The 45,055-nt window shown below is 37.9% G+C and carries 56 protein-coding genes and 1 riboswitch; of the genes, 24 read left to right on the forward strand and 32 right to left on the reverse strand.

From position 1 onward, the window contains the following. A partial coding sequence (locus AC1DRF_RS01610; RefSeq protein ID WP_477740267.1) for an inorganic phosphate transporter occupies positions 1 to 579 on the reverse strand: 579 nt, incomplete at its 3' end. A 19-nt stretch (positions 580 to 598) separates the two neighbouring features. Next, positions 599 to 1,312 carry a phosphoadenylyl-sulfate reductase gene (locus tag AC1DRF_RS01615; protein WP_025752724.1) on the reverse strand — a complete coding sequence of 238 codons (714 nt, stop codon included), beginning with the start codon at positions 1,310 to 1,312 and terminating at the stop codon, positions 599 to 601. A gap of 254 nt (positions 1,313 to 1,566) precedes the next feature. Continuing rightward, a riboswitch (SAM riboswitch) is annotated at positions 1,567 to 1,669 on the reverse strand. 313 nt (positions 1,670 to 1,982) lie between these two features. Between AC1DRF_RS01615 and cdaS the strand changes: the two genes are divergently transcribed. The 3 genes from cdaS (at position 1,983) to AC1DRF_RS01630 (ending at position 3,946) form a co-directional block, all read left to right on the forward strand. Then, positions 1,983 to 2,609, forward strand: a complete 627-nt coding sequence (gene cdaS / locus AC1DRF_RS01620) for a sporulation-specific diadenylate cyclase CdaS (RefSeq protein ID WP_477740268.1) — start codon at positions 1,983 to 1,985, stop codon at positions 2,607 to 2,609. A 97-nt stretch (positions 2,610 to 2,706) separates the two neighbouring features. Continuing rightward, a complete protein-coding gene (locus AC1DRF_RS01625; protein WP_013059586.1) occupies positions 2,707 to 3,090 on the forward strand; it encodes a VOC family protein in 384 nt (127 codons plus the stop codon). Between the two features lie 67 nt (positions 3,091 to 3,157). Continuing rightward, on the forward strand, positions 3,158 to 3,946 hold the full coding sequence (locus AC1DRF_RS01630) for a potassium channel family protein (protein WP_230183977.1): 789 nt from the start codon (positions 3,158 to 3,160) through the stop codon (positions 3,944 to 3,946). A 9-nt stretch (positions 3,947 to 3,955) separates the two neighbouring features. On the opposite strand, the gene AC1DRF_RS01635 is transcribed toward AC1DRF_RS01630, so the two are convergent. From AC1DRF_RS01635 to AC1DRF_RS01650, 4 genes are all read right to left on the reverse strand, one after another. Further along, positions 3,956 to 4,360, reverse strand: coding sequence for a YugN-like family protein (locus AC1DRF_RS01635; protein WP_477740269.1), 405 nt, complete (start codon positions 4,358 to 4,360; stop codon positions 3,956 to 3,958). A gap of 53 nt (positions 4,361 to 4,413) precedes the next feature. After that, on the reverse strand, positions 4,414 to 4,536 hold the full coding sequence (locus tag AC1DRF_RS01640) for a hypothetical protein (RefSeq protein WP_477740270.1): 123 nt from the start codon (positions 4,534 to 4,536) through the stop codon (positions 4,414 to 4,416). 178 nt (positions 4,537 to 4,714) lie between these two features. After that, positions 4,715 to 6,064 (reverse strand): glucose-6-phosphate isomerase, encoded by a 1,350-nt coding sequence (locus AC1DRF_RS01645; RefSeq protein WP_013059589.1) that lies wholly within the window; start codon positions 6,062 to 6,064, stop codon positions 4,715 to 4,717. Positions 6,065 to 6,309: 245 nt separating this feature from the next. Further along, complete coding sequence (locus tag AC1DRF_RS01650) at positions 6,310 to 6,564, reverse strand: hypothetical protein (protein ID WP_043977200.1); 255 nt, start codon at positions 6,562 to 6,564, stop codon at positions 6,310 to 6,312. Between the two features lie 208 nt (positions 6,565 to 6,772). Between AC1DRF_RS01650 and AC1DRF_RS01655 the strand changes: the two genes are divergently transcribed. From AC1DRF_RS01655 to mnhG, 7 genes are read left to right on the forward strand one after another with little or no spacing between them, the layout of a single operon-like run. Next, complete coding sequence (locus tag AC1DRF_RS01655; protein WP_427076584.1) at positions 6,773 to 9,178, forward strand: Na+/H+ antiporter subunit A; 2,406 nt, start codon at positions 6,773 to 6,775, stop codon at positions 9,176 to 9,178. Beyond that, positions 9,175 to 9,597, forward strand: a complete 423-nt coding sequence (locus AC1DRF_RS01660; RefSeq protein ID WP_013085301.1) for a Na(+)/H(+) antiporter subunit B — start codon at positions 9,175 to 9,177, stop codon at positions 9,595 to 9,597. The genes AC1DRF_RS01655 and AC1DRF_RS01660 overlap by 4 nt, the downstream gene beginning before the upstream one ends. Beyond that, the gene (locus tag AC1DRF_RS01665) at positions 9,597 to 9,938 is read left to right on the forward strand and encodes a Na(+)/H(+) antiporter subunit C (protein WP_013059592.1); all 342 of its coding nucleotides are present in this window, start codon (positions 9,597 to 9,599) and stop codon (positions 9,936 to 9,938) included. Before AC1DRF_RS01660 ends, AC1DRF_RS01665 begins: the two co-directional genes overlap by 1 nt. Then, positions 9,928 to 11,412 (forward strand): Na+/H+ antiporter subunit D, encoded by a 1,485-nt coding sequence (locus AC1DRF_RS01670; RefSeq protein WP_477740271.1) that lies wholly within the window; start codon positions 9,928 to 9,930, stop codon positions 11,410 to 11,412. Before AC1DRF_RS01665 ends, AC1DRF_RS01670 begins: the two co-directional genes overlap by 11 nt. A 6-nt stretch (positions 11,413 to 11,418) precedes the next feature. Beyond that, complete coding sequence (locus tag AC1DRF_RS01675) at positions 11,419 to 11,895, forward strand: Na+/H+ antiporter subunit E (RefSeq protein WP_013059594.1); 477 nt, start codon at positions 11,419 to 11,421, stop codon at positions 11,893 to 11,895. Continuing rightward, entirely contained in the window at positions 11,896 to 12,180 is a 285-nt protein-coding gene (locus AC1DRF_RS01680; RefSeq protein WP_013059595.1) for a Na(+)/H(+) antiporter subunit F1, read from the forward strand. It abuts the gene before it with no gap. Then, positions 12,164 to 12,526: a monovalent cation/H(+) antiporter subunit G gene (gene mnhG, locus AC1DRF_RS01685; protein WP_013085304.1), complete on the forward strand. Its 363-nt coding sequence runs from the start codon at positions 12,164 to 12,166 to the stop codon at positions 12,524 to 12,526. The genes AC1DRF_RS01680 and mnhG overlap by 17 nt, the downstream gene beginning before the upstream one ends. A gap of 44 nt (positions 12,527 to 12,570) precedes the next feature. Here mnhG and AC1DRF_RS01690 read toward each other — a convergent pair whose 3' ends face one another. Further along, entirely contained in the window at positions 12,571 to 13,734 is a 1,164-nt protein-coding gene (locus AC1DRF_RS01690) for an iron-containing alcohol dehydrogenase (RefSeq protein WP_043977206.1), read from the reverse strand. A 220-nt stretch (positions 13,735 to 13,954) separates the two neighbouring features. Here AC1DRF_RS01690 and AC1DRF_RS01695 point away from each other — a divergent pair, with 220 nt between their 5' ends. Beyond that, positions 13,955 to 14,185: a DUF378 domain-containing protein gene (locus AC1DRF_RS01695; RefSeq protein ID WP_013059598.1), complete on the forward strand. Its 231-nt coding sequence runs from the start codon at positions 13,955 to 13,957 to the stop codon at positions 14,183 to 14,185. 36 nt (positions 14,186 to 14,221) lie between these two features. Here the strand turns inward: AC1DRF_RS01695 and yugI are convergent, their stop codons facing one another. The 3 genes from yugI to AC1DRF_RS01710 all read right to left on the reverse strand — a co-directional run bounded on the left by yugI (position 14,222) and on the right by AC1DRF_RS01710 (position 16,491). Continuing rightward, on the reverse strand, positions 14,222 to 14,623 hold the full coding sequence (yugI, locus tag AC1DRF_RS01700) for a S1 domain-containing post-transcriptional regulator GSP13 (protein ID WP_013059599.1): 402 nt from the start codon (positions 14,621 to 14,623) through the stop codon (positions 14,222 to 14,224). Positions 14,624 to 14,830: 207 nt separating this feature from the next. Next, complete coding sequence (locus AC1DRF_RS01705; protein WP_043977208.1) at positions 14,831 to 15,991, reverse strand: aminotransferase; 1,161 nt, start codon at positions 15,989 to 15,991, stop codon at positions 14,831 to 14,833. Continuing rightward, positions 15,991 to 16,491 (reverse strand): Lrp/AsnC family transcriptional regulator, encoded by a 501-nt coding sequence (locus AC1DRF_RS01710; protein ID WP_477740272.1) that lies wholly within the window; start codon positions 16,489 to 16,491, stop codon positions 15,991 to 15,993. Before AC1DRF_RS01710 ends, AC1DRF_RS01705 begins: the two co-directional genes overlap by 1 nt. Before the next feature lie 158 nt (positions 16,492 to 16,649). Between AC1DRF_RS01710 and AC1DRF_RS01715 the strand changes: the two genes are divergently transcribed. Together AC1DRF_RS01715 and AC1DRF_RS01720 are read left to right on the forward strand one after the other, a co-directional pair. Beyond that, positions 16,650 to 17,498: an alpha/beta fold hydrolase gene (locus tag AC1DRF_RS01715; RefSeq protein ID WP_477740273.1), complete on the forward strand. Its 849-nt coding sequence runs from the start codon at positions 16,650 to 16,652 to the stop codon at positions 17,496 to 17,498. 168 nt (positions 17,499 to 17,666) lie between these two features. Then, positions 17,667 to 18,839, forward strand: a complete 1,173-nt coding sequence (locus AC1DRF_RS01720) for a MalY/PatB family protein (RefSeq protein ID WP_477740274.1) — start codon at positions 17,667 to 17,669, stop codon at positions 18,837 to 18,839. A 35-nt stretch (positions 18,840 to 18,874) separates the two neighbouring features. Here AC1DRF_RS01720 and AC1DRF_RS01725 read toward each other — a convergent pair whose 3' ends face one another. After that, complete coding sequence (locus AC1DRF_RS01725) at positions 18,875 to 19,399, reverse strand: superoxide dismutase family protein (protein ID WP_477740275.1); 525 nt, start codon at positions 19,397 to 19,399, stop codon at positions 18,875 to 18,877. A gap of 103 nt (positions 19,400 to 19,502) precedes the next feature. Continuing rightward, the gene (locus AC1DRF_RS01730) at positions 19,503 to 19,700 is read right to left on the reverse strand and encodes a hypothetical protein (RefSeq protein ID WP_078082210.1); all 198 of its coding nucleotides are present in this window, start codon (positions 19,698 to 19,700) and stop codon (positions 19,503 to 19,505) included. Between the two features lie 85 nt (positions 19,701 to 19,785). Here AC1DRF_RS01730 and kapB point away from each other — a divergent pair, with 85 nt between their 5' ends. After that, positions 19,786 to 20,166, forward strand: coding sequence for a kinase-associated lipoprotein KapB (gene kapB / locus AC1DRF_RS01735; protein WP_013059606.1), 381 nt, complete (start codon positions 19,786 to 19,788; stop codon positions 20,164 to 20,166). Between the two features lie 36 nt (positions 20,167 to 20,202). Here the strand turns inward: kapB and kapD are convergent, their stop codons facing one another. Both kapD and AC1DRF_RS01745 read right to left on the reverse strand, forming a co-directional pair. Continuing rightward, complete coding sequence (kapD, locus tag AC1DRF_RS01740) at positions 20,203 to 20,817, reverse strand: 3'-5' exonuclease KapD (RefSeq protein ID WP_013059607.1); 615 nt, start codon at positions 20,815 to 20,817, stop codon at positions 20,203 to 20,205. Between the two features lie 344 nt (positions 20,818 to 21,161). Continuing rightward, positions 21,162 to 21,545: a hotdog fold thioesterase gene (locus AC1DRF_RS01745; RefSeq protein ID WP_013059608.1), complete on the reverse strand. Its 384-nt coding sequence runs from the start codon at positions 21,543 to 21,545 to the stop codon at positions 21,162 to 21,164. Positions 21,546 to 21,651: 106 nt separating this feature from the next. Between AC1DRF_RS01745 and AC1DRF_RS01750 the strand changes: the two genes are divergently transcribed. The 3 genes from AC1DRF_RS01750 to AC1DRF_RS01760 all read left to right on the forward strand — a co-directional run bounded on the left by AC1DRF_RS01750 (position 21,652) and on the right by AC1DRF_RS01760 (position 23,041). Next, a complete protein-coding gene (locus AC1DRF_RS01750) occupies positions 21,652 to 22,020 on the forward strand; it encodes a YuzC family spore coat inner layer protein (protein ID WP_477740276.1) in 369 nt (122 codons plus the stop codon). A 176-nt stretch (positions 22,021 to 22,196) separates the two neighbouring features. Further along, the gene (locus AC1DRF_RS01755) at positions 22,197 to 22,733 is read left to right on the forward strand and encodes an HD domain-containing protein (RefSeq protein WP_028409590.1); all 537 of its coding nucleotides are present in this window, start codon (positions 22,197 to 22,199) and stop codon (positions 22,731 to 22,733) included. A gap of 116 nt (positions 22,734 to 22,849) precedes the next feature. Then, positions 22,850 to 23,041 (forward strand): hypothetical protein, encoded by a 192-nt coding sequence (locus AC1DRF_RS01760; RefSeq protein ID WP_013059611.1) that lies wholly within the window; start codon positions 22,850 to 22,852, stop codon positions 23,039 to 23,041. Positions 23,042 to 23,092: 51 nt separating this feature from the next. On the opposite strand, the gene AC1DRF_RS01765 is transcribed toward AC1DRF_RS01760, so the two are convergent. Together AC1DRF_RS01765 and AC1DRF_RS01770 are read right to left on the reverse strand one after the other, a co-directional pair. Continuing rightward, positions 23,093 to 24,412: a Na+/H+ antiporter family protein gene (locus AC1DRF_RS01765; protein WP_162215060.1), complete on the reverse strand. Its 1,320-nt coding sequence runs from the start codon at positions 24,410 to 24,412 to the stop codon at positions 23,093 to 23,095. Between the two features lie 267 nt (positions 24,413 to 24,679). After that, positions 24,680 to 26,173, reverse strand: a complete 1,494-nt coding sequence (locus tag AC1DRF_RS01770) for a leucyl aminopeptidase (protein ID WP_477740277.1) — start codon at positions 26,171 to 26,173, stop codon at positions 24,680 to 24,682. 246 nt (positions 26,174 to 26,419) lie between these two features. Between AC1DRF_RS01770 and AC1DRF_RS01775 the strand changes: the two genes are divergently transcribed. After that, complete coding sequence (locus AC1DRF_RS01775; RefSeq protein ID WP_477740278.1) at positions 26,420 to 26,896, forward strand: divergent PAP2 family protein; 477 nt, start codon at positions 26,420 to 26,422, stop codon at positions 26,894 to 26,896. A 42-nt stretch (positions 26,897 to 26,938) separates the two neighbouring features. Here AC1DRF_RS01775 and AC1DRF_RS01780 read toward each other — a convergent pair whose 3' ends face one another. The 3 genes from AC1DRF_RS01780 to AC1DRF_RS01790 all read right to left on the reverse strand — a co-directional run bounded on the left by AC1DRF_RS01780 (position 26,939) and on the right by AC1DRF_RS01790 (position 29,328). Next, positions 26,939 to 27,586 (reverse strand): 3D domain-containing protein, encoded by a 648-nt coding sequence (locus AC1DRF_RS01780; RefSeq protein WP_074681646.1) that lies wholly within the window; start codon positions 27,584 to 27,586, stop codon positions 26,939 to 26,941. Between the two features lie 81 nt (positions 27,587 to 27,667). Beyond that, on the reverse strand, positions 27,668 to 27,991 hold the full coding sequence (locus AC1DRF_RS01785) for a YuiB family protein (protein ID WP_074681648.1): 324 nt from the start codon (positions 27,989 to 27,991) through the stop codon (positions 27,668 to 27,670). A gap of 122 nt (positions 27,992 to 28,113) precedes the next feature. Then, positions 28,114 to 29,328 (reverse strand): NAD(P)/FAD-dependent oxidoreductase, encoded by a 1,215-nt coding sequence (locus tag AC1DRF_RS01790; RefSeq protein ID WP_025752690.1) that lies wholly within the window; start codon positions 29,326 to 29,328, stop codon positions 28,114 to 28,116. Between the two features lie 493 nt (positions 29,329 to 29,821). Here AC1DRF_RS01790 and AC1DRF_RS01795 point away from each other — a divergent pair, with 493 nt between their 5' ends. Continuing rightward, positions 29,822 to 30,814, forward strand: a complete 993-nt coding sequence (locus AC1DRF_RS01795) for an NAD(P)/FAD-dependent oxidoreductase (RefSeq protein ID WP_427076588.1) — start codon at positions 29,822 to 29,824, stop codon at positions 30,812 to 30,814. 27 nt (positions 30,815 to 30,841) lie between these two features. Here the strand turns inward: AC1DRF_RS01795 and AC1DRF_RS01800 are convergent, their stop codons facing one another. The 4 genes from AC1DRF_RS01800 to AC1DRF_RS01815 all read right to left on the reverse strand — a co-directional run bounded on the left by AC1DRF_RS01800 (position 30,842) and on the right by AC1DRF_RS01815 (position 33,346). Then, on the reverse strand, positions 30,842 to 31,351 hold the full coding sequence (locus AC1DRF_RS01800) for a hypothetical protein (protein ID WP_427076658.1): 510 nt from the start codon (positions 31,349 to 31,351) through the stop codon (positions 30,842 to 30,844). A gap of 158 nt (positions 31,352 to 31,509) precedes the next feature. Continuing rightward, positions 31,510 to 31,875, reverse strand: coding sequence for a HesB/IscA family protein (locus AC1DRF_RS01805; protein ID WP_013059620.1), 366 nt, complete (start codon positions 31,873 to 31,875; stop codon positions 31,510 to 31,512). Positions 31,876 to 31,949: 74 nt separating this feature from the next. Then, the gene (gene dapF / locus AC1DRF_RS01810; protein WP_097824958.1) at positions 31,950 to 32,804 is read right to left on the reverse strand and encodes a diaminopimelate epimerase; all 855 of its coding nucleotides are present in this window, start codon (positions 32,802 to 32,804) and stop codon (positions 31,950 to 31,952) included. Positions 32,805 to 33,106: 302 nt separating this feature from the next. Continuing rightward, positions 33,107 to 33,346: a YuzB family protein gene (locus tag AC1DRF_RS01815; RefSeq protein ID WP_025752683.1), complete on the reverse strand. Its 240-nt coding sequence runs from the start codon at positions 33,344 to 33,346 to the stop codon at positions 33,107 to 33,109. Between the two features lie 382 nt (positions 33,347 to 33,728). Between AC1DRF_RS01815 and AC1DRF_RS01820 the strand changes: the two genes are divergently transcribed. Beyond that, positions 33,729 to 34,793, forward strand: a complete 1,065-nt coding sequence (locus AC1DRF_RS01820) for an NAD(P)/FAD-dependent oxidoreductase (protein WP_097824959.1) — start codon at positions 33,729 to 33,731, stop codon at positions 34,791 to 34,793. A gap of 43 nt (positions 34,794 to 34,836) precedes the next feature. Here the strand turns inward: AC1DRF_RS01820 and AC1DRF_RS01825 are convergent, their stop codons facing one another. After that, entirely contained in the window at positions 34,837 to 35,163 is a 327-nt protein-coding gene (locus tag AC1DRF_RS01825; protein WP_097824853.1) for a YuzD family protein, read from the reverse strand. 193 nt (positions 35,164 to 35,356) lie between these two features. Between AC1DRF_RS01825 and AC1DRF_RS01830 the strand changes: the two genes are divergently transcribed. Continuing rightward, the gene (locus tag AC1DRF_RS01830; RefSeq protein WP_013059625.1) at positions 35,357 to 35,587 is read left to right on the forward strand and encodes a NifU family protein; all 231 of its coding nucleotides are present in this window, start codon (positions 35,357 to 35,359) and stop codon (positions 35,585 to 35,587) included. 89 nt (positions 35,588 to 35,676) lie between these two features. On the opposite strand, the gene thrB is transcribed toward AC1DRF_RS01830, so the two are convergent. From thrB to yutH, 5 genes are all read right to left on the reverse strand, one after another. Next, the gene (gene thrB / locus AC1DRF_RS01835; protein WP_427076589.1) at positions 35,677 to 36,591 is read right to left on the reverse strand and encodes a homoserine kinase; all 915 of its coding nucleotides are present in this window, start codon (positions 36,589 to 36,591) and stop codon (positions 35,677 to 35,679) included. Next, entirely contained in the window at positions 36,585 to 37,646 is a 1,062-nt protein-coding gene (thrC, locus tag AC1DRF_RS01840) for a threonine synthase (protein WP_025752680.1), read from the reverse strand. Before thrC ends, thrB begins: the two co-directional genes overlap by 7 nt. Next, entirely contained in the window at positions 37,646 to 38,947 is a 1,302-nt protein-coding gene (locus AC1DRF_RS01845; protein WP_013059628.1) for a homoserine dehydrogenase, read from the reverse strand. The genes thrC and AC1DRF_RS01845 overlap by 1 nt, the downstream gene beginning before the upstream one ends. Before the next feature lie 241 nt (positions 38,948 to 39,188). After that, on the reverse strand, positions 39,189 to 40,178 hold the full coding sequence (locus tag AC1DRF_RS01850; protein WP_477740279.1) for a 2-hydroxyacid dehydrogenase: 990 nt from the start codon (positions 40,176 to 40,178) through the stop codon (positions 39,189 to 39,191). A 117-nt stretch (positions 40,179 to 40,295) separates the two neighbouring features. Beyond that, entirely contained in the window at positions 40,296 to 41,297 is a 1,002-nt protein-coding gene (gene yutH, locus AC1DRF_RS01855; RefSeq protein WP_477740280.1) for a spore coat putative kinase YutH, read from the reverse strand. Between the two features lie 176 nt (positions 41,298 to 41,473). On the opposite strand from yutH, the gene AC1DRF_RS01860 reads away from it, so the two are divergent. Then, the gene (locus tag AC1DRF_RS01860; RefSeq protein WP_013059631.1) at positions 41,474 to 41,974 is read left to right on the forward strand and encodes a phosphatidylglycerophosphatase A family protein; all 501 of its coding nucleotides are present in this window, start codon (positions 41,474 to 41,476) and stop codon (positions 41,972 to 41,974) included. Between the two features lie 36 nt (positions 41,975 to 42,010). Here AC1DRF_RS01860 and AC1DRF_RS01865 read toward each other — a convergent pair whose 3' ends face one another. Then, on the reverse strand, positions 42,011 to 42,781 hold the full coding sequence (locus AC1DRF_RS01865; protein WP_013059632.1) for a TIGR01457 family HAD-type hydrolase: 771 nt from the start codon (positions 42,779 to 42,781) through the stop codon (positions 42,011 to 42,013). 74 nt (positions 42,782 to 42,855) lie between these two features. After that, on the reverse strand, positions 42,856 to 43,293 hold the full coding sequence (locus tag AC1DRF_RS01870) for a DUF86 domain-containing protein (protein WP_043977243.1): 438 nt from the start codon (positions 43,291 to 43,293) through the stop codon (positions 42,856 to 42,858). Positions 43,294 to 43,455: 162 nt separating this feature from the next. Here AC1DRF_RS01870 and AC1DRF_RS01875 point away from each other — a divergent pair, with 162 nt between their 5' ends. Continuing rightward, a complete protein-coding gene (locus AC1DRF_RS01875) occupies positions 43,456 to 43,722 on the forward strand; it encodes a DUF3055 domain-containing protein (protein ID WP_013059634.1) in 267 nt (88 codons plus the stop codon). A 49-nt stretch (positions 43,723 to 43,771) separates the two neighbouring features. Here AC1DRF_RS01875 and AC1DRF_RS01880 read toward each other — a convergent pair whose 3' ends face one another. Beyond that, positions 43,772 to 44,047, reverse strand: a complete 276-nt coding sequence (locus tag AC1DRF_RS01880) for a YutD family protein (RefSeq protein WP_013059635.1) — start codon at positions 44,045 to 44,047, stop codon at positions 43,772 to 43,774. A 196-nt stretch (positions 44,048 to 44,243) separates the two neighbouring features. On the opposite strand from AC1DRF_RS01880, the gene AC1DRF_RS01885 reads away from it, so the two are divergent. Next, positions 44,244 to 44,885 carry a YhcN/YlaJ family sporulation lipoprotein gene (locus tag AC1DRF_RS01885; protein ID WP_427076591.1) on the forward strand — a complete coding sequence of 214 codons (642 nt, stop codon included), beginning with the start codon at positions 44,244 to 44,246 and terminating at the stop codon, positions 44,883 to 44,885. Positions 44,886 to 45,055 lie beyond the last annotated feature (170 nt).

Here is a 45,055-nt window from a genome sequence, read left to right on the forward strand (position 1 = left end):
ACCGACAGCATTTGCCACGTTATTCATTCCAGCTGAGAAGGCTTCAAAGAATCCCGTCGCTATAACTAAAATCGTTAAAACTCTTTTCCACGTTCCCTTTGCTTCTTTTTTATGCGCTCCGCGTTTTATCACTTTTCCAATCAAAAAAGCAATGACAAATGAAACCAGCGGAACAATAATCCAAAAAGACATGACAACTAAAAGTTTTTCCACATACAGAGATTGATAAGCTACGCCTACTCCAACAACTGAACCAACCGTTACTTCACTTGTTGATAGAGGAATACCAATTAAATTCGCGAAAAAGAGTGACAGCGTTGCAGCAGCCAGAATGATAATAACTAATTCTACTGACAGCAATTTTTCAGGTATGATACCTGAACTGATGGTTTTTACCACCTCGCCGCCTCCGATAATGGCTCCGAGCACAATACCTACAGCACAGATGAACAGGGCTACTCTTTTCTTTTTAATCGCACCGGAGCCGTATGAAACGCCCATAGCTGCTGCTGCACCGCTTGCCCCAATATTCATTGCAAAAAAAAGCGCAATGATAAAGGCAACATATAAAAGCATCATTTATTCAGCTCTTTCGTATTTAAGATTCGTGTAATCCGCATTCAACTTTTTGTGTACCTGCCCATCTTCCTGAACGTAAATCGTCTACATTGTAGGCAGGTGCGGTACAGGGCTCACAGCCAATACTTGGGTAGCCTTGATCATGAAGTTTGTTATATGGTAAATCATGCTTATACACATAGCGCCAAACTTCTTTCCAGGACCAATGAATTAACGGGCAGACTTTCACTTTCTTGAATTTCTCATCTTTATTAAAATAATTCGTGTTGGCACGAGACTCAGACTGCTCGCGTCTCAAACCAGAAATCCACGCATCATAAGGAGCAAGAGATTCCCTTAGCGGGATGATTTTTCGAATTTGACAGCATAGGTTAGGCTGACTCTTCCAAAGTTCATCTCCATGTTTCTCAGCTTGTTCTGCAAGCGTTAAATCCGGTTTTTTCATATGAATACGCAAATCAGGAAAGCGTTCTTTGATTGCATCAATTACTTCATATGTTTCTTTAAAATGAACGCCCGTATCTAAAAAGACAATTTCAGCATCTTTTTTCACTTTTGAAATTAAATCAATTAACACGATTCCTTCGATACCAAAGCTTGATGCGTAAATAATTGAATCTCCGTAGGTATCATACGCCCACTGCAATGCTGAAAGAGCTCCTTTTGTTTCATCTTCACTGTCGAACTCTGGAAATGTATCACTCCAGTTTTCGTACGTATATAAGTCTGCCATTTTCTTCACTCCAATTCTTAGTTATCCGCGTTATCCAATAAAAAAAGACGGTTTTACCCACTAGAATTGGATAAAACCGCCTCTAGTGTGTCTAGTCAGCGAAACTATTTAATTCTTACTTTGCTTCGACATGCTCAAAAATTTGTTTTAAGTCGGGGGTTACAGTCATTGGTGTCCCTCCTCAAATTATCGCTTGCGCTATATCAAAATAAAAAGTCTTCCATATTGAAAGACTGGGTAGGCAATAAATTTTCACCTTATCTTTCAAAATGATACACACTTTGCTGGAATTAGCACCTTGCTAAGCAGGTTGCCGGGGTTCAGCGGGCCAGATCCCTCCACCACTCTTGATAAGCATTTTTTAAAAATTTTAGCATATTTAGAATATTTGTCAACATTAAAAATCATATATCCGATAAGAAAACTATACTTTAAATTCACAGAAATATCTATACTTTTATTTAAAACAACATATGTAAATTTAACCCAAATGTGAACATATCAATTTATAAAACGCTTTCTTTTTTCTCAAACTTTTTATATTCTCTTGCTAAATAAAACACAAAACCTCTCTATAAAATTAATAAGGGATTTATAAGCTTTACGGATAATTCACCCACATTAGCACACATTACAGATAACACTGACTGACAGATAGGAGCTATATAAGATGGAGAGACAACCTTTTCAATTAGACGATAAAATTAAAAATAATGTGCGAACATATTTACAGAAGATTTCAACTGAAGCCTCTAATTTAATTAAACATTTAGACACGAGTGATCATTGTATCCTATGTGATTTTGAGGAGATGAGAAGGTTATTTCAAGATGTTCAAGCTACGGCTGCCTCTTATTACTTGCGCCATTATTTATCGCCTTATACATTTGAATATGCTGCTCTGTCTTTAGCTATTCATAACCTTTCGGAGAAACGTCACGGCGCTTTAATTGTCATTGAACGGGAACAAAATGTAGACCCTCTTATTCAAAAAGGAATGCCTATTCAAGCTCCTGTCAGCGCTACGCTAGTTGAGACACTGTTCTATCCAGGGACACCCTTACATGACGGAGCCGTCCTAATTAGAAATAATCAGCTTATTTCAGCTGCTAATGTTTTACCTCTTTCGGCTATTATTTTAACGAACAAAAAATTGGGAACACGTCACCGTGCAGCCATTGGAATGTCGGAAAAATCGGATGCATTAATTTTAGTTGTATCTGAAGAAACAGGCAAAATTTCGTTTGCTCTTGATGGAAGCCTCTACCCTATTCACTCCAGCAAAAATATGATTTAAGAGCCCTTTCCTGATAAGCAGCCCTATCTTGACTTCTATATCCTTTCTCTTTAATATATTTCATAGTTTTTACATACTATAGATACGGGTGATGCATATGACAATTTTAAAATTTGAACATGTAGGCGTTCAAGTAAAGGATATAGAAGAATCGATTGAGTTCTATACGCAAAAAGTGGGATTAGAGCTCATCGAAAAACTACCACATACCGATCCGTCTTTGAAGCTAGCTTTTCTAGGTTTAGAAGGCAATGTAATCGTAGAGTTAATTCAAGGGTATAACTCAAGCTTACCTAACGAAGGTAAAGTTCATCATTTTGCGCTGGCAGTAGACGGAATTGAAGAGGAGTTTGAGCGTTTAAAATCAGCAGGCGTTTCATTTGTGGAAGAAAACATTGTAACTTTGCCAAATGGAGCAAGATACTTATTTTTCTACGGTCCAGACAAAGAATGGATTGAATATTACGAAGTAAAAAGATAAAGATATCTTATACCTTCAGTGAAAAATGGTCATACTGTGTCTATGACTAATCACTGGAGGTTTTTTTATGATGGAATGGCTATTATTTCGACTTTTTCGTCGTTCTATTTTAGTGCGGCTTCTTTTTATTATCGGCTGCCTTGTTCTGCTTTTCGGCATGCTTATACATTTCCTAGAGCCGCAAACGTTTGGAAATGTGTTTGAAGGAATTTGGTGGGTTATTATTACAATCTCTACTATAGGGTACGGTGATTTTGCTCCGACCACTACGATTGGAAGGTTAGCTGCAATTATTTTAGTTCTGATCGGAACGGGATTTATTACTACTTATTTTGTCACGCTTTCTAAAATTGCTGTTTCCGCTGAGAGCGCTTATTTGGAAGGGAATTTAAAATTTTATGGAAAAGATCACTTCATCGTTGTTGGGTGGAATGAGCGCGCCAAACTCGTGTTAGAGTATTATCGCGACGCATTTCATAAAGAAGACATTGTGCTTATCGACGACTCTCTGACTAAAAATCCCATGATTTGTGATCGCGTTCATTTTATTAAAGGAAGTCCCTCTCATTATGAAGTATTAGAACTTGCCAACGCTCGGTACGCAAAAAAAGTGCTGATTACTGCCGATCAGCATAAGACAGAAGAATATGCAGACATGAATACTATTGTTACGTTAGTCGCTCTGCAAGGATTGAACCCTTCTATTTACAGCATCGTTGAACTTTTAACAAAAAAGCATATTCAAAATGCACAAAACTTGGGGGTGAATGAAATGATTAAAACAAACGAGTTGATTAGTCAAGTCATGTACGAACATATTTTTGTGAAAAAATTAGAGAGTTTAAAAAAAGAATAGTTCCTTCAATTACTGAAGCAGCGCATTTTCTGCCTCTCTAATTAGCTCTTCTCCTAAGCTGATATACTTTTCTGGAAATGAAGCGTCTGCGTCTTGGGGCTCTGCAAACTGATTAAATGAAGCACTAACATTTCCATTGTGAACATCGTCATCTAGACCAATTTGATATTTATGTGAAAGTAAAAATGGCGTGCCAATCTGTACGGTTGTTCCTTTAGAATCCAGCTCTCCATTCGTAGCTGTAAACGGGATACGTAAAAACTGATAGCCGACTTCATCGTTCATCTTATAGTCAAATGAACCATGGTCGTAATTCCAATTTCCTCCAATGTTATACCCAAGCGGCTTAAGCGTTTTTTCTAATTCGTAAAGCTTGAATAATGTTCCCTCTAATCTTGAAGATAATTCAATCATGTTATCCCTCCTCTGTTTTAACATGTCCTTTTTCCAGCGTTTTATCCTTTATCTCAAAAGCAAAAAAGAGGGTGAGACATAACTAAATGAATCCAACCTAAAGACGAACCAACTGGATAAAACAGCTCATATAAATCGCTTGCGACACCGCAGTTGATGTCTGTGCGAGGCTTCACTTTCCGCGGGCGGGCGCTGAACCTCCTCGTCACTTGCGCTCCAATCAACTGTTAGAAGGACCTAAACAGATGAAACTATATTCACCATAACAAAAAAAACGAACCACTAATCAAACATGTTGATCAATGGTTCGTTTTTCACTTGGGCTAAAATACTTTTGTACCGCCCTCTTTTTATTTATTTCAAACGCTTTTCTAATTCTGCTTTTTTCTCTTCAAAACCAGGTTTTCCAAGCAGAGCAAACATATTTACTTTGTATGCTTCTACTCCCGGCTGATCGAATGGGTTTACGCCTAATAAATAGCCGCTGATTGCACATGCTTTTTCGAAGAAATATACAACATATCCGAACGTATACTCATCTAGCGCAGGAATGTTCACAACTAAGTTTGGAACGCCCCCATCTGTGTGAGCAAGCATTGTACCTTGGAAGGCTTTTTTATTTACAAAGTCAACTGTTTCACCAGCTAAGTAATTTAATCCATCTAAGTCCGCTGCATCTTCTTCAATTGTTAGCTCATGACGAGAATCTTGAACTTGTACAATTGTTTCAAAAATATCACGACGACCTTCTTGTACATATTGACCTAAAGAATGAAGATCCGTTGAGAAGTTAGCAGATGAAGGGTAAATACCTTTTTGGTCTTTTCCTTCACTTTCGCCAAATAACTGTTTCCACCACTCAGCAAAGTATTGAAGAGCTGGCTCATAGTTAATCAGCATTTCAATTGTTTTTCCTTTATTATAAAGAACATTACGAGCTACAGCATATTGATAAGCTGGGTTCTCTTCTAGCTCTGATGATGAGAATGCTTCTTGAGCATCAGCTGCCCCTTTCATCATTTGTTCGATATCAAGACCCGCCGCGGCAATTGGCAATAAGCCAACCGCTGTTAATACTGAATAACGGCCGCCTACATCATCTGGAATAACAAATGTTTCATAGCCTTCTTCGTCCGCTAATGTTTTTAATGCGCCACGCGCTTTATCTGTTGTTGCATAAATACGCTTGCGTGCTTCTTCTTTGCCATATTTCTCTTCTAATAATTTACGGAAGATACGGAAAGCAATCGCCGGTTCTGTTGTTGTACCAGATTTTGAAATAACATTAATAGAGAAATCTTTATCTTGTAAAACATCCATTAAGTCTTTCATGTACGTTGAGCTGATGTTGTTACCAGCAAAAATAACTTGCGGAGTTTTACGCTGTTCTTTTGATAATGTGTTATAAAATGAATGCTGAAGCATTTCAATAGCAGCACGAGCACCTAAGTAAGATCCTCCAATACCGATAACAATTAATACATCTGAATCAGATTTAATTTTTTCTGCACTTTTTTGAATGCGTGCAAATTCTTCTTTGTCATACTCCGTAGGAAGGTCGACCCATCCTAAAAAGTCGTTTCCAGCACCTGTTTTCTCATGAATTGAATGGTGAGCTACTTTCACGGCATCACGTAAGTATGTAAGTTCATGTTCACCAAAAAATGATAACGCGTTTGAATAATCAAAACGAACATGTGTCATAGTCTGTTCCTCCATTAAAATATCTTTATTTTTCACTTTATCGAAACTGTTAGCTGAATTCAAGTGAATCCACTTACAATTTGACACAATCATTATAGTTTGTTGAAACTGCAATCATTGTATGTACTTTTTTATTTAACGATAAATTCAGTTGTGAAGTCAACTAATGTTCTTTGATTACAGGACGTAATTCATGCACGATTACGTAAATAATAAGCAAATAAAAAACGACTAAAGATTGGTCTTCAATCGTTTTTTATTTGCTTATCGGATGGTGCAATATAGTTCATTTCACCTATCTTCACATATTGTCTCGGTTTATAAGAGGCTTTTAAAAGGGAAGAGTCTATTGAAATGGAATTTTCAGCTTGGTTTTTAGAAGTGAGGAACATCCTGTTTTCTTCTTTCATTTCCAAGTGATTATTCAGCACAAATCCGCCCATACATAATGCGGTAAAAATGAGAAAACTGATGGCTATTTGTTTCCTATACATTTCCATCATCTCACTCTTAGAGTGACAATTTTGAGTGATTTTTATACGTCCAAAAAAATTTTTTTATGTTTTTTTTATGGATTTTGTGACGAGTTTCTATTTATTTAATAAGGTTTGAAAAATCTGCTGATACTAAGAAATAGCATGGATGCATGCATAATTAAATTATTATATAATCGGTTACAGAATTGAATATCACAAGGAGGTTTGTCTTTTGTCATGGTTGCACTTGGTGATTTTATCGCCTTTTTTATTAGCCTTTTTTGTCCCCCTTCTGTATAGGAAATTCCAGCGTATTCATACAGGGTGGTTCGTTTTACCTCTTCCACTTGTGTTGTTCATTTATTTCACACAATATATCAGTGGTGTTTCTAAAGGAGGAACATATCTACATTCAATGAAATGGATACCTAGTCTGGGCATTAACTTTGATGCCTATGTGGATGGACTTGGTCTTCTGTTTTCTCTATTAATCACCGGAATTGGGACACTTGTTATTCTTTACTCTATTTATTATCTTTCTAAGACAAAAGAAGCACTGCATTCGTTTTATGTCTATTTGCTTCTTTTTATGGGGTCGATGCTAGGAGTTGTATTATCAGACAACCTAATGAGCCTTTACAGCTTTTGGGAATTAACAAGCCTTTCATCTTTTTTATTGATTGGTTATTGGTACAAACGAGAGAAATCTCAATACGGAGCCTTAAAATCTATGCTCATTACCGTATTCGGAGGACTTTCCCTTTTAGCAGGAATTGTGCTTTTATACGTTATGACAGGTACTTTCAGCATACGCGAAATTATCTCAAACGTAGATGTAGTCACATCAAGTTATCTATTCATTCCAGCTCTAGTCCTCATTTTATTAGGGGCCTTTACAAAATCTGCTCAGTTTCCTTTTCATATTTGGCTGCCAGATGCAATGGAAGCTCCAACCCCAGTGAGTGCATACCTTCATTCAGCCACAATGGTAAAAGCGGGAATTTATCTTTTAGCAAGACTCAGCCCTGTTTTTGCTATAAGCGCCACTTGGTTTTTTGCTATTTCAATTATAGGACTAATTACACTGTTTTGGGGCTCATTTTCAGCAGTAAAGCAACAAGACCTGAAAGGGATTTTAGCTTTTTCAACTATTAGTCAGCTGGGGATGATTATGTCACTTATAGGAGTAGGTAGCGCAGCTATTCACTATGATTTTTTAGACGATAATATCTACTTAGTAGCTCTTACTGCAGCGGTTTTCCATTTGATTAACCACGCTACCTTCAAAGGCAGCTTGTTTATGGTAGTAGGTATTGTCGATCATGAAACAGGCACGCGTGACATTAGAAAGTTAGGCGGGTTAATGAGCGTTATGCCTGTGACATTTACCATTGCTCTCATCGGGGGATTTTCAATGGCGGGTCTTCCTCCTTTTAATGGATTCTTAAGTAAAGAGATGTTTTTTACAGGCATGGTAAACGTGACAAAAATGGATATGTATAGCATGCAGACGTGGGGAATTTTGCTGCCTATCATCGCTTGGTTAGGAAGTATCTTCACTTTCATCTATAGTATGATTCTTGTCTTTAAAACCTTTACAGGCAAATACCAGCCCGAAAAGTTAGAGAAGAAACCTCATGAAGCACCAGTAGGCATGCTTATTTCACCTGTTATTTTAGCATCACTGGTTGTTATTTTTGGCTTTGCTCCTAATTTATTAGAATCGACCCTTATTGAGCCAACAATGGCCTCTATCGCACCTAGCCTGCTAGCTGAAGGTAAAGAATATCAAGTGCATATTAAATTTTGGCATGGCTTTACGCCAGAATTATTTATGACGCTAGGGGTCATCATATTTGGTATTTTGTTATTTATGACGGTTCAAAAATGGTCAAAAATTTATACACGATTCCCTTCTTCTTTAACGCTTAATAACGGCTATAATTATGGAATTAAAGGGATAGAAAAAGGGTCAACACGTATCATGAAAACATTAATGACAGGATTTATTAGAGACTATCTTTTAATCATTTTTACTTTCATAGGCATCTTACTTCTCTTGACGCTCTTTTCTCAGAATGCCTTTGCGATTGATTTAAAAGATACTTCTTCTATAGGCGTTTATGAAGCCATATTAGCAGTCGTAATGGTTGCAGCTACTATTACAACTTTATTGGCAAAATCACGCCTCACAGCCATTATTTCGCTCGGAGTTGTCGGGTATACACTCTCTTTATTTTTCGTATTATTCCGAGCTCCTGACTTAGCTTTGACTCAATTAGTGATTGAAACTGTATCGGTATCACTGTTTTTACTATGTTTCTACTACTTGCCGGAGTTTCGGAAGCGAAAAGTAAGGGTGAAGTTTCAGCTGCCAAACTTACTGGTCGCTCTTCTTGTAGGAACGACTGTTACACTGCTTGGCATATCAGCAAACAGTACGAAACTATTTGAATCGATTTCACATTACTTTATTGAAAACAGCTATGAAAAAGCAGGCGGTGAAAACATGGTGAACGTAATCCTTGTGGACTTCCGCGGATTTGATACATTATTTGAAATTACCGTACTTTGTATAGCAGCTCTTGCTATCTATGGCATGATTCGTCTTCGGTTAACAAAGGAGGAAGAAGAGTGAAAAAAAATGATTTGATACTACAAACCACAACGAAAGTAGTCACGTTTATTATTATCATTTTTGCCATTCATCTTTTCTTTGCAGGTCATTATACACCGGGGGGAGGATTTGTTGGGGGACTTACTACCTCAGCAGCTCTTGTATTATTACTGCTGGCTTTCGATATAAAAACCGTATCGAAAGTCATCCCATTTGATTATAAGAAGGTCGCGGCTTCTGGACTGCTGCTAGCTATTTTAACGGGGCTTGGGTCATTTATTTTCAAAGTCCCATTTCTAACTCACACATATAGCTACTTTAACCTTCCCCTTCTCGGGAAAACATCTTTAGCTACCGTTGTACTGTTTGATTTAGGTGTATATCTAGTAGTTGTTGGTGTTACGATGACCATTATTCAAACGATTGGAGAGAGTGAATAGTGGAAATATTAATGTCCATAGTGGCAGGGATTCTATTCACTGCCGCTGTATATCTCATGTTATCCCGCAGTTTACTGCGAATTATTATTGGAACAGGCTTATTAAGCCACGGTGTTCACCTGTTAATTTTAACGATGGGCGGATTAAAAGGGGGGAGTGTTCCCCTTCTGGGAGAAAAGGCTTCTTCTTATACAGATCCTTTACCTCAAGCTCTAATTTTAACTGCCATTGTCATAAGCTTTGGTGTCACTTCTTTTTTCCTTGTACTAGCGTACAGGGCTTATCAGGAACTCGGAACAGACGATATGGACAAGTTAAGGGGAAATGAACATGACGAGTAATTTTGTAATCATCCCACTGCTTATCCCGTTTGTTGTAGGTGTTGTGCTCATTTTTTTCAAAGACAATATTAAACTTCAAAGGATAATCAGTGTTTTATCATTAATCACCACCACTGCTTTTGCTGCCTATTTAGTACAACTGGTTCAATCAAAAGGTGTTTTAACTCACGAGCTTGGGAACTGGAAACCTCCTTTTGGGATTATTCTAGTAGCGGACATGTTCGCGTCCCTTCTCGTACTTACTGCTAGTGTGGTAACACTATGCTGCGTTCTTTTTGCTTTTCATACAATTGGGGAAAAGCGTGAACGCTTTTACTTTTATTCGTTTGTACAGTTTTTATTAGTAGGCGTATTCGGCGCCTTCTTAACAGGTGATATCTTTAACTTATTTGTCTTTTTTGAAGTCATGCTTATGTCTTCGTACGCTCTTATTGTAATTGGCGGTACAAAAGCACAGCTTCGAGAGTCACTTAAGTATATTTTAGTCAATGTCATTTCATCCGCTTTGTTTGTCATTGCCGTTGCTTATTTATATGCTGTAACAGGAACTCTCAACATGGCGGACCTTTCACAGCGAATTGCTGAGGCGAACCAGCCGGGAATTTTAACAACCATTGGCATGCTTTTATTTATCGTCTTTGCCTTAAAAGCAGCTTTATTTCCAATGTATTTCTGGCTTCCAGGTTCATATAGTGCGCCTCCACCCGTTATTATCGGGTTGTTTGGTGCCTTGCTCACAAAAGTAGGCGTTTATTCGATTTTCAGGACTTTCACTTTACTGTTTTACCATCATACTGAATTTACTCATCAAATTATCGGCTACGTTGCGCTTTTGACTATCGTTGTTGGTGCAGTAGGCGCCATTGCTTATTCGGATGTAAATAAAATCTTAATTTATAACATTATTATTGCTGTCGGAGTCATTGTCTACGGGGTGACCTTGACAACAAACGCAGGTTTTGAAGGAGCTATTTATTATTTAATTCACGACATGATTATTAAAGCAGCTCTATTCCTTCTTGCGGGAAGCATCGTTCGAATAACTGGAACAACAAAATTAAAGAAAATAGGTGGGTTAATTAAAGACTATCCGCTGCTTGGCTGGATGTTTTTTATCGCTACTATTTCTTTGGCAGGAATTCCTCCCCTAAGCGGCTTTATTGGAAAATTCCTTTTAGTTCAGGGCGGCTTAGAATCAGAGAGCTACACGTTTGTAGGAGTTTTACTAGTTTCAAGCCTGCTTGTTTTATATTCTGTCATTAAGATTTTCATGAGCTGCTTCTGGGGTGAACCTAAGCTTTCTTCTGAGCATGAAAAAGTATCCCTTAAAGGTATTCTATACCCATCCGCTATCTTACTTGCTGTTTCTGTCTTTTTAGGACTAGGTGCAGAAGCTGTTATCCCTTATGTGTCAACAGCCGCTCAAACGCTTATGGATCCTTCAATTTATATCCAATCAGTGTTAAAGGAGTAGATCTGCATGTCATTTCAACTATTATTAAACGTAATCATTGCATTCACATGGATGTTTTTGAGAGGGATTTGGACACTCCCTTCCTTTATTATAGGTTTTTTCTGGGGAGCGGTACTGCTGTTTGTTTTCCGCCGTTTTTTTCACAGACGTTTTTATTTGCATAAAGTGTATGCGATCATTAAACTGCTGTTTATTTTTATACGAGAATTATTCAAAGCCAATATTGCAGTGACTAAGGACGTATTGCGCCCTAAATTAAATATTCAGCCAGCCATCTTTGCAATGCCAACCCGTCTGGAGAGTGAATGGGAAATTACCATTCTTTCTCTTTTAATTACGCTAACGCCAGGTACACTGGTGATGGATGTGTCAGATGATAATTCTACTATCTATATTCATGCAATCAATACAGACGATATTGATGACATTATTACAGATATTCAGCAAACATTCGAAAAAGCCATTATGGAGGTGAGTCGTTAAATGCTCGATATTTTTTTAAACGTTTCGCTCATTCTCATTTCTGCTTCAACTATTGGGTTTGTTTATCGAGTGGTGAAAGGTCCGTCAACTGCTGATCGAGCAATGGCCCTTGACGCTATTGGAATTAACATCATTGCCATTACGGCCATCATCTCGATTATTTTTCGAACCCAGGCTTTTTTCGAAGTCATTTTACTGCTAGGCATCATAGCCTTTGTAGGTACCGTTGCTTTTTCTAAGTTTTTAGAGAAAGGAGAAGTGATCGAATATGAACGTGATCAGTGAAATCATTGTAGGAGCTTTAGTACTAATAGGGTCTCTTCTGACAGTTGTGACCATGATTGGGCTTATTCGCTTGCCTGATACGTACACAAGAAGTCACGCTGCCTCAAAAAGTGCCACCTTAGGCGTCCTGTTTATATTAGTGGGCTGCTTACTCTACTTTTGGATTGACACCGGCCATATTAGTGCACGGTTAATTTTAGCGATTGTCTTTGTGTTTATCACCTCTCCTATTGCTGGGCATTTACTAGGAAGAGCGGCTTATTACAGCGGAGTTCCTCTTTCTGATAAAACCGTTCGGGATGATTTGAAAACCAAACAGCAGAAAAAACTTACCCATCATGAATAGAAAAAAACGCCGTGCGGTTTGCACGGCGTTTTTTATCGAAAATCTTATAAAGAAGCGCGTAGGATTGCTAGTACATCTTCTTTGTTTAATTTTTTAAATTTGCCAAATTCACCTTTAGCCATTGCACGATCAGCCATAAGATCTAATTTGTCTTCACCAATATCATAATCAGCTAAGCGAGTTGGTGCACCTAGGCTTGACCAGAATTCACGAAGCTTATCAACACCTTCAAGTGCTACTTCTTTATCCGTCTTGCCTTCCGTATCTACGTTAAATACGCGTACAGCTACTTGCTTGAAGCGATCTACGTTCTCATCCATTACGTGTTTCATCCAGTTCGGGAATAAAATTGCCAATCCACCTGCATGTGGAATGTCATATACAGCTGATACCGCATGCTCAATATTGTGAGTAGCCCAATCGCCTTGGTGTCCCATTTGTAACATACCGTTTAATGCGATTGTCCCATTGTATAAAATCGTTTCACGTAACTCGTAGTTCTCTAGGTCGTTTAATAATTTTGGTCCCGTTTCAATAACTGTTTGCAGTACTCCTTCACACATGCGATCTTGAAGCGGCGTATTTGTTGCAGCATGGAAATATTGTTCAAATACGTGGCTCATCATGTCGACCATGCCATAAACTGTTTGATTTTTTGGTACAGTAAATGTATTAACAGGATCTAAAATAGAGAATTGAGGGAATGTTGCCGGACTGCCCCAGCCGTATTTTTCTTGTGTTTCCCAATTTGTAATAACAGAACCAGCATTCATTTCTGAACCTGTTGCTGCTAATGTCAGCACTGTTCCAAATGGAAGAGCTTCAGCTGCGAATACGTCGCGGTTAATGATGTCCCATACGTCTCCATCATATTTTGCGCCTGCTGCGATTGCTTTTGTACAATCGATTACGCTTCCTCCACCAACTGCAAGTAAAAATTCAATACCGTTTTCTTTACAAATATCGATTCCTTTGCGAACAGTTGTCAGACGAGGATTCGGCTCTACTCCCGCTAACTCATGTACTTCTGCATTCATGTCATTCAGTACATCCATTACTTGATCGTATAAACCGCTGCGTTTTACGCTTCCTCCGCCGTATACTAATAATATCTTTTTGCCAAAGCGCCCTGCTTCTGTTTTTAACTGCTCTAATTGACCTTTACCAAAAATTAATTTTGTAGGATTATAAAATGTAAAATTGTTCACTATAAACTCCTCCTTACGAGCTTGATTACATGCATCATTATGAAGAACAACTTTTTGATTGTAAAGAAAATTGACTTCCTAAAGATTATTCCCTGTTGGCTAGATGCTCACCCCATCCAAATGAACGTTTATTTGTCTGTATCTTCCAAAAGCAAATATGCATATTTCTCTCTAAAAAAAGCAGGCTAATAAGTGAACTACAAAACAAGGAGGGTTCATCATGAGTGGTATTCAACGTATTGCGCTCGTATTAACGATTATTGGAGCAATTAACTGGGGACTTATTGGCTTTTTTCAATTTGATTTAGTAGCAGCAATCTTCGGCGGTCAAACATCTGCTTTCTCCCGCATTATCTATGGATTGGTTGGAATCGCAGGACTGATTAACCTAGGTCTATTATTTAAACCTTCTGCTGAAGTAGAGCGTACAGAACCTAGAACGGAACATTAAAAAAAGAAGGATAGCTAAGCTATCCTTCTTTTTTTCTTATTTCTTAATTAGATCTTCGCGGTTTGATTGCTCAATCCACTCTTCTAATTTTTCTTTTAATGTGTTGAATCCTTGAGTAGATTCAGTATGAACTGTTGCTTGACCTTGACGCTTTTTAGCAGGTTTTTTAGGTGCAGAAGCTTCAGTTTTTTCTGGAGCTGGCTCAGTAGCACGAATAGATAAACCAATTTTACCAGTTGACTCATCAACAGATAAAACTTTAACGTTTACTTCGTCTCCTACTGATAAATGTTCGTTAATATCTTTAACGAAGCCATGTTTTACTTCTGAGATATGAACTAATCCTTGAGTTTCTTCATTTAATGCAACGAATGCACCGTATGGTTGAATTCCTGTTACTTTACCTTTTGTAACAGTACCGATTTCAAATTTTGACATATAAACACTCCTAGATACCTTATTATTTTCACCATTATAGCCAATTTAAAATTATAGCACAGTTCATAGATTGAATCAAAAAGTAGTTATACTATATTTATTATTTACCAATTTCGTCACAAATATAAACTAACACTACATTTCATCATAGCAAAAAAGATATTATATCAAACCGTCTATAGGATATGACATAATATCTTATTTTTATTATAACTTATTTTCAACAAAACGGCTAATCCGTTTTATGGATTCTTCTAATGATTCCATTGAAGAGGCGTATGAACAGCGAATATGTCCCTCTCCGCCTTTTCCAAATACATTGCCTGGCACCACGGCTACTCGCTCTTCAAGCAAAAGCTGCTCAGCGAATTCTTCCGATGACAATCCAGTTTTCTCAATAGAAGGGAACACATAAAACGCTCCTCCGGGAGAATGGCATTCCAGACCAATTTGATTTAATGACTTCACCATATAGTTCCGTCTTCTGCGATAGCTTTTTCTCATCTCTTCTACGTCATGCTGCCCATTTTGTAGTGCTTCAATTGCTCCATATTGTGCCATGGTAGGCGCACACATCATTGTATACTGATGAATTTTCAGCATTGCTTTAGCAATCTCAGTTGGTGCACATATGTATCCAAGACGCCATCCAGTCATGGCAAACCCTTTAGAAAAGCCAGAAATAATAATAGTGCGTTCTTTCATCCCTTCTAAAGAAGCAATAGATGTAAATTCTTCATCATATGTTAATTCTGCATATATTTCATCCGTGATAACAAGCAAGTCATACTTTATGACAATATCCGCAATAGCCTGCAGCTCTTCTTTAGAGAGTGAGCTTCCTGTTGGATTATTAGGAGAGCATAAAAGAAGAGCTTTTGTGTTGCTTGTAATCACTTCTTCAATCTGCTTAGGCTGCAGCTTAAACTCTGTTTCTGCTGTTGTTTCAATTGCCACAGGAACTCCTCCTGCTAGCGAAATTAACGGGCTGTAGGACACAAAGTTTGGCTCTACGACAATAATCTCATCTTCAGGGTTAATCAAAGCCCTCATTGTAATGTCTAAAGCCTGACTTCCTCCAACGGTCACAATAATATCATCTTTATAATCATACGAGACGTTAAAATTTCTTTTCATATACTTCATAATTTCAAAACGAAGCTCTAAAAGCCCCGCATTTGCTGTATAAGAGGTATATCCTCTTTCCAACGATAAAATACTCGCTTCTCGAACAGCCCAAGATGTGACAAAATCAGGTTCACCTACTCCAAGAGAGATGACGTTATCCATACTTGCTGCTAAATCAAAAAAGCGGCGAATACCTGAAGGTTTCAGCTGTTGTACAGTTGTTGACAAGCGCTCTTTCATTACGGAGACACCACGATTCTGCGATCTTCATCGCCTTGGTCGTAGATGGTACCATCGTGCTTGTATTTTTTCATAATAAAGTGAGTCGTTGTAGATAAAACAGAGTCTAGCGTAGAAAGCTTTTCAGAAACAAAAAATGCTACTTCAGACATTGATTTTTCTTCAATAATAACAGACAAATCATATGCTCCTGACATTAGGTACACGGATTTCACTTCTTGAAAACGATAGATGCGCTCCGCAATCTCATCAAAGCCTACTCCTCGCTTTGGTGCAACTTTTACATCTATCATAGCTGTGACGCCCTCATGTCCATCTACTCGTCTCCAGTTAATATCAGCTGAATATTGTACAATTACTTTTTCTCTCTCTAGCTTTTTAACAATATTAGAGGTTTCTTCAAACGTTAAATMCACCATTTTTGAAATACTATCTATCGAAATACGGCTATTTTTTTCTAGAATTTCTAAAATTTCTAACTCTTTTTCTTCTAAGAACATCGCGTTCCCCTCCTACAACGATTAAATTTTTTCACTTTTTCCATTATATCAAATTTAAACACATCTTTAATGTGAAATCTATACCGGTAATTGAGTTTCATTTTATAGATTGCTGGAAATTAGGACAGACTAGAAAGAAAAAGATGGAGTGAAACAAATTGACTGAATCTAAAATTACTTGCCACCAGCGTACTTTTAATGGAGTCAATGTTTACTACGAATGCCATAACTATCACCCTGATAAACCCGCCATTGTATTTATTCACGGCTTTTTATCATCGAGTTTTAGCTTTCGACGTTTAATTCCTTTATTTGAAGATACGTTTTCTATCATTACGCTGGACCTTCCGCCATTTGGGCGAAGTGAAAAATCGTTAACCTTTCAATACTCGTATAAAAATTTAGCCAGAATTGTCATCGAGTTGATTGAATATTTAAAGTTGAAAGATGTTGTACTATCGGGACACTCAATGGGAGGACAAGTTTGTTTAAACGTAGCAAAGTTAAAGCCTTCTTGCGTATCGAAACTAGTTCTTCTGTGCAGCTCAGCTTATTTAGGCCCCTCACATTATGGATTGGTTATGTCTTCTTATGTTCCCTTCTTTTATCTGTGGGTAAAAACGTGGCTTTCTCCCAAAGGTGTATTAGGTAACTTGCAAAATGTCGTATTTGATCATAAGTTAATCGACGAAGAAATGATTGATGGCTATACTGAACCATTTTTGGATGACCGTACGTTTATGGCTTTAACAAGAATGATTCGCGATCGAGAAGGAGACCTATCCTCAAAGGATTTGCAGCACATAAAAAAACCAAGTTTACTCATTTGGGGAGAAGAAGACCGGGTTGTTCCTTTGCATCTCGGACGTAAGTTAAAAGATGATTTAACAGACTCTACCTTTGTCTCTTTAAAGGAAATTGGGCACCTTTTACCAGAAGAGTGTCCTGACATTGTGCAATCTCATATGGTCGATTTCTTGTACGGTGAAAAAGCCCTGTCTCAATAATGACGGGGCGGGTTCGTATATTGCACACGAGGCGCTAACTTTAATAAAAAATTCATTAGTCGTGCTTCAGCAATTTTTTCACTTTCTTTATTGACTTCACAAGTTAACTTCGTTGACAAACGTATTAAAAATAAGCAAACTATTATATTAAAAAAGGGGGTACTTTTATTGTCTACTTATTCTTTTGATCAATTAATTAACCGTACAGGTACGCAGTCCGTAAAGTGGGACAAAACTGATCTTGTTTTTGGAGCAAAAGATGTTCTGCCTTTTTGGGTAGCTGATATGGATTTCCAAGCGCCGCCTAATGTTCTTCAAACCATTAATGAGCGTGTCAAACACGGTATTTTCGGCTACACTTCCCCTACTGAATCTACGGCAAATGCTTTATCATCCTGGATAGAAAAAAAGCATCAGTGGACCATTGATCATGAATGGATTACATACAGTCCAGGAGTTGTATTTGCCCTAAGTATGGCTATTCAAGCATTTACGGAACCCGGAGATTCAATTTTAATTCAGCCTCCAGTCTATACTCCATTTTTTAACATGATAAAGGTAAATGATCGAGAAGTTGTTGAAAATCCGTTAAAACTTTCAGGCGATAAATACGAAATTGATTTTGCAGATTTAGAGCAAAAATTTGCAGAAGGCGTAAAATTAATGATTCTTTGCAGCCCTCATAATCCAGTAGGACGCGTGTGGACAAAAGAAGAACTGAAGAAGCTTGCCGATCTTTGTGAAAAATACAATGTATTAATTGTTTCAGATGAAATCCATTCTGATCTAATTTACCAGCCTTATAAACACATTCCCATTAGCATGGTGAGTGAAGATGCGGCCAATCGAACCATTACGTGTATGGCCCCTAGCAAAACATTTAATATACCGGGACTTCAGGCTTCAGCTGTTATTATTCCAAATGAGAAACTGCGCACACAGTATGTTCAGCAGCAGCAAAAGCAAGGATTTTCTAATTTAAACACATTCGGAATAATTGGATTAGAGGCGGCTTACAGTGAAGGTGAAGAGTGGCTAGAAGCACTGCTTGTGTATCTGAAGAAAAATATAGATCTCGTGACGCGTTTTATAAGTGAGAACTTGCCTGAACTGCGAGTGGTTCAGCCTGAAGGAACTTATTTACTATGGATTGACTGCAACAAGCTGCATTTGTCAGAAGAAGAATTACATGAACGCTTATTAAAAAAAGGTAAAATCGCCGTAGAAAAAGGTGAAAAATACAGCTCCACATATGGAAAAGGCTTTATCCGCTTGAACATTGGCTGTTCACATGAACAACTTCAAGAAGGATTGAATCGCTTAAAAGTAGCTTTAACGTAAAAAACAGCGTTCTTTCTCACGAAAGAACGCTGTTTTTAATGTTTTTTTGAAATAACCCCGCAGGCGATTCTCTTTCCAGAATTACCTGATGGCTCTGTCATTCCGTCATCCCCTTGTTCGGTAATAACAAGGGATGAACCATCCATACGCTTAACGAGCGATGTCTTTCCTTCTTTTAACGTGACTTGAGGAACCATATCTGTTCCTGTATACGTCTGATCGTCTTCTACCACAATATTTTTCATATCGCCTAAATGCGGTCCTTTTGGATTTAACAGTCCGTGTTTCTTTTTATCAGGATCAAGGTGATTGCCCGCACTTTTAAAGTTAGGAGCTTTGCAAATTCCCATTTCATGAATATGTACGCCGTGTTCGCCAGGTGGAAGTCCACTTAAATTGTACGTAAACTCAATTCCATCGGCCTGTTCTTTCAACTTGACTGTACCGACGCTATCTCCATCTGCGTTATAGACTTTGACTTCTTTATTGGATATTTCTTTTTCCATACACCCCGTTAACAAGAAAAAAGGCACGGTTCCAATGAGTAGTAGTTTTTTCATGTTGCCCTCCAATCGCATATGCACTAGCGAAAGTTTTAGATATCTTTCCATAGATTGTCCAGCAACATATTATTTTAAACGCTTACATTTTATTTGCATTTCATTACAGTGATTTCTTATTATCCTGTTCTTTTAGCTTTGCTTCTAACTCCTTCGTTTTTTCTTCTTCTTTTTTCGAAATCTTAATGATTAAACGCCATACTGCAACTGCTGCTAGTACAAAAATCGCCATAGTAGCAAAAGCAGGAATATATTCTCTTTTATCTTCCGGAAAATAAAGCAAAAACATTAAATACATCATGTACAACATCCTTTCATAGAAACGGTAGAGGGTTTTGATTTATACTGGTGATAACAAACAATTTACTTAAAGGAGATCTGGCAATATGACATTTACAATTGGTCAAACCGTTACGGCACTTTATAAAACTGGGAAATACATCGGTGAAATTACACAAGTTCGAGACCTGCATTATGTTGTGCGGATTCAAGCTGTGTTAAAGCATCCAGAACAAGGTGACTTACATAACCCTGGACAAGTGGACGTACCTTTTTTTCATGAGCGAAAAGCACTTGCATTTCGAGAGCAGGCCAATATTCCTCAAAAAATGGTTCATCTCTATGAAGACAGCGTTCCCGATTATAAAAATTCACTAAAAAAAGCGCTTGAATTAAAGATAGCTGAGCAACAAGCCAAAGATAGCCCTTTTGCTCAAGCAAGTATTGCCTGTTTAGAAGAGTTAAAAAAAGAGTACGGTATTCATTAAGTAAAAAGCCAAATTCACGTAGAAGTGATTTGGCTTTTATAATGCAAATTTATTTAATACTTTTGAAAAATCGATTCGATCTCCTATGGTCGTTGGCTCTGGTTTTTGAAGGTACCGCTTATCTTTTTCTACAAGCTTAAAGATGTTAAGTGTCGTCATCGCATCATCAAGCGCGCAGTGGTGCTTTCCAGTTCCTTCTTTACCGTACTCTTGCACAGCTTTCCAAAGGCCAGTTTGATTTTGATCTCCAAAAAAGCGCTTATACTCCATTGAAAGATCAATTTCTTTACCTGCAAAAGGAAATGGCACCTTATTTTTTTGACAGCACTGCCTTAATACTTTCATATCCATGTTCCCCCATGTAATGATCGTGCTGTGTTTATACATGCCCAGTCGCTGTACAAGCTGCTCTAGCGTAATGCCTTCATTTACTTGATTTTGTTCGATATGGAGAAATGATTTACAGCGCTCAGTTAATTTTGTAAAGTGTGTAGGCTGTACGTAAGAGGAGAAACGATCAATGATTTCTTGATTTTTAACAAACACCAAACCAACTTCAATGATTTCCGGGAAAAAGCCTTTTGGAAAACCCTTATACTCTGGCATTGTAAATTCAAAATCAATGAATAAATACTGAGAGTTCTTATCCAATATTATCACCCCTTTGTAAAATAAACCGCCCTACTATATTAATGCTATTATAGCACGATTGAACAATCGGAAGGTCTATTTTCTGTTCTTATTTTTAATATTATGAATATTCTAGTTGCTGAATAAAAAGAATACTTTACTACTACTATATTCTAGAGCATGTCTCTATGCGCAGGGTAACTGTCACGAGTAGACATAATTTCGCTTATTTTTTTACCTATTTTTTCACTTTTTTACGTATCCGCTCTTCCAAATTCTCTTTAAACTCTAACACGAGTGTGTGAGGTGGCTCCTCCTGGCTCTAAAAGCATACCTCACACCTTCTAGACTAAGCATTCTTATGTTTAAGCTTTAGGCAGAATAGCAAGCGTACATCTGGATATACAGATTAAATTCTCTTCTTCATCTTGAATTTTCACTTCCCAAACCGCTGTTTTTTTTCCTTTATGTAAAGGAACGCCTATAGCTGTAACGATTCCGTCTTTTTTCCCTTTAATATGATTGGCATTAATTTCTAAACCTACGCAGATTTCTTTTTCGAGATCTACACTTTTAATGGCACCTAGACTAGCCACAGTTTCAGCTAACGCCACCGATGCTCCTCCGTGTAAAAGCCCGAATGGCTGACGCGTTCGCTCATCAACAGGCATCGTCGCTTCCACTCTTTGTTCACTCGCACTAATAATCTCAATTCCTAATGCTTCTAACAGCGTATCTTTTGTTTTCATATCCATACCTCCCTTTGTATCTAGTATACAATAACGATTTTGCTACAACATATACGAACCCTCTACATATACATAATAAAAATCCGTTTTCTAGGAGGGTTCGTATATGAAATCATTTGCTTCCTTGTCTTACTATTGGCCATCGTACTACATGCCTCACCCTTATACATACAGGGTACCTAACTTACCTGAGGCGGACATCGCGACATTTCAGCAATCTCTTAAAGTTATTCCCTCTACGATGCAAAGCGCTACTATATTTATTCAAAGAGCTAATACTTCGCCAAATTTAATAAAAAAAATAAAAGCTGCTGCTCAAGAATCCAAAATGAGTGAAGTAAAAAGACTCATTCTTTCCACTGGTGTTAAGACAAAAATCGATGTTTTTTATACTCCAGACTATATTAAAATTACGTTTATTCATCCCGATAACCAATTTGACTGCTGTCACGTATCGTTAAATATTAGATGGTAAAATACAAGGAAAAAAGTCTTATTTTCTTCAAAAAAAGATGTACATGTTGTTTCGTTTCGAATATTATAATATATGCCATTTTTGTATGTAAAAACAAATTACACGATAATTGTATTTAGGATACAAATATGATATTGTATTTGGAAATATATTTTTTCTTTAGGAGGGATGACATGATGAGACATGTTACGCTAGTAGAAATTTTCACGCATCCTATCGCTCAAAAATATTTAACTCGATCTGGCGTTGCGCATGCTGTATCCGTCGCCTATCATGCGTTTCGTCTATCCGTACAGCATAATGTAAACCCGGATTTAGCTACAAAAGCAGCGCTGCTTCATGATATTGGCCACTACGAATGGTACACAAATGGTCAGTGGGATTATGAGAAGTATCGTCAAAATGATATTCACGCTATTAAAGGGGCTGAACGTGCACATAAATTACTCATTCGTTTGGGTGAGGAACCTCAGGCGGCAAAAGAAATTGCTTTAGCTATTTTACTACACACAGACTCATATTTGCCTGAAGGAACAATTCAACAACGCCCTCTTCAAAAAGTAGTCAAACTAGCTGATGAAGCTGATGAAGAGCCAGGCGGCAAACACCATTACCGTGAATTGGAATATAATCTGGCTGTAAAGAAAATTAAGGAGCTTGATAAGAAAGTGCTTGAACTTCTACATTCCAACCAATTTAAACAGTTAGGCTGACAGGGTTAACTCCTTTCATAAGAGTTAATCCTTTTTATTATTTCTCCTCATAATTCCCTGCAAATTACTCATACTACTTATTGATTCTCATTTTTGGTTAGTTAGGAGGAAGAAGAATGTCTAAAAACGCTAGAGGTTACGTGCAAGATTCTTGCACATCATTAAATCAGGCAAAAGCAAGCCTTGAACAAGCTCTTCAAACAGTAGAGAAAGATTCAAATCGTGAACGTATTGAACAATCTCTTCAGGCTGTAGAGCAAGCATTAGGAGCTTGTGACAGTACTGCTTCTACTCTTTCTCAAGCATGAAAAAAGCAGCCGGTTTTGATCGGCTGCTTTTTTTCATTACCGGGCCTCTATTTACAAGATAACCGAGGCAATCCACCCAAAAATAATAAGTGGAATGTTATAGTGAAGAAAAGTTGGTACACACGTATCCCAAATATGATCATGCTGACGATCGACTGCTAATCCAGATGTGGGTCCAAGCGTACTGTCTGAAGCTGGTGAACCAGCGTCTCCAAGCGCTCCTGCTGTACCAACAATACAAATCGTTGCCATTGGACTCATACCAAGTTCTAAGCAAAGAGGAACGAAAATCGTCGCGATAATTGGAATAGTAGAGAAAGAAGAACCAATGCCCATTGTCACTAAAAGCCCGATGACAAGCATAAGAAATGCCCCCAGCATTTGATTCCCTCCAATAAGAGCAACAGAATCTTTTACAAGCGCTTCTACATCTCCAGTTTCTTGAAGAACTTTTGCAAAACCAGAGGCTGACAGCATAACGAATCCAATGAAAGCCATCATTCTCATTCCGTTTGTTAATACTGGATCTGCTTCACTCCACTTCAAAGCTCCGCTGAAGTAAAGTACAACAATTCCTGCCAGCGCGCCAAAAATCATAGAATCTACTAAGAGCTGCACAGTTAAAGCTGCTACAATCGCAACCAAAGCTATAATAATGCCTCTTGTTGTATAACCTGTACTCTCTTCTGCACCTTGATCAATATCAATGTCTTCATACCGACGTGGTTTGCGGTATGAAATAAAAACAGCAAACAATAAGCCCGCTATCATTCCTAAAGCTGGCAGAGCCATCGCTGCGGTAATATCTCCTTTATCAATCGTTAGTCCACTTTCTTTAATGTTAGTAAATAAAATGTCGTGATAAATCTTACCGAATCCTGCCGGCAAATACATATAAGGTGTAACCAGTCCAAACGTAATAACGGTTGCGACTAATCGGCGATCGATTTTTAACTGATTAAATACTTTTAATAGAGGTGGAATTAAAAGCGGAATAAATGCAATGTGAACCGGAATAACGTTTTGAGAAAAACATGAAATAATAAGGATGATCAATAAGATCAGTACTTTTGACAGTGACTTCTTTTTCGTTTCTCCTTCTTTCCCTACTATTTTTAACGCTAGTTGAACAACGGCATCAGGCAGCCCTGTCCGCGAAACAGCCATTGCAAATCCTCCAAGCAAAGCATAGCTTAATGCAACAGAAGCACTATTTCCAAGACCATCTGTGTATATACTTACTGTATCTGTGAGGCTGATACCGCCAACAAGCCCTCCAATTAGCGCTCCTACTGCTAAAGAAAAGACAACGTTGATGCGCATTAAGCTCAAAATCAGCATCACGAGCACAGCTATTAATACTGCATTCATTTTGAAACCTCCATTTTTCTTTTTACTTTATCTCATTAAAACATTAGAGAGATAAACAACATATTCATTATATTAGGTATAGAAAAAAAGTCAATCATCTTACTAAATAAACGTTTGTTTAACTTCTCTACACCCTTGACGATATAAGGATTTTTCTAAATAATCTTTTCTTACTAAAAAGAAAAAACATTATGTAAACATATTAAAAAAGAAGCATCATCGATGCTTCTTTTTACGTTTCTTTCTATCACTGCTATACTTTTTTCATTAATTGGCTTCAAATAAACAAACCATTGCAGCTAGTGTTCGCACCATCACGCCTGTTGCACCTGAAGGTCCTAACTCATGAGAAGCAGCGGATGTTGCAGTTCCAGCAATATCCAAGTGAACCCATGGTGTTTGCTCTGCAAACTCACCAATAAAAGTTCCTGCCATAATTGCGTGCCCCTCTCGTCCAGGAGAGTTATTTAAATCTGCTACCTTACTTCCCCGAACACGCTTTTTGTCTCGTTCTGTAATAGGCAGCTCCCAAATCGGTTCGCCTGTCTCAATGCTCGCTTTTTCTATTTGCTGCAATAAAGCAGAATCATTCGTCATTGCCCCCGTTGTATGTGTACCAAGAGCTACAATTACACCACCCGTTAATGTCGCCACGTCTACTAAATAATTTGCTCCGTGGTGTTTGGCATAGGAGATACCATCAGCTAACGCTAAACGCCCTTCAGCGTCTGTATTCAGTACTTCTATTGTCTTTCCATTCATTGCTGTAATTACGTCATCTGGCTTAAAAGCATGCGCGCTAATAACGTTGTCAGTTGATGGAATGACAGCTACTACGTTTTGATGAGGTTTTAATTCTCCAATCGCTTCCATTGCACCAAGAACAGATGCAGCTCCTCCCATATCTGTTTTCATACCTACAATCCCGTCTTTAGATTTAATAGAGTAACCACCTGTGTCAAAGGTAATCCCTTTTCCTACTAACCCAATAACGTCTTCCCATTTTTCTTTTCCTTGATATTTCAGGACAATCATTTTAGGAGGCTCTGCGGAACCTTGATTAACTGCTAACAGTGCGCCCATTCCCAATGTTTCCATCTCTTCTTTTTCTAAAATTTCATATTCAAAACCATATGTATGTGCCATTTCTACTGCATAATTAGCTAAATCTGTAGCCGTTAGCATGTTGCTTGGTAAGTTAACAAGGGTGCGCGCTGAGTTTGTTGCTTTTCCATACGTATATCCAACCAAAGCAGATTGTACCACGTCTTTATAAAAAGAAAACAGTTCAATTTTCTCAAGCTGCTTGTCAGGTTCGTTTGATTTCTTTTTGTAGTTTTCAAACTCGTACATAGCAAGCTGTTGAGCTTCTCCTAATAAAGCTGCAGTTTCTTGCTCTGACCACGCTCCTGTATCAAATGTAGAAAGGGCAACCGATGCGTTTGAAATCTTCGCTTCTTTTAACTTTTTAAATAACAGCCCAAAGCTCTCTTTGAGCCCATTTTTAGTTAGCGCTTGCTTTCGTCCGAGTCCCACAAAATAAAGACGTTTTGCTCCTAATTTTCCTAGTGTATGAATCGTTGATATACGTTTTTCTTGTACACGTATATCCCCTTCTTTAATCAAATGAATGAGCTGTCCACCTAAAGCTTCATCAATTTCTTTTAGAAGGCCTTCAAATTGTTGATTTTGATTAAATAACCCGATTACGAGCGCTTCTGTTTGATGATCAGCACCAAATGTTTCTACATGCGAAAACATAAAATTCCTCCCTTTTACGTATAGAGATTTTATTTTTATTTATCATCTGCTTTGTTTAATCTATTCAGCAAGTGGAATATATATCATATTCACCACTATTTTCATCTATATTACATATGATAGCAGAAATACAATTTTTAATCACAGTTCAAAAACCTTAGTTTCACACATATACTTTCATCTACCGCTTTTTTCATCATACGGGTTTAGCTTTTCAGACATTTTAAGTTGAGGGAGGACGTCTCAATGGATTTATTCTCAAATTTTCCACTTTGGAGTTCATTAATCGCTATTTTCTTTGCTCAATTTATTAAGATTCCCCTTTCTTTTGTAGCTACTAAGAAAATAGACGGCAGCTTATTTTTTAGTACGGGAGGCATGCCAAGCTCCCACTCCGCAGCAGTAACTTCCTTAGCAACTGCCATTGGGCTAGCAGAAGGTCTTAAATCCCCTATTTTTGCTCTCTCCGCTATTTTTGCCATTATTGTCATGTTCGATGCTAAAGGAGTAAGAAGACATGCAGGAGAGCAAGCAACGGTTTTAAATCGTTTGGTTGAAGACTTTCAGCGCGCAGTAAAAGAGGCAAAGCTGTGGGCGACCAATGAAGAAGACGAAAAACAAGTGAAGCTAAAAGAGCTACTTGGACATAAGCCTATTGAAGTTTTCTTTGGGGCCTTAACCGGGATAGCAGTTGCTTTTGTAACGTATTATGTATGGCCATAAAACATAAGAAAACACATGAAGAGTTCTTCATGTGTTTCTCGTTTATTTTACCTGCTGGCGAAAAACTTGCATCGACTTTTTTTCATTCAGCATTGTTAACTCTTCTTCAGTTAAGCGGCCGTCCCCTGATTTTACTACATAGACGTTTAATTCTTTTTTACCCCATATGTTGTACACATCGGAAACAGTCTCAAAATATAAATCAAGATGATTGCCTTTAATAGCCCCACCTTTATCTGCTACCACTCCATAGCCATAGCCCGGAATAAACAAGATCGTGCCGATTGGAAATATGGTTAAATCAGCAGCGATGGTTGAATACAAGTCACGTTTTACTTTAACGCCCGAATATGTAATACCATACCCTGGATGGTTGGGATTTTTCCCAGTTGATTCGTAACCAGCTGTGTAACCCGTAGCCAATACATTCTTAGTTGGATAACGCGACCAATCAAATGCTTCTTCAATCGTCAGACGCTCTTTGTCATTGCTAGCCGCTTCAGCTCTTAGTGGTTTTAGAAATGATGGCAAGAGCCTTTTATTCATTAGAGGATGCCCTGTACTGTTTATAAAAGGCATATATTTGATGACTGTGGTTATTGGGACGCCGGTAATTGCTTCATATGTTGTAAACAGCGCTCCGACCAGTAGTAGGCACATAATGAATCGCTTTGCTATTTTTCCAATCATTGTGATTTCCACAACTCCTCTCACGAATCTATTTGTTTCCAACATAAAAACAAATTATTCGTTTGCGAGAAGAATTTACATTTAAAACATTTGGTACCCTCTTGTTCGTAAAGATTTAATGGTAATGCCTGAAGCTAGTGCACCTATAAAACCAGCCATTAAAATCACAATGTCAGCTGTGGCTAAAGACAGCACTTTTGTCCCTAGCTGCTGAAAGGAGTGAGCGGGATGTTGAATGTAATCCACCGCTCTTACATCATCAATAATAAAAATAAAAATCACGGGATAAATAATGGCCATAATCCAAGACATGCGAAGCAGCATATTCAATAAGAAACCGATTCCAAAAAACAAAACAAAAAACAACAAGATGGAGATAATTAGTACAGGCACACTCATTTCCATTGCTTTTCGCCTCCGTTACTCTTTATACTCTCAGTTTACTTAAGAGTAATGAAAGCGTCAATCACAGAAAAGTAAGTTAATACCAAAAAAGCAAAAGGCTTAAAGACCTTTTGCTTTTTGTTTTAAAAGAAATTAAATTTTCCTTTTTTCAATACAAGACCTGCTCCGCCTTGAAGGAAAAGCGAGCGATTATCAACAACTTTTTTCATAAAAGATGCGCTTGAACCAAATAGCTTTCGACCGTATACAACGCCAATTGCGTCATCATGCCCTAACGAACATACCGTTCCTTTAATATCTGGTTTGAACTCGCTTAATTCTTTTTGACCTTTCATCAAACGGCTAATATTTTCAGCGCAGGTACCGCCTTGCTGCATAGCAATTTGAGCTGTTGGCGGATAAGGACGTTCTGTTTCAGGGTTAATCATTAGCGAACAATCTCCAATAACAAACACATCTTCATGCCCTGGTGCCAGCAAGCTATTGCTTACTTTTACACGTCCGCGCATGTTCTCAAATCCAGCTTTTTCAATCACATGACTGCCTCGAACACCCGCAGCCCATACAACTGTTGCTGATTTGATTTCTTCTACTTGGTCATCTTTTGATACAATAATTCCTTCTTCTGTACACTCTTTAATCGCTGTTCCGATCTTGAACTCGATTCCTTTTCGTTCTAGTTGTGTTACCGCATATTCTACAAGTTCTGGATCAAAACCTGGCAAAGCCGTAGGCGCTGCTTCTACACAAATAACGCGTACTTTTTCACGAGGAATATCAAATTCTTTGCAAAGCTGTGGGACTCGATTTGCTAATTCTCCCACAAATTCAATGCCGGTAAAGCCAGCGCCCCCAACAATAATGGTCAGAAGTTCGTCTCTTTTTTCCACTTCATTGTTGTACGTCGCAAACACATAATCAATATGCTCACGAATTTGACGTGCTGCATTAATGCTTGTAATGGTAAATGCATGTTCTTTTAAACCTTTAATTCCGAAAGTTTCTGCTTCATACCCTAAAGCAACAACTAAATAATCGTACGTTAGCTCACTGTTTTCAAGAAGAACACGCTTTTCATCTAACTTAATATCTACGACCGTGTCTTTGATAAATGTAACCTTATTTGTGTTAATTAAATTTTTAACAGGAACACGAGAGCGATCTTGATGAATTGTACCTGCTGATACTTCATGAAGCCATGTCGTTTCGTAATGGTAATCGTTTTTATTTACCAAAACAATTTCCGCATCACTAGCACCCAGTTTTTTTTGTAAATTAACAATTGTCATAATGCCGCCATACCCGGCACCCAAAATGACGATTTTAGGCTTTTTCATAGGAATGTCATCCACCTTTTTTAGTTATAGTCACAAGTATGTCTTACAAATATAATGATAAGAGCAATTTTATTTGGTTTGCTTTTTTATGTTAGTTTGAGCAAGAACGATCATCGCTATCCATTTATTATTCACATAAGAAAAATAATGTGAATCACTTCACGTTCTTTTTTAAAAAAATACATTTTTTCTTTTTCAAAAAAATGTAAGCGTAAGTCCTAGCTTGATTTACACAAACATCTTATGCTTTTTTAATCGGTTTTTCAACCCTTCACTTTGTATTTACAAGCTTTTTAATTTTCAATTACTTTCCTGTATACCCAGTTTTATATTTGACCAAAACGTGTGGTTATGTTAATGATTACAAATACTGATCTTTAAGTTGAGAAAGTTTCTCAAACATTCCAGCGTGTTTTAATGATATTTTATAATTTACTATGCTATCATAAAGTAGAATATGCATTGGCACAGAACAATCTAGAGGTGATTATAAATGAAAGAAGATAAACAAGTATATGATATTACCATCATCGGAGGCGGCCCTACAGGCTTATTTACAGCATTTTATGGCGGTATGCGTCAAGCGAGCGTAAAAATTATTGAAAGCTTACCACAGCTTGGTGGACAGCTTTCTGCTTTATATCCTGAAAAATATATTTATGATGTAGCTGGTTTTCCAAAAGTACGCGCTCAAGAATTAGTCAATAACCTAAAAGAGCAAATGGATCAATTTAAACCTGCAGTTGCGCTAGAGCAAGCCGTAGAAAAGGTAGAAAAACAAGCGGACGGCGTATTTCGATTAACTACTAATTCTGAAGTTCACTATTCAAAAACAATTATTATTACGGCTGGAAACGGTGCATTTAAGCCCCGTAAAATCGAGCTAGAAAACGCAGAACAGTTCGAGCAAACGAACCTTCATTATTTTGTGGATGATATGAATAAATTCAAAGGCCGCAAAGTATTAGTATGCGGGGGCGGGGATTCTGCTGTAGACTGGTCTCTTATGTTAGAGCCGATCGCAGAAAAAGTAACGTTAACGCATCGTCGAGACAAGTTCCGCGCTCATGAACACAGCGTAGAAAACTTGCATAATTCATCAGTTGATATTAAAACACCGTATGTACCGGTTGAATTTGTTGGAGATGACCGTATTACACAAGTTGTGTTAGAAAACACAAAAGGTGAAGAAAAGACAGTAGTAGACGTAGATGATGTTATTGTAAACTTTGGATTTGTTTCTTCTCTAGGTCCAATTAAAGAATGGGACTTAGATTTAGAGAAAAATGCAATTGTTGTTAACTCAAGGCAAGAAACAAACATTCCTGGCATCTATGCAGCAGGTGATGTCTGCACATATGATGGAAAAGTAAAACTCATCGTGGCAGGATTTGGCGAAGGTCCGACTGCCGTTAATAACGCTAAGGCATACATTGATCCAAAGGCTCGCTTACAGCCTATGCACAGTACGTCAATGTTCTCATAAAAAAAGCAGGCTCTCGCCTGCTTTTTTTCATTGCTGGATTGGTGTAACCATTCGATGAATGATTTCACTCATCATTTCCGCATCACTGCTTATTAAACAGATTTCATAAAAGGAATGGTTTCCTTCTTGACTAGTTACGCTCATCCTGTAGGTCTTCAAACCTTCGAGCTTGCTTAAATATTTTACTACCTCTGATTGACCGGCAATACGTTCAATCAGCAGAATATGCTCTCCTTCAACTGCTCCGTAGCTTTCAGCCAGAGATGCGTTAGCATTTTCATAATAGCGAATGTAAGGTTCAGAATGGTTAAGAGGCGCAGAGGACGAGTTTTGATGACAGGCTTCACCTGAGGAAAAAGGCAAATGCTGAACAAATAAATGCGATTCACTGAAGTGAATACTTTTTACATCCTTAGACTCCATTTTCCCATTTTCAAGTTTTAACCAGTTTATAAACCCCTTCCATAGAATAGGCAGGGTGTTTTTTTTGCGAAAACTTCCGTAACCTCCTACTTGTTCCGCGTCGTAACGAGTCACATCTATCAAATCCGTTCATCTCCTCTTTTTTATTGAGTATAAAAAAGACTGATTATTCAGTCAACAAGTTTGACAGATGATGTAACATACAAAAATTCCTCACTAAAAAAGCTTTCTTCACCAGATCAGATGAAGAAAGCTTTTTTATAAAAATATATTTAGCACTCTTCAGGAGCACCTGCGTTGCTTGCTGTACGGAAAGAAGAGCCGCAGCCGCATGCTGCAATGGCGTTCGGGTTATCAATTGTAAACCCTCCGCCTAGCATAGATTGCTTGTAATCAATTTTTACATCTTTTAAAATTGGAGCACTTTCGCTATCTACAAGAATCTTAATGCCATGTTGTTCAAACAGCGTATCGTTTTCATTTACTTCGTGAGCAAAACCCATGCCGTAAGAAAGACCTGAACAGCCTCCTCCATTTACATTAACACGTAAATAAGCATTTTCTTCTTCATGTTCTTTCATCATATCTTTTATTTGAAAGCTTGCAGCTTCTGTAATTGTTAGGATATCTTGACTCATTTTTAAACAGACCTCCTTTTTTGTTTAGTATACGACGAAATGTCTGCGACGACAAATCGTCTGCTTCTTCGTTTCTAATAATAATACGCGCCGTCACAAATCACATTGGCTGGACCTGTCATTAATACATTGCCTTTATTTTGCCAAACAATCGTTAAATCTCCTCCAGCGAGGTGTACGACAGTAGGAACATCTTTTTTCGTCTTCTCATTTAATACAGACGAAACAACAGCAGCACATGCTCCTGTTCCACATGCTTGAGTGATACCCGAACCTCTTTCCCATACACGAAAATTCAGCTCTCTTTCGTTCACTACCTCGACAAATTCAACGTTCACTCCTTCTGGAAAACGCGAATCTTTTTCAACCACAGGCCCTAATGTAGTAAGAGGCGCTTGTTCAATATTATTTACGTAAAAGACAACGTGAGGATTTCCCATTGATACAGCCGTCCCTTTTAACCGTTCTTTTCCAAATTCCATCTCTTCATTAACGACTTGGTCTTGGCTTGCTCCCGTCATTGGAATTTGTTCTCTAGCTAAAAGAGGCGCTCCCATATCGATTGTCACTTCTGGAACTTCATTTCCCTGCGGATGCACCGTTGCTTCTACAACTCCAGAAAGCGTTTCGATAAAAAATCTTTCGCTTGTTACTAAATTATGTTCATATGCATATTTAGCTACACATCTTAAACCGTTTCCGCAGTTTTTTGCTTCCGAGCCGTCATTATTAAATACGCGCATTTTCACATCTGCACGTTCAGATGGACAAATAAGAATCATCCCATCCGATCCAATTCCCGTATAAACATTTGAGACTTTTACAGCAAGCGGTGCTAACTCTTGCTCTTCTATATGTTCTTCAAACATATTTACGTAGATATAGTTGTTGCCAAGTGCATGCATTTTTGTAAACTGAAATTTTTTCATATTATCACCCATTATTTTTTTATGTAGCTCTAGTATAAAGTGATTCTCTTTTGTACACAATAATATCATCCCCCGTTTTTTTAGCTCCTTAATCATAAAGATTAAGGGGTTTTTTATTTTGTCCTCATTTGGAGTATTAAAAAACACAAGAAGCATTATGATTGCAAAGAGAATGATTAAAGCGCAGATATTTGGGCAAAAACGCATAAAAAAGCACGGCAAGACTAGCCGTGCTTACATCATCTATTCTATTAGCCTCATGTCCCTCTCCTGATAAAAAGAGATACGACAGCGGGGATAGTTTAAAACATTGGATTTTCTTCTAAATGAATGTAAATATTATCCACTAACTGTTCAGGTGTTTCCGCTGTAACAATCTCTCCATTTACCAAGGCAAATAAAGATTGTGAACATTTCCCGCAATAACCTAAACATCCGTATTCAATGATATCTAGATTTGGATCTTTTTCAAGCTTTGCTAAAGCTGCTTGAGAACCACTGGCTAAATTACTAACGCAAAATTCAATAATTGGCTGTATCACGTTTTTCACCTCTCTACTATTAGTTTATCCTATCTTCTTTCATTTTCAACGTCAACTTTGGAAATTCACGTTCATTTTGCGCACGCTTTTTAGCTTCACAGACTTTTTCAAAAAAACGTATAAATAAAGCTTTATTATAGAGATAGCTTGAAATTATGTTGAAACATATTGTGGTTTTTTATTAATTTAGTTATACTTTTATGTATAGAAAACCAAACGAGGTTATATTAAATTATTATTTAAGTAAAATATGTTATCTTATATAGCCTTTCATATCTTTTTGGCAACCATCCTTATTAACGGTAATTTGTACTCTCCTATTCTTAAAAGCAAGAATAATAGAGAGAAAACAAAAATGCATGAAGCTAAAGGGGAAATTCACATGAAGAACCTTGTCATACTGGGCGGCGGATACGGTGGTATGCGCGTTTTGCAGCGCCTTTTTCCGAATCAATTGCCTAACGATGTAGAAGTAACACTTATTGACAAAGCACCTTATCACTCACTAAAAACTGAATTCTATGCACTTGCAGCTGGAACAATTTCTGATCAGCATGTTCGTGTTGCTTTTCCTGAACACCCTCGCTTAAAGATTCACTACGGCTGTGTAAAACGCATAGACCTAAAAGAGAAATGTGTCTATGTGGATGATCAAATGATCGCTTATGATGACCTGATTGTAGGACTCGGATGCGAAGATAAATATCATGGAGTTCCGGGAGCTCTTGAGCATACATACAGCATTCAATCCATTGATGCTTCACGAGCAACTTATCAGACATTAAACAACTTGCCAGCCCACGCTACTGTTTCAATTGTAGGAGCTGGATTAAGCGGAGTAGAACTAGCAAGCGAGCTAAGAGAAAGCCGCCCGGATTTAAAAATCATCTTATTTGACCGCGGTAAATTAATTTTGTCTGCTTTCCCAGAACGTTTAAGTAATTACGTTCAAACTTGGTTTACTTCAAACGGTGTTGAAATCGTAAATAGTGCTAATATTACAAAAGTAGAACCGAACATTCTTTATAATCATGATGAGCCCATTCAAAGCGATGCAATCGTGTGGACAGCAGGTATCCAGCCAAATAAAGTGGTACGCGATTTAGACGTAGAAAAAGACCCTCAAGGACGCGTCGTCTTAACGAAATACCATAACTTGCCTGACGACGAAAATGTCTACATTTTAGGTGATTGTGCAAGCCTACCGCATGCACCAAGCGCTCAGCTGGCAGAAGGTCAAGCTGAACAAATCGTGCAAGTACTTCTTCACCGCTGGAAAGGCGAAGCGCTTCCGGATGAATTGCCAACTATTAAATTAAAAGGCATACTTGGTTCATTAGGCAAAAAGCATGGATTTGGCTTAGTTGCCGAACGTCCAATTACAGGACGCGTAGCTCGATTATTAAAATCAGGTATTCTTTGGATGTATAAACACCATAGTGGATAAAATAAAAGCCGTTAGATGACTGACAATCTAACGGCTTTTTTCATTATGATGCGCAGAAACCATACTTCTCCATTTCCTCAAATACGCGCTTTAATTTCGGGTTGCCTTCCCCAACAATTTCTCCGTTAATGACCACTACAGGATAGAATAAATCTTCTTCAATCACACGCTTGGCAAAAGCTGTTTTTTCCGGATCCGTATGCGGCTCGTTTATATCTACATACGTGATAGCAAACGGCTGATTCGGATATTTACGAGAAATAGCTGCCTCTAGCCAATCATAGGTGTCTTTTGAAGACGGCAGGTTAACGCAGCTTGCACAAACAATTTCAGCTCCATAAATACACACTTCTACCTCAGTTGATTGCATAGCACATCCCCCTTAAATCTTTACATTCAAACTGTACGATTATTCACACTTTTACTTCATTATGAATACTATTTTACACAAAACTAATTCATTGCACATCTTTTTCTTTTAAGGTAACATTACGATGCATACTCCAATAGATTTTTCATGAAAGACCGTTTATAATAAGAGTAGAAGAAAGGAGTCGATAGTTATGTCAGAAATGCACGAGCAAGTTCAAGAAGTATTAGAAAAACTTCGTCCGTTTTTACTTCGCGACGGTGGAGACTGTGAGCTAGTAGACGTAGAGGATGGTATTGTAAAGTTACGTCTTTTAGGCGCTTGCGGAAGCTGCCCAAGTTCAACAATCACGCTAAAAGCTGGTATCGAACGTGCCCTTTTAGAAGAAGTACCTGGTGTAGTTGAAGTAGAACAAGTATTCTAATCTCTTTGATTTTATTATAAAAGCAACCTCCCATTTTATTGGGGCTTGCGAATAAAAAATCCTCATTCAAATGAATGAGGATTTTTTTATTAACTCGTTGTGACTTCAGCTTCTACAAATACACCTTTGCGGTCAATTTGTAAAACATCTATTTCGCAGTTCGGCAGTAAAGCATACATATGTTCGGCAATCGCTTTGCCTTTTCCTTTTGGTGCTAAACATAATACACTCGGACCGGCTCCACTTAGTGACACACCGTATGCGCCGAGAGCTTTTGCTTCTTTTCGCACAAGAGAAAGCTCTGGCACGAGTCTCATACGATAAGGTTCGTGATATAAATCTTTCTCCATAAATTCGCCTACCAGAGATAAATCTTTATTTAAAAGGGCTGCTACTAGCATGTTCCCGATTGCCCCAGCTTCTACTGCGTGGCGATAATTAATATCCAAAGGCAGCACATCACGAGCATCGGTTGTTTTTAATTCATATTCTGGAATGGCCATCACGATATCGACATCAAATTCAGGTATTTGAGCAATATATGTTTCATTTTCATGATGGTAACCAACAACGATGCCGCCGTAAATAGACGGGCTGACGTTATCAGGATGTCCTTCCATTAAGCTGCTGATGCGAAGCTTTTCTCTTTTTGATAAACGCAAGTCACACAGTACATTAGCCAGCTCGATTCCAGCTACGATAGCCGATGCGCTGCTTCCAAGTCCCCTTGCTAATGGAATGTTGCTCCAAACATTGATCTTCGCACTTGGAAGGTCAATGTTAAATTGACGAGCCACGTCTTGTGCCACTTCATACATTAAGTTATCTGTACCTGTAGGAATACTTTGCACTTCTTTCGTTTCAGGGATAAAAATCCATTCCTCATGACACTCTACTGTTAATCTTAAGTAGCGAGATAAAGCCACTCCAATGGAATCAAATCCTGGCCCTAAATTAGCAGAGCTAGCTGGGACCGTAATGACAAAACGCTCATTTTCTAGCATGAAGCAACGACACCTTGGATATACTCAAATACCTTTTCTTCATCATTTGGTAAAACCACTGGCTTTACGTTATGAGCATCGATTGCTACGTTTGGATCTTTTAATCCGTTACCTGTTAGTACAGCTACAACCGTTGAACCTTTTGCAATTTTACCAGAAGCTACATCTTTAAACACCCCAGCTATTGAAGCGCAAGAACCTGGCTCTGCAAATACACCTTCTTTGCGTGCAATTGTACGATATGCTTCTAAGATTTGTTCATCTGTTACTTCATCAATTTTCCCGTTTGATTCTTTTGCTGCGTTTACAGCATAATCCCAGCTTGCTGGATTTCCGATTCGAATAGCCGTTGCAATTGTTTCTGGATTTTCGATAACTTGATTACGCACGATCGCCGCTGCACCTTCTGCTTCAAACCCGTGCATGTGAGGAAGAGACGTTTGGTGACGCTCACTGTATTCTTTGAAGCCTTTCCAGTAAGCTGTAATATTTCCTGCATTCCCCACTGGGATAGCTAAAACGTCAGGCGCTTTTCCAAGCTGTTCACAAATCTCGAAAGAAGCTGTTTTTTGCCCTTCAATACGGTATGGGTTTACAGAGTTTACAAGTGCAACCGGTGATGTTTCACTCAGCTTACGAACCATAGAAAGTGCTTGGTCAAAGTTTCCTTCAATTGCTACAATTTCTGCACCATACATAACAGCTTGAGCTAATTTCCCCATCGCAATTTTTCCATTTGGAATAACAACGATACAGCGCATGCCAGCGCGTGATGCATAAGCTGCTGCAGCTGCGGATGTGTTACCTGTAGATGCACAAATAACCGTATTGCTTCCTTCTTCTTTGGCTTTTGCTACAGCCATTACCATTCCGCGGTCTTTAAATGACCCCGTTGGATTTAACCCTTCTACTTTCACATGTAAATCAATGCCTAGCTCTTTTGATAAATGAGCAAGATGAATTAAAGGTGTATTTCCTTCATGTAGTGTAAGCATAGGTGTTTTCTCTGTTACAGGTAAAAACTCTTTATATTCAGCTAATAGACCTTTCCACATCATACTGTGCCAACTCCCTCTACGCGGTAACTGCTCTTTACATTTTCTACAATTGGTAAATCCCGAAGCTGCTGAAGGATTTCCTCATAATCTTTTTGAGATGTTTTGTGTGTAACAACAACAATCTCAGCTAATTCGCTTCCTTTCACAGGAAGTTGAATAATTTTTTCGAAGCTCACGCCACGCTCTGAAAATAGCGTTGTTAATTTTGCAAATGCTCCAACTTGATCTTTAACATGAATACGTAAGAAATGCTTCGAGAACATTTCATCTTCTGCTTTTAACTGTTTTGGATACTGAGGCGTTACCGCACTTTTACCATTCACACCTAAACGCATGTTTTTCATAACACCTACTAAATCTGATACGACAGCAGTGGCAGTTGGCAGGCTTCCTGCCCCCGGTCCATAAAACATCGTTTCTCCAACAGCTTCTCCGTATACATATACAGCATTGTACTCATCGCTTACTGAAGCAAGAGGATGTGTGTCTGCTAAAAGAGTTGGCTGAACACTCACTTCTACATTGTCGCCGTCACGATGTGCATATCCAATCAGTTTCATCGTATAGCCTAATTGTTTACTATATTGCAAGTCTTCTTCCGTTACTTCTGTAATACCTTGAACACGAACATCGTCCAAGTCAATTTTCATTGAAAATCCTAGTGTAGCCAAGATTGCCATTTTGCGAGCAGCATCTAAACCACCTACGTCAGAAGTTGGATCCGCTTCAGCATATCCTAAATCCTGCGCTTCTTTTAACACTTCATCATAAGCGCTTCCTTCTTTTGTCATTTTCGTTAAAATGAAGTTTGTTGTACCATTTACAATTCCCATCATTTTGGTAATACGATCAGATGCTAATCCATCTGCTAATCCACGAAGAATTGGAATACCGCCTGCTACACTTGCTTCATAAAATAAATCACAGTTATTTTCAGAAGCTACTGTTAACAATTCTGAGCCGTAAACTGCCATCAAATCTTTGTTTGCCGTTACAACATGCTTTTTATTACGAAGGGCTGTTAAGATATAGTCTCTTGTTTCTTCAACGCCACCCATTACTTCAATGACAACGTCAATCTCCGCGTTATGTAAAACGTCTTCAACATTCGTTGTTAATTTATCTTCGCTGATTTCCACGTCACGTTTCTTATCAATATCTTTAACTACTACTTTTTTAACTTCTACAGGACACCCGACTTGATGACTTAATTTATCCTGATGATTTTCAATAATTTTGACTACTCCGCTTCCTACCGTTCCTAACCCTAATAATCCTACTGAAATACTTTTTGTCATATTCCTCACCTCTGTGTTCTTTCTACGTATACATTTGTTCTCTTATAGAGGACATTATAGACCTTATTTTTCTTTTTTACAAGGTTTACTTGCCATCTTTTCTCGTAAACTCGTTAAAAAAATTGGTATATAAAGATAAATGTAAATTTTTAAAATATTTCATTTTATTATCATAACATGGCTCCCACTGTTTTTTAACAAAAAAAAGACAATTTCACGGAAATGAAATTGCCTTTTTCTGTTATGATTTTTTCGCAAACGCTTCTTTATTTACAATTGTAATAGGAGACTCGTTTGTAAGTACTGCTTTAATGTTTTTAACACATAAAGAAATCATTTCCGTGCGCGTTTCGATACTCGCACTGCCGATATGAGGAAGAGCTACAACATTAGGTAACTGAAGAAGAGGGTGAGAAGCAGAAATAGGCTCTTGATCGAATACATCCAAGCCAGCTCCAGCAATTTCACCGGATTGAACCGCATGTAACAATGCTTGCTCATCAACCACTGCTCCTCTTGAAGCATTAATAAAAATCGCAGTTGTTTTCATTTGTTCAAATGCTGAAACATTAAATAAATGTTTGGTTTCGTCCGTTAACGGTGTCAAACAAACAACAAAATCAGATCGTTCAAGCAGCTCATTTAACTCACAGTAAACTGCATTGAGTTTTTTTTCTGCTTGAAGGTTGCGGCTTCGATTGTGGTACAAGATTTCCATATCAAAACCTGTAGCACGTTTCGCAAGCGTCTCTCCAATTTTCCCCATTCCAACAATACCTAATGTTTTATGATGAATATCTCTACCCGCTAACAAAAATGGACTCCAGCTTTTCCACTGATTTTCTTTCACATATCCAGCAGCTTCTACTAAACGTCTAGCTACACTCATTAATAAACCAAACGTTAAATCTGCTGTTGTATCAGATAAAACATCGGGGGTATTAGAAACGATAATTCCTCGTTCAGTTGCCGTTTCTACATCAATATTATCGAATCCGACCGCCAAGTTAGCTACAAGCTTTAAATGAGGAGCTTGCGTAAGCAATTCACTGTCAATACGATCTGAAAGCATTGTTAATAGAGCATGTGCGCGCTTAGCTTTTTCACAAAGCAGCTCATGAGGGACTGCCTCATCTTCTTTATCCCACATTTCCACATTCGCTACTCCCTTTAAAGGTTCGATTAATTCATTCGGTATTTTTCTCGTAATAAATACAAACGGCTTGTCCATATGTACGCCACCTCTTTATCCTTTTTAAACTGCATGCACAAAAACAAAATAGAAAAACAGGTTTGGATTATCCAACACCTATTTTTCTATTTTATCATATTCTATAGTAATCGCTTTTTAATGAATCCATGTTAATTCAGGAATGTGATAACGAGACGTTGAAATACCCACCGACTGGTAAAAGCGCTTCAGAAAAGCTTCGTAGTGAGAAGAATGAGCTAATACTCCTTCCAGCTTCTCATAATACTTTTGTTTTTGCCTCTCATCTTGTACACTGTAATACCCTTCAATGACCTCAAAATAATGAACGGGAAAAAGAAGTCTAGCATATAACAGTCTCCATGAAAAAGAAGAAAGCGGATTTACCTTTTCATATTCACTTAAAAACTGATGCATGTGCCTTTCATCGACAGCGTATGTTAATAAATATTGTTCCCTTATATATTCAGCTATATCTCTGCTTGGATGATCGAAGACCCAATCTGCTGGGAGCTTGTAAACGTAGTCTTCCCCCCATGTTTTTTGCCCGAACCGATGATGACAAATCGTCGCAGCGTCAACTGAACGAGGCAAATCGTCAATTTCCGTGTCTACTAGGTATTGAATAGCATTTTCCGTTAATCCTAGGTAATAAGGAAAAGTTTCTAAAAAACGTTTTTCCATCTCTTGATTAGGCAAAGCACGTAATCTTCCATACCAAAATTGCTCCATCTGGTCGAGACGCTTCTCCCACATGGACTTCCATTGCCCTAGCCGGTTTGCTTTTTCCACTTCATAAGGAAACAGTCTCCCTTTTTGATGAAAAACAGCTAGCTCGTGCCCAGGTGAAAAGTTGGGGTTTTTCTCTTCCGCAAGACAGCGGCAAATGATAAATTTTTCAGTTTCAGTTTCTGTAATCATTTCACCATTCAAATTAGGCATAAATGTTGCCACATGGCGATCACCTTGGCCCATCAGAAATTGACTCATTTGATATAGTTCATTTAACTCGTCTTGTTCCCTTTGTTTTACATTAATGATTGTATATAAAATATCTCGATACTGAAAACCTTCAAATTTACCTACGGGCATAAATTCATTTGGACGTAATCCGTAATGCTCATAAATGGTTTGTATCATTTTAATCCCTCTCTTCATTCATTCAAGAAATTATATGATGGAAAACAACATTACTTGTCATAATATTTACGGAGGAATGAATAGATTAGAAATACACCATTTATAGTTATTTACTCCGGGTTAGTAGTATGAAACAACTTTAGACTTAAAAATATATAGAAAACAGGTGATGATACTTGGAGAAAAAACATACACAAAGTGAGTTAGAAAAAAAAGCAAGAGAATGGTTAATAGAACGCGGCGTGGCTCTTACAGACATTGCTGAACTGGTCTATTACTTGCAAAAAAAGTATCACCCAAACTTAACAATCGAAGACTGTTTATATAACGTTGAGCGCGTCATTTCTAAACGAGAAGTTCAAAATGCTATTTTAACGGGTATTCAACTAGACGTCCTCACAGAAAAAAAAGTGATTGAGCCGCCTCTGTTGGATATTCTTGAGAAAGACGAAGGTTTATACGGTATCGACGAGATTTTAGCATTATCGATTGTAAATGTGTACGGATCAATCGGCTTTACCAATTACGGGTATATTGATAAACAAAAGCCGGGTATTCTAGAACGATTAAACGATAAATCGACTGGAGAGTGCCACACTTTCTTAGATGATTTAGTAGGCGCAATTGCCGCCGCTGCTTCTAGCCGGTTAGCGCATCGGGCTGCCAGTCAAGAATAGGTTAAAAAACAAAAAAAGCTGTCAATTGACAGCTTTTTAAATTCGCTCCATCCACTCTTTTAGTGAATCTACCGTATATGTTGGCTTTTTCTCATATCCTTCTAGTAACTCTCTTGTTGTTACACCTGTATGGACTAATAATGTATCTAAGCCTGCATTCATCCCTGCTAAAATATCTGTATCATAGTAATCACCAATCATGATTGTTTCTTCTTTTGGCGTACCGATGACTTCAAGGGCTTGCTCCATAATAATACTTTCTGGTTTGCCAATAAATACTGGATTTGTTTGAGTAGAAACCGTAATAACAGACGTGATAGATCCATTACCAGGCAGTAAGCCTCTTTCAGTAGGAATCGCAATATCTCCGTTCGTTGAAACAAAAAAGGCGCCGTTTCGAACGTTTAAACATGCTTTTGCTAATTTTTCATATGTAATTTCTTGATCTAAACCAACAACTACAAAATCCGTATCTTCCTCTTCAATGGTAAATCCTTTTTCAAGCAACGCATGTCGGATTCCTTCTCCACCAATTACATAAGCTGAAGCGTTTGCTTTGCGTTCGTGTAAATAATTAGCTGTTGCCTGGCTCGTTGTAAAAACTTGTTCTTCTGTTGCAGGAATGCCAAATGCCTCTAGCTTTTCAGCTACTTTATCAGGCGTTTTTGTGGAGTTGTTTGTTACAAATAAATAAGGAATTCCTTTTTCCTTTAATTTAATAACAAAATCACGCGCCTCGGCAATTAGCTCTGTTCCTTTGTACATTGTTCCGTCTAAATCAATCAAATATCCTTTATATTCCTTCATGTTGTGTGATCTCCTTTCAAGTCTCATACTTGAAATCATAGCTTATTTTTTATACAACTACAACTTGCTTGCCTTTAGTTACGAAAAGCAGACACAGGTCCTAACTCTGTCTCTAGATATGTCCTTACGCGCTCTGAAAATGCTGCCAGTACGTCTTTATGCTGCATCACTTTTTGATAAATATCCTGATGATTAACATCCACATATTCTTGAACAACGCTTTTACGCAATTGAACGATCTCTTTTAATGGCGTTTCTTCCTCTTTTTTAACCACTTTCTCGTCAACTAAAATGTCAATGATATCGTCGTAACTGCCTGGATCTCTCATAATAAACCCATCAATCATTGCATTTCCTACATCTAAAACGTTTTCAATTAAAAGGTGTACAATTCTCTCTAATGCTTTTTTCTCTATTTCTGTGTTCCAGCTCGAATGCTCAGCAAACAAGCGAACATGTTCATCAAAAAAAACAAGCGTGGCTTCTATTTTTTCACGATCTACAAAGTACATATTATTTCCTCCCTAGTTGTCAGCTCTCTATAAATCTTTTCTCATAAACAAACGGGGTTCCTGTTCTATTTTATCATGACCCATTATCCATTTGATAAATTCATTTTTGTTTTTGACCTTATTTGATATGATACACATACAACCTATGAAAGGAGTATACCTATGAGCGAACGCTTTTATCTATATGACGATGTTGTATCTACAAAGACCCGGTTTGTCAGCTTTATGGGCGAAAATCAACGATTTGATTTAGCTATTATCCAAACCGACCGTTATTATGGCAAACAAGTTGTTCTTGATATTCAAGGAGGACGCTTTGCCATCATTGGACAAGATGACCTTGAAGAACCAAACTATCTTGAAGAAGTATTTAAATTAAACAGTGAAGACGGTCAGGAACTTCGCGAATTTTTATATGAAATCATCTAAAAAAAAAAGGCAGCGTGAAGGACAATTAGTGTCTTCGGCTTGCCTTTTTTTACTTATGGACTTTTTTTAAGACAAAATACGCACAGCCAAAATTACAATATTCATGTAAATAGTCTTGAAGCGTACTAATCTTCGTATCATACGTTGCCTTTTGATTTCGGTCATCAAAAAAGCCTCGCAGTCGAAGCTGATTGTATCCCCAATCTCCCACAATATAGTCATAGCGGCTCAGCACATCAATAAAGCGACCTCTAAATGCCTCTTCATTAAATGCCTCACGCTCATCTTTTAATACTTCATAACAAATATTATTGATACAGACCATTGCTCACACCTCTTCTCTTAAAATTTACCATACCATAATTATGATGATGAAACCATCAATTAACATGAAATTTTTCACGTATAAGCAGCACTCTAATCCTGTAGGGGTTTTATCGGTATACCTACTGATCTTTTATGCTCCACATGAAGGTTCGCCGGTTTACCTGGCGTACGATATTTAACTACAGGAGGTGGAAATGGTGAAGAAATCTATTCTTGGAATCGCTTTGATAACAAGTATGTTAACCATTGGCTGTCAAAATAAAAACACAGCTGAAAATGAAAATTTATCACCAAACAACCCAGATGCCATTAATGTAAACGAGCCTAATCATTATTATAATCCAAATAATAATAGCGGCACAAATTATGGATATGTCCGATACACTAAAAACACAAATGAGCAAAATTCCAATATGAACCAAGTAGGAACATTTAATCGAGAAGAAGCAGCCGACAATATTAGTAAACTGAGCACCGCTATCCCAAATATTAAACAAGCCGATACGCTAGTAACGGATAAAGATGTGCTTGTTGCTTATAAAACAGATGCTAAAAATCGGAATAACGCAGCCGATCAGGTAAAACGTACAGCTATGTCTGTAGTCCCTCGTTATTATCATGTATACGTCTCAGATAATCCGAAACAGATGGACCAAATCGAAAATATCAGTGAAATGAATACACAAACAAATGATGCTAGAAAACGAATCGATGCCGTTATTCAACAAATGCTAAAATCTCCCCAAGGGCGTAACATGAACAGCGGAGAAGATGCAAATGGAAGAGAGAAAAACGAATTGAATGAACCGATGACGGACAAAGATATGGTGGAATAAACAAAAAAGTTGAGGCGTAACTAAAAGAATGTAATCGAAAGACGAAGAAATGAGACACATGAGCTGAACCGCTTGTGACACCGCWGTTGATTTCCGTGCAAGGCTTCGCTTTCCGCGGGCGGCCGSTGAGCCTCCTCGTCGCTTGYGCTCCTGYGGGGTCTCATCTGTTC

This window comes from Priestia sp. P5_B4 (assembly GCF_056400385.1).

Coding starts and splice junctions, on each gene's coding strand:
- AC1DRF_RS01615 (WP_025752724.1), bottom strand. CDS start 1,312: ATGGCAGACTTATATACGTACGAAAACTGGAGTGATACATTTCCAGAG.
- cdaS (WP_477740268.1), top strand. CDS start 1,983: ATGGAGAGACAACCTTTTCAATTAGACGATAAAATTAAAAATAATGTG.
- AC1DRF_RS01625 (WP_013059586.1), top strand. CDS start 2,707: ATGACAATTTTAAAATTTGAACATGTAGGCGTTCAAGTAAAGGATATA.
- AC1DRF_RS01630 (WP_230183977.1), top strand. CDS start 3,158: ATGATGGAATGGCTATTATTTCGACTTTTTCGTCGTTCTATTTTAGTG.
- AC1DRF_RS01635 (WP_477740269.1), bottom strand. CDS start 4,360: ATGATTGAATTATCTTCAAGATTAGAGGGAACATTATTCAAGCTTTAC.
- AC1DRF_RS01645 (WP_013059589.1), bottom strand. CDS start 6,064: ATGACACATGTTCGTTTTGATTATTCAAACGCGTTATCATTTTTTGGT.
- AC1DRF_RS01650 (WP_043977200.1), bottom strand. CDS start 6,564: ATGGAAATGTATAGGAAACAAATAGCCATCAGTTTTCTCATTTTTACC.
- AC1DRF_RS01670 (WP_477740271.1), top strand. CDS start 9,928: ATGACGAGTAATTTTGTAATCATCCCACTGCTTATCCCGTTTGTTGTA.
- AC1DRF_RS01675 (WP_013059594.1), top strand. CDS start 11,419: ATGTCATTTCAACTATTATTAAACGTAATCATTGCATTCACATGGATG.
- AC1DRF_RS01680 (WP_013059595.1), top strand. CDS start 11,896: ATGCTCGATATTTTTTTAAACGTTTCGCTCATTCTCATTTCTGCTTCA.
- mnhG (WP_013085304.1), top strand. CDS start 12,164: ATGAACGTGATCAGTGAAATCATTGTAGGAGCTTTAGTACTAATAGGG.
- AC1DRF_RS01695 (WP_013059598.1), top strand. CDS start 13,955: ATGAGTGGTATTCAACGTATTGCGCTCGTATTAACGATTATTGGAGCA.
- yugI (WP_013059599.1), bottom strand. CDS start 14,623: ATGTCAAAATTTGAAATCGGTACTGTTACAAAAGGTAAAGTAACAGGA.
- AC1DRF_RS01705 (WP_043977208.1), bottom strand. CDS start 15,991: ATGAAAGAGCGCTTGTCAACAACTGTACAACAGCTGAAACCTTCAGGT.
- AC1DRF_RS01725 (WP_477740275.1), bottom strand. CDS start 19,399: ATGAAAAAACTACTACTCATTGGAACCGTGCCTTTTTTCTTGTTAACG.
- AC1DRF_RS01730 (WP_078082210.1), bottom strand. CDS start 19,700: ATGATGTATTTAATGTTTTTGCTTTATTTTCCGGAAGATAAAAGAGAA.
- kapB (WP_013059606.1), top strand. CDS start 19,786: ATGACATTTACAATTGGTCAAACCGTTACGGCACTTTATAAAACTGGG.
- AC1DRF_RS01745 (WP_013059608.1), bottom strand. CDS start 21,545: ATGAAAACAAAAGATACGCTGTTAGAAGCATTAGGAATTGAGATTATT.
- AC1DRF_RS01750 (WP_477740276.1), top strand. CDS start 21,652: ATGAAATCATTTGCTTCCTTGTCTTACTATTGGCCATCGTACTACATG.
- AC1DRF_RS01755 (WP_028409590.1), top strand. CDS start 22,197: ATGAGACATGTTACGCTAGTAGAAATTTTCACGCATCCTATCGCTCAA.
- AC1DRF_RS01760 (WP_013059611.1), top strand. CDS start 22,850: ATGTCTAAAAACGCTAGAGGTTACGTGCAAGATTCTTGCACATCATTA.
- AC1DRF_RS01765 (WP_162215060.1), bottom strand. CDS start 24,412: ATGAATGCAGTATTAATAGCTGTGCTCGTGATGCTGATTTTGAGCTTA.
- AC1DRF_RS01770 (WP_477740277.1), bottom strand. CDS start 26,173: ATGTTTTCGCATGTAGAAACATTTGGTGCTGATCATCAAACAGAAGCG.
- AC1DRF_RS01775 (WP_477740278.1), top strand. CDS start 26,420: ATGGATTTATTCTCAAATTTTCCACTTTGGAGTTCATTAATCGCTATT.
- AC1DRF_RS01780 (WP_074681646.1), bottom strand. CDS start 27,586: ATGATTGGAAAAATAGCAAAGCGATTCATTATGTGCCTACTACTGGTC.
- AC1DRF_RS01785 (WP_074681648.1), bottom strand. CDS start 27,991: ATGGAAATGAGTGTGCCTGTACTAATTATCTCCATCTTGTTGTTTTTT.
- AC1DRF_RS01790 (WP_025752690.1), bottom strand. CDS start 29,328: ATGAAAAAGCCTAAAATCGTCATTTTGGGTGCCGGGTATGGCGGCATT.
- AC1DRF_RS01795 (WP_427076588.1), top strand. CDS start 29,822: ATGAAAGAAGATAAACAAGTATATGATATTACCATCATCGGAGGCGGC.
- AC1DRF_RS01805 (WP_013059620.1), bottom strand. CDS start 31,875: ATGAGTCAAGATATCCTAACAATTACAGAAGCTGCAAGCTTTCAAATA.
- dapF (WP_097824958.1), bottom strand. CDS start 32,804: ATGAAAAAATTTCAGTTTACAAAAATGCATGCACTTGGCAACAACTAT.
- AC1DRF_RS01820 (WP_097824959.1), top strand. CDS start 33,729: ATGAAGAACCTTGTCATACTGGGCGGCGGATACGGTGGTATGCGCGTT.
- AC1DRF_RS01825 (WP_097824853.1), bottom strand. CDS start 35,163: ATGCAATCAACTGAGGTAGAAGTGTGTATTTATGGAGCTGAAATTGTT.
- AC1DRF_RS01830 (WP_013059625.1), top strand. CDS start 35,357: ATGTCAGAAATGCACGAGCAAGTTCAAGAAGTATTAGAAAAACTTCGT.
- thrB (WP_427076589.1), bottom strand. CDS start 36,591: ATGCTAGAAAATGAGCGTTTTGTCATTACGGTCCCAGCTAGCTCTGCT.
- thrC (WP_025752680.1), bottom strand. CDS start 37,646: ATGTGGAAAGGTCTATTAGCTGAATATAAAGAGTTTTTACCTGTAACA.
- AC1DRF_RS01845 (WP_013059628.1), bottom strand. CDS start 38,947: ATGACAAAAAGTATTTCAGTAGGATTATTAGGGTTAGGAACGGTAGGA.
- AC1DRF_RS01850 (WP_477740279.1), bottom strand. CDS start 40,178: ATGGACAAGCCGTTTGTATTTATTACGAGAAAAATACCGAATGAATTA.
- yutH (WP_477740280.1), bottom strand. CDS start 41,297: ATGATACAAACCATTTATGAGCATTACGGATTACGTCCAAATGAATTT.
- AC1DRF_RS01865 (WP_013059632.1), bottom strand. CDS start 42,781: ATGAAGGAATATAAAGGATATTTGATTGATTTAGACGGAACAATGTAC.
- AC1DRF_RS01870 (WP_043977243.1), bottom strand. CDS start 43,293: ATGTACTTTGTAGATCGTGAAAAAATAGAAGCCACGCTTGTTTTTTTT.
- AC1DRF_RS01875 (WP_013059634.1), top strand. CDS start 43,456: ATGAGCGAACGCTTTTATCTATATGACGATGTTGTATCTACAAAGACC.
- AC1DRF_RS01880 (WP_013059635.1), bottom strand. CDS start 44,047: ATGGTCTGTATCAATAATATTTGTTATGAAGTATTAAAAGATGAGCGT.
- AC1DRF_RS01885 (WP_427076591.1), top strand. CDS start 44,244: ATGGTGAAGAAATCTATTCTTGGAATCGCTTTGATAACAAGTATGTTA.